A 57,671-nucleotide genomic window follows, 5' to 3' on the forward strand; every position below is an offset into this window, starting at 1 on the left:
ATCAGCTCAATACCAAGACCCATCGATTCGATATCTATTCACTCATTTAGTTTGCTTTACTTAGTTAAATGTTATTGTCCAGCAAAGAGCTTATTTTTGATCAAGAGACTGGGCTTATTTATTGATTTTCAAAAGATTGTGCTATTTAAAATAGCTAAATTTTTCATCGGCAAGGGGCTTCTTCTCGCTATATAAAGTTTATAAAACATAAGCTTAGCTGCAAATTCGACAATAAGGCCCGGTTCCATGATCTAGATCACTTATTGGTCGAATTTAAGTGAGCTTGATCGAATTTCTTGGGATTAAAGGGGAAAATGCTTGCATCAAGAAAACGCTATCATTACTCTATTTCTATCGTTCCAAGGACTGGCGCGATAAAGAAATAAGATCTGACCTTTGTTGACCGACAGAAAAACTGGAGAAGCCATTGCTTCTCCTTTTTTTCGCCTAAATTTTAGGGCTTGAGTGCTTGTTCCATTTTCACATAGGCCACCCCATGTTTATCGAAACTCTCACTGCAAACGCTAAAACCTAAGCTCTGGTAAAAGCCGATTGCGCTGCAGCGCGCATCAAACCAAAATCTCTCCAGCCCTTTGTATTGGTGTTGCTCGATTAAGTGCTGTAGTAACTGACGACCAAAGCCACGACCTTGATAGCGCTCTAGGCAGGCAAACTTGCGTAGTCTTAACTGACCTTGCTCGGTAAATAGTGACGCGACAATCACTAATTCATCGCCCAAGGAGCCGCCAAAATGCTGACCCTGTTGGTCTTCAGCCACCCGACAAAATTCAATGGGGTGTTGGGGCCATAATACTTGTTGGCGGATCGCCAGCGTTTGCTCAGCGGTAATTGGGTGAATACTGATCATGGTTGTAATGCCTGAAGCGCCGCCACGTTAATGGCTTGCTGGTAGTCGACACCTTCTACAGCAAAGCCATTTAATTGCAAAAAGGCTTGCTTATATCCGGCGAAATCGGTGATTTGCTTAAAATTATCGCTGGTGATTAAGGGATAGCGTTGGTCTATTTGCTGTTGCACTGCGCTGCTTAGCTCGTAGTCGTCGATGCGCAGCTGTTGTTGCTCATCCAGTTTAACGACTCCATTTTGCGGGTATAAATGTTGGCTAAACAAGCGGTAGCTTTGCTCTAAGCATTCTTCATGTAGGCCTTGTTCTTTCATCACTTTATAAAGCAGTGCGATGTAGGGCGACATTACCGGAATATAAACGCTGGCCTTGGTCACCAAAGCCTTGCAGACGCAGGCGTAGGCGTGGCCTTGTAGCTCTTGGCTCAATTGTTTATCGAGGCTAAGAGCGGTGGCATGCAGATGTTGCTTGGCGCGGCCTATGGTGCCATCACGATAAATGGCAGCGGTACGCTCGGGGCCAACATAGGAATAAGCAATGGTGGTACAGCCCTTGGCGAGTACCTTGGCTTGTCGCAATGCGTCGATCCAGTTTTGCCATTCATCTCCGCCCATCACCTTGCAAGTGGCTTCTAGTTCTTCACTACTGGCCACCTCCACGGTTTGTGGCTCGAGTTGTTCGGTCTGTAAATTAATACTGTAACCGGATAGTGCTTGGTCGGTGGTTTTTAATACCGATTGCCATTGCCCTGACTCGGTATGGCGTTTGCCAGTGGCTAAGCTATAGATGACTAAGTCGACCTGACCACCAAATTGGCTTTTAATGTATTCAATTACCTCGGCGCGCATCGCTGGTGAAAAAGCATCGCCGATAAAGTTTTTGGCAATTAAGCCCTGCTGCTCTGCCAATTCACGAAAGTAGATATTGTTGTACCAGCCCGCCGTGCCAAGGCCTTTTTCACTGGGGCCGCGTTCAAAAGATAGGCCAATGGTATCGGCGTGGCCGGCAAAGGCCAGACTGAGCCGTGAGGCTAAACCAAAGCCCGAGGAGGCGCCCAGAATCAGCACTTTTTTAGCGCCTTGTATCGCTGGCTGCTGTTTTAGGTAGTTAACTTGCTGTTGTAGATTGGCTTGGCAACCTAGAGGGTGACAGTTACGTGCTACATTGCCAGTGAGTTGCGGAGAAATAATCATCGGCTGTTCCATTTTATCGGTGAATGAATAGTCTACAGCGTTTGGTGCTTGGAGAGGCTAAGTTATATCAAGCTGAGCAGCGATAGTGCAACTCTAGGCGAGTTCGATGCGGGAAAGCGGTTTAGTTTTTTGTTTTCGCTGTGCCTTTTGCTGGTACATGGTCATATCGGCCTTGTAGAACAGTTGCTCGGCATCCTGGCAATCATCGGTAGTCGCGCTACCAAAGCTAATGCCACTTTGTGCGGTACCGTTGAGTTGAGTGATTTTGTCGGCAATCGCTAGTTTTTCGTCGATTTGTTGGCGACTCAGTGTTTGGCTAAACGCTGCAAATTCATCACCGCCTATTCGAAATAACTCAACTTCTTGGTTAAGCACAAGGGTGAGGGCATCGGCTACCAATTTAATTAATTTATCACCTTCTTGGTGGCCGGCTTGGTCATTAATGGTTTTTAAATAGTCAATATCGATAAGAGCCAAACAAAGATAGGGGGAGTCTTCAAAGCGAATATTGCCCACATACTCATTAAAAGCATAACGGTTTTGTAGGCCCGTTAAGGCGTCTAAGCGTGCCGCGTCGCGCTCCTGATTAAGTTGTTCGGCCACTTGCGCAGACTTGATGCTGATCTGCTTGAATTTATAGTTGAGTGCTAGCGACATCAATAGGGTATTACTAATGGCGCAGAGCAGCACTGAAAAATCTGCAGCTAATATCAATGAAGTGGATTTGGGTAGTAGTGAAGAGGCCAAGAGGCTGGCCGGTACAAACAATATTAGGGTGGATAAAACAAATAAACGCCCTTGTATGACGTTCTTTTTAACACTATAGATGGCGCAGACAAAGCTGAGCGCAATCCATAACAAGCTGATGCTATAGACGATCACCACGGTCCAGTTTATCCAGATGACTATTATTGGCATGGCGATTAGGCTAAATGCCATCACTAAACGGCTGGCACGCCACAAGGTGACTGAGACTTGCTGTAGGTTGAGAAAACGTGAATAAAATAACAAGCTACACACTGGGATTAATAGTATCGGCAGCATATAGAATTTGGGATTGTTATGGGCCAGTAGATCTGAGCCAACGTGAAAAATTGAGGCTAAAGACACCACAATAGCAAATACGTAAGCGCTGAAGTAGGCAAAGACCCTATCTTGCTGTACAAAGCCGATTGCCGCATTGTAAATAGCGAGTATCAGTACCGCCCCTAAGCAGAGCATGATGATGCTGGCTCGCCAGTGGTAGAGCTGACTCATTTGGGGTTTAGGGCCAAAGTGTAATTGTGGCTGTTCGGTATAAAACTGGCTGGATATTCGGGTGATTAACCAATAACCACCTAAGCTAGGAGTATCGATGTGGCGTGCATAGCTAAATAAATACTCGTAAGGGTGTAGGTAGCCACTGCTTAGATGGCGAATTTGATTGCCTTCGGAATAGAGGTAGTAATCGATGTTTTCAATTACTGGGCCATCAACACTGGCTATCCATTGTTGCGGGTGAGATATATCTATTTTTTTTACCAGCCAATAACTACCGCCTTTGAGGGCAACCTTATCTACTTGTTGAAGTTTGCCCAGCCAATTTTCGATATCGTTATAGCGATGAGGCAGTACTTGTTGATCTTCGGCTAAATAAATTTGCTGCTGGCCGCTGTAATCATCGGCATGTGCGTTATGCATGAAGCCGATGAGTAATAGTATGATTCGAAAAAAATAACTAAAGTGAGCCATGAGCGCGTTACTGAGCATCCTTGTTCAAATAAAGCTAGCATTAGCATAGAGCAAACTGTAGGCAATGATAAGCGTTGACCTTTACTTCGCTCATACTAACCTGTTAATGAATTTTTTGTCATTAAAAATAAAAAACCCGCATTTATGGGGGCTATTAAGTCAAACTGTGGCTATTTATTGCAATGAATAGCCACAGTTTCATTAGTCCCTCTTGCAAATCAATAGCTTACATACACAAAGAAAATCAGAAAGTGTACGATGACTTATTATAAATCAATAAGTTATGTTGTTTCTTTCTATTGCCTGAACTAGGATACAATGACTAAGTAAATCTGAGATAACTCGTTTTTGGAAAAAGATTAGTTAAGGCCGAAGGGCTGCTATGTGCCATTTGCTGCCGTTGAGCACATGAATTCATACCTATTTTGGTATTTGGAAATGTGTAGTGGCACAGACCATTCCCGTATTTTCAATGCCAGTCCTACTAAAGCAAGATAACAATACTATCGTGTGAATAGTTGAAACTATAATAATTCTATATATAGTTTTGAAATAGCTTGACATGTGCTCAGAACAAATCCATGCTTAATCTATTCTTGATTTTAAGATAGTTTAGGAGTCTATATGAGAAATGTTGCATTAACCTTTACAGCTAGAGGGAAGGAAAGAATATTGCGCGAAGGGGGGTCTGGGGATTGGACTGTTAACCCTTTGCGAGTATCTGATCACGTTGATTACGTCATATGTTGTCAGAATACTAACCCCAAACGTAAGGGAAACGATTGGGGACAAGCCACACACAAACATGGACAAGCATTTTTGGTTGGCAAGTTATTAGAAGTTATCTCCGTTACTGAGGATGCCGATAAGAAAAAACGTTACCAATTTGTTTTTTCTGAATATGCCGAGATAGAAATAGACGATATCTGGGGAGGAGATCGGTTTCCTGTGCGTTATTTACAGGAAAAAGACCTACCATTTGATGTCACTACACTTGACTACAAGCCCATGCCAAAATTTAAATCTAAAGAGCGAGTTTTTTCGCTTGAAGAAGCTAAAAAAGCTCTGTCTAACTTTTACGATATCGACAAGACTGACGTAAAAATCATGCTTTGAGGCTGAAATTCGTGAGAGTAACGCTACCGTTGGTCGCCGGACTCGCTCCGCTCTCTACGTACAGGTAGCGTTACCCCGAACAAGCCAATGGCAGCTTCTAGCTCAAAGCTGCCTTCGACGTATTAACCATAAATGTTTCAGAGGCAATATCGCTTTAGAAGGCAATATCTGAAAACCTTGGCGATTAAAACGTAACATGCTGATTTATATGGAATCATTGTACACCCTTCTCTCGCCAAACCTTCTGTATCTGACTCATTTATATGGGCTTTAAATATGAAAATAATTGCTCTATTACTAGAGCAGCCACAGTTTCACTTAATAGCCCGGCATTTATGCGGGTTTTTATTCGCTTGTGGGTATTAACTACCTACACCACATTCCATGCAGGCATCAATCATTTCAGGGCCAAGGTGTAACTTAGCATTAAGGTCGCGCAACGCGGTGCGAATACCTTCTTCAATCACTGGGTGGTAGAAGGGCATATCCAGCATTTGCGATACGGTCATCTTGGCTTGATGCGCCCAAGCTAACAAGTGAGCAAGATGTTCGGCGTTAGGACCGATGATTTCTGCCCCCAAGAAGCGGCCGGTTCCTTGCTCGCCATAAAGGTGAGCCAAGCCCTTATTAACTAACATCACGCGACTACGGCCTTGATTTTCAAAGCTGACTTCACCTACCTCAAAGCAGCCACAACTGCCTAAGCGCTTTTCTATTTCGCGGTAGCTTTCACCTACCATGGCGATTTGTGGTTCGCTGAATACCGCAGCAATTGGGGTGCGACGTAATCCGGCTCGAACCTCGTTTTTACGGCCCGCATTATCGCCAGCGATTTTACCCTGATCCGCTGCTTCGTGAAGCAAGGGGATTTGGTTACTGGCATCGCCAGCAATGAAAATATGACTAAGCGAAGTTTGCAAGGTGTAGTGATCGGCCACCGGTACACCGCGCTCGTCTAGCTCAATATCTAGCTTGTCTAAGCCGAGTTTGTCGGTATTGGGTCGACGCCCCGTCGCCGCTACCAAGTACTCCACTTCGGTCTCAACTGTCTTGCCTTGTTTATCTTGGTAGCGAAGTTTTACCCCTTTGTCGCTGCGCTCGATGGTTTCAACCTTGGCATCGGAATCGAGGTAGAACTCTTCAGCAAAGACCGTGTTGGCATAATCGTTTAAGCTGGGATCGCTTAAGGGACCCACAATACCACCAATACCGAACATCAGTACTTTAACGCCTAAGCGGTGCAAGGCTTGGCCTAGCTCTAGGCCAATCACACCAGGGCCAAAAACCGCAACCGATTCTGGTAAATTGTCCCATTCAAAAATATCGTCGTTAACCACTAAGCGCTCGCCAAGCTCATTCCAAGCGCCAGGGTAGGCTGGGCGAGAACCGCTAGCAATAACGATACGTTTGGCGGCAATTACCGATTCGCTAGCATCGGCATGTTTTACTTTTAAATGTTGCGGATCGATGAATTCGGCATAACCTTCGAGCTTATGTTTTGCTTCTATGCCTTCTACAGACTCTAATACAAAGCCAACAAAACGGTCGCGTTCCGCTTTAACTCGTTGCATCACTGCGTGACCATCGATTTGAGGTTTTCCTAAGTTCACCCCAAATTGAGCGGATTTTTCATATTGATGAGCATTTTCTGCTGCGGCAATCAGCAGCTTGCTGGGCATGCAGCCAACTCGCGCACAAGTAGTGCCGTAAGGGCCCCCTTCAATCATCAATACTGAATCGGTGTGTTCTTTGGCTGCGCGGTAAGCCGCTAAACCTGCGGTTCCACCGCCGATAATGGCTACATCTACAGATTGTGTTACTTGGAAATTGGACATGATAATACCTTTGAAACAGCAATGATTGTTAAGGTCAGGCGAGCCTTGGCTCGCCTGAACACTTGAGCCTTAGATTTAAGCGAAGTAAGTTTCTAGCTCGTCGCTACCACCGATGTGTTTACCTTCAATAAATACTTGAGGCACGGTGCTACGGCCGCTAATCGCTTTTAGGCTTACGCTGGTGGCGTCAGTACCTAAAATGATTTCTTCATAAGCTAGGCCTTTGTCGATAAGCAATTGCTTAGCTTTGGCACAGAATGGGCAACCGGGCTTAGTAATAATGCTAATAGCAGATGGTTTCTTGGCATCAGCATTAATGTAGTTCAGCATGGTGTCGGCATCTGATACTTCAAATGGGTCGCCTGGTACGTTTGGCTCGATGAACATTTTTTCGATAACGCCATCTTTTACTAGCATAGAGTAGCGCCAGCTGCGTTTGCCAAAGCCTAGCTCGTCTTTATCTACCAACATACCCATGCCTTCGCTGAATTCACCGTTACCATCGGGGATAACTGTGATGTTTTCAGCTTCTTGGTCAGCAAGCCATGCGTTCATTACAAAGGTGTCGTTGACGCTGATACACACAATGTCGTCTACGCCATTCTCTTTAAGTACACCCGCTAGCTCGTTGTAGCGTGGTAAGTGAGTCGATGAGCAGGTTGGCGTAAAGGCACCTGGTAGGGCGAATACTACAACGGTTTTGTTTTTAAACAGTTGTTCAGTGGTCACATCTACCCATGCGTCGCCTTGGCGAGTATGAAAGGTAACACTGGGTACGGCTTGGCCTTCGCGATTCTCTAACATAATGTATCTCCGTAAGATGTTGTGTCTAATTAAAAGTGTTCGTTGTTTCGATAGAACTAGTATCCATATTTCAATCTGATAAGTAAAAGCGATTAAATCTATCTTAGTGATAGCTTTTGGCTATCAAGCAACTGAATCAGCAAATTCATCTTAATACTTCACTTAATTACAGATAATAAGAGGCCAGTAGCATCAAGGTTTGACTTGTTTTAGATCAATTTAACAGTGGGCTTGAGGCTAAGCGAGCAGGCTCGCTTAGTCGTCGAGCTCGCCACTTTGTATGCGCTCGGCTCGAGCGCGTAGGTATTCGATGGTAAACAGCAGTAACGCGGAGATTAGGATCAATAAGGTGGCGACGGCTAAAATGGTAGGGTTAATCTGCTCTCTTAATCCAGAGAACATTTGTCGAGGAATGGTTCGTTGCTCGGGGCCAGCTAAAAACAATACCACCACCACCTCGTCGAAGGAGGTGATAAAGGCAAACAGGGCACCAGAGATCACGCCAGGTCTAATCAAGGGCATGATCACTTTAAAAAAGGTAAAGGTGGGTCGAGCACCTAGCCCTAGCGAGGCGTTGACTAATGAATAGTCGAAACCCGACAGGGCGGCATTCACGGTGATCAGCACGAAGGGCGTACCGAGCGCGGCGTGGGCCAAAATCACCCCTAAATAGGAGCCCGCTAAATTAAGCTGACTGTAAAAAAAGTACATGCCCGCGGCGGTGATGATCAACGGCACAATCATCGGCGATAATAAAATGGCCATCCACAGTTTCTGCCAGGGCATGGCTGGGTTGCTTAAACCTATTGCTGCCAAGGTGCCAAGCACGGTAGCGATTAAGGTGGCACAAATGCCAATCAAGAAACTGTTTTTAATGGCTAATAGCCATTTATCGTCATGCCAAATCTCGGCATACCATTTCAAGGAGTAGGCTTCTGGATCTAAGGCTAGCATGCCGTCGGTGAAGGTGAAGAAGGGCTCAACGTTGAACGACAGTGGAATAATTACCAATATAGGCAGCATTAAAAACGCCAATACTAGCAGCGAGCTAAAGCGCAGGCCGTAGTGAGCGAGAATGTGCCAGAAACTATAGTATTTAGGGTAGTTTTTCATGATTAACCCAACTTAATGTTGTTTACGCCAACATAGCGATCGTAGAGCCAGTACAAGCCAATAATGAGCGCCAGCAGCAATGAGCCGAGCGCGGCGGCCAGCTCCCAGTTGTTTGACGACTGCATGTGGAAGGCAATGATGTTGGAGATCATTTGCCCTTCGGTACCGCCTACAATGGCGGGGGTAATGTAGTAACCAATGGAGATAATAAATACCAACAGGGCCCCTGCACTCACCCCAGGAATGGTCATTGGCAGGTAGATTTTGATAAAGGCCGGCAGCGGTTTTGAACCTAAAGACAGCGCAGCTCTATAGTAACTGGGGTCGATATTTTTCATCACACTGTAAAGCGGCAAAATCATGAACGGCAATAAAATGTGGGTCATGGCAATGATGGTGGCAAATTGGGTGTAAAGCAGCTCTAGGGGCTGATCGATAATGCCGATCTTCATCAGCGTCGAATTCACCACTCCATTGGTTTGCAAAATGGCGATCCAAGAGGTGGTTCTCACTAGTAGTGAGGTCCAGAAGGGCAGCAGCACCAGCACCATTAGGCGGTTGGCAATTTTGCTGGATGCGTTGGCCAAGTAGTAGGCTAAGGGGTAAGCCAGTAGCGCCGTTAACAGGGTAATGATTAAGGCAATTTTTAGGCTTTTCCAATACAGCTTCAAATAGATTTGAGTATCACGCTGTTCTATCTCGCCATCGCTATTGCGCTGTAAATCGAAGGTGGTGAGATAATAGCTGTCAGTAAAAGCGGGGCCTGCACGCTTAATGGCTCGCCAAACCGTAATGTCCTGCCATTTTTTTGAATAGCCCAGCAGCAGTTGGTCGCCCTGTTGTTGCAGCTCCGCTTCACTTTTACGCTTGAGTTTACGCGCGCTGGATTTAATTAAACTGGAGCTACCCGGTTTTAAGCGATTGATTTCTTCGGCCAGCTTGCCTGACAAACGTTGTTCGGCTAATTGCCGTAGCTCGATGGTAAATTGCTTAAGAGTCTCGCCATCGGGCAGTTGTTCGGCAGTTTCATCCCAGCGTTTTAGCTCCACTAGGGTTTGCGGGATTAATTGGCTCACCGTAGGGTGGTAGACACTACGGTAGAGCATGGTGGCAATTGGCGAAATAAAGGTGATGAAGACAAATATCAACAGCGGCATAGTAAACAGCAGCAATAGGCGCTTTTTGCGTTTTAATAAGCGCCGGCTGTGAATGATCTCTTCTACGCTAAGACTGTTGTTATCCATCTTCACCTCTAGCTCGCGGCTGGCTTACTTAAGTAGCCATTCGTTAAACTTCTCGCCTAAAGACTCGCCATAGTCGGCCCAAAACTCACCAGAGGCTTTAACCCCTTCATCTAAGTGAGAAGAAGGCAACTTAGGAATCACTGCTTCATCCACATAGGCGTAAGAAGAGTTACGGGTTGGGCCGTAAGCCACTTCAGGCATGCCACTTAAGGGTTTTGAACCCGTAGCAAAGCGAATAAACTCCATTGCCAGTTCTTTTTTCTTGGTACCTTTCACAATCGCCCAAACGTCTAAATCGTAGAGGTGAGCATCCCACACCATTTCAAAGGGTTTACCTTCACTTTGAATGGCATCAAAAATACGGCCATTGGCTGATTGCACCATTACCGCACCGCCATCGTTGAGTAGTTGTGGCGCTTGCGACCAGCTATCAAACCAAACGATGTCATCTTTAATTGAGGCCAATTTAGCAAAGGCGCGAGCTTGGCCTTCTTCGGTTTCTAGTACATCGTAGACTTCGGACTTAGGCACACCATCGGCAATCAATGCCCACTCCAGGTTAACCTGAGGGCGTTTACGCAAGGCGCGTTTACCGGGGTAAGTTTTGGTATCGAATAGGTCGGCAATGCTGCTAGGCTGGCCGCCTTGAATGGTGTCGTTATTGTAGGCAAACAGTACTGTCCAAACGATGTTACCCACACCACACTCATTGGCGAGCGCGGCTTCACTAAAGTCTTCTGCGGCAGGTGTGCCATCGTCACCCGGTGGTAGCGTATCTTGAGGAATCACTTCTAACAGGCCTTCTGAACAGGCACGCTCTAAGTCAATTACCTCTACATCAATCACATCCCAGAGGATGTTGCCACTTTCCACTTGCGCCTTAATTTCGGCAATACCACCCGAGTAGTTTTCAAATAAGATTTTGTGACCGGTTTTTTCCATAAAAGGGTCCAGCATGTGTTTTTGCTGGGCTGCTCCATAAGCGCCGCCAAAAGACACAGCGGTGAGCTGGTCGGCACTGGCGACATTGCACAGTGACGCTAAGGCAATAACTGGGAGTAGTCGTTTCATAGGTTCCATCCTTTACCATTAAGATCGTTGGGGGGAGTAAACACTAAGCCATCTTTAAATGACCAAGTTAGCTTACTGGTTGCGCCAGTTTCGATATTGGGCGCGTCGTGATCATTCAGCACTTTTACCATCAGTTCGGTTTTGTCGCGTAACTTGAAGAAGTAACGAATAAAATCACCTACGTAGAGGCGAGTGATAAATTCGGCTTCAATACTGTTTTCGAAATGATGTTTGTCGCTTTCAATGAATAAGTTCTCAGGACGAACCGCCAACACACAGTGTTGTCCGGCTTCAGGACAGTCCATCGCTTGGCCAATCACGATGCTACCATCACTTAATTCAACCTTGGCTTGGTCTGCCTCGCGCGCTAGTACTTTGCCCGCGAGATGATTATTTTCGCCAATAAAATCAGCCACAAAAGCATTGGCTGGGCGTTCATAGAGTACGTCAGGGGCAGCACATTGCTGCACAACGCCATCGTTAAACACCGCGATGCGATCAGACATGGTGAGCGCTTCGGTTTGGTCATGGGTGACATAAATGGCAGTAAAGCCGATGGATTCATGCAAACGTTTAATCTCGAATTGCATCTGCTCTCGCAGGTTTTTATCCAAGGCGCCTAGGGGTTCGTCCATCAGTACAATGGAGGGTTCAAAAATCAGTGAGCGAGCTAGTGCTACCCGTTGTTTCTGACCACCGGAAAGGTGGCCGGGATAGCGCTTGCCAAAACTCTCTAATTCGACCAAGGCCAGTGACTCGGCTACTTTGCGTTTTATGACTTCGCTGGGGAGTTTGCGCACTATCAGTGGGTAGGCGAGGTTTTCGGCGACGGTCATATGGGGGAATAAGGCGTAGTGCTGAAACACCATGCCGATGTTTCGATTGTAGGGAGCGACGTTGGTAATGGTTTGGCCATTCACCAAAATTTGCCCACTGGTGACGTCTTCGAAACCAGCCAGCATCATCAAACAGGTGGTCTTTCCCGAACCCGAAGGCCCCAATAGAGTAACAAACTCCCCTTTCTTAATATCGAGGTTGAAGTTTTTTACCACTAAGCTGCGTTGATCGTAGCTTTTTTTTACATCGACAAAACGAACATATTGATGGTCATCGACCGACTCGCTCATATACAGATCCTTTTGCTAAGAGCTAGCAGCGCAATTTGCGCTGGACGTCAAAATCCCTATTAACATTATCCTAACAAACTATGCTGCAGAGAAAAGTGCGAATATTAAACAACTTAACGGCGGTGCCAACATATTATACTTAGTTGGCTTGGTTTTTAAGTTGAAACGTTTGTCTCTTTAAAGTTTGCGATAAATTTATCTCGGAACTTGCGCCAGATGCTCGGTGATAAAGTCTACCGCCACCCTAACTTTAGGGATTTGATATTTAAGCCTTTGGTATAAAAGATAAATCCCGTTAGTTTCCACCGGGGCTACACGAACTTCTTGGTCGAGGTCGAGCCGCACTAGGCTGCCTTCATCAAGCATTTGCTGAACCCCCCACTCGGGTAATAGCGCAATGCCCTCACCGTTTTTGGCCGCATTTAACAGATGGCTACCATGGTTGCTAATGAGACGAATTTTGGGGTGTAACTCTTGCCAACCCTGTGGTCGCTTGACCAGCCAAGGCAGTACTTTGTCTGGGCCACGATAACGTAAGCTGAGGTGCTGATTAAGATCTAGCACCGAGTTAGGTGTACCGTATTTGGCGAGGTAAGCTGGAGAGGCGCACAAAACAAAATGGTTGCTGGTGAGCTTTTTCGCCACGATGCGCTCGTCGGGAGCTTGGCCTCCGCGAATGGCGATATCGATGGGGTCGCGGCGTAAGTTGGTCAGTTGGTCACTAAAATGCAGATCCAACACTATATCGGGGTAGCGCTGAGAAAACTCGTTTAAAATTGGCGTTAGGCAACGTTCGCCATAACTGGGCATGGCGCTAATTGACAGTAGCCCGCTAGGGTGAGCTTGTTGCTGTTTAAGTAGCGCTTCTGCATCATCCAAACTGCTAAGCGCGGGTAAAATTTGTTGGTAATACAGGGCACCGAGTTCGGTCAATTTTACCTGCCGAGTGCTACGCTCAAGTAATTGCTGTTGCAACAGCGCTTCTAAGTCGGCAATCCGCCGTGATACCGATGAGGCCGGAACGTCAAAAGCAGCAGCGGTTTTGGTAAAACTGGCCGATTCTGCCAAGTGGGCAAAATAGTGAAGTGCGCGTAGTTTATCCATGAGGCTATTTTTGTCATAAAGACAAAAAAGTTTAGCCAATTTGGTCATTTATTGCCAGTTGTGGTTTTATTTATAATGTTTTTGATAACAATTACACCCCCTATTTAGAGGAAACATCATGTCTAGCTATCAAGCCGTTCATCTTGTAAAACGTCCTGTTAATGTGATCGAAGCCAGTTGTTTCGAGTTAAGAGAGCACTCACCAACTGAGCTACAAGAAGGGCAATTTCGAGTGAAACAAACTCACATGTCTTTAGACCCAGCAATGCGTGGTTGGATGAGTGCCGATACTAACAGCTACATTCCACCTGTAGAGCTAGGAGCGGTGATGCGCGCTAGCGGCATTGGTGAAGTCGTGGAGTCGCGCCACCCAGATTTTCCGCAAGGTGCTCGAGTGATGGGCATGTTTGGCTGGACGGAGCAGGCTATTAGTAATGGTGCCGGGGTAAATTTAGTGCCTGAAGGTTTACCTGCAGAAGCGGTGCTAGCCGTATTAGCCTTGCCGGGAATGACAGCGGCGCAAGGCTTATTTGGCATTGCTAAGCCTAAGGCCGGCGAAACATTATTAGTGAGTGGCGCGGCTGGTTCTGTTGGCTCTTTAGTGGGGCAAATGGCCAAGGCTGAGGGGCTGCGAGTAATTGGCGTAGCTGGTAGTGATGAAAAGTGCCGTTGGTTGGTGGAGCAACTGGGTTTTGATGGCGCGGTAAACTACAAATCTGAGCAGCTAGCCGAACAAGTCGCCGAGCTGACACCAAACGGCATCGATATTTATTTTGAGAATACCGGCGGGCCGATCCAGCAAGTTGCCTTCGATAATATGAACACCTTTGGCCGCGTTGTGGTGTGCGGCATGATTGCTGATTACAACAGCGAGCAGCCTTCGGCTGGACCAAACTGGATGCAAATCATTAAGAAGCGTTTGTCGATTCAAGGTTTCACCATGCCTGACCATTTCGATAAGGCTCCGCAACTAATGCAACAAGTCGCCGCTTACCTACAAGCTGGCAAACTGCAATATCGAGTGCACGTACTCGACGGTTTAGCTGCGGCTATCGATGGCATTAACTTGCTGTTTAGCGGTGAAAACCAAGGGAAATTGTTAGTAAAACTATAAGCAGATTGGCCAAGTTCACTAGAGGTTTAGTGAGCTTGGCGCTAAGCGCCTAAGCGCAGACTTTAGTATCGTCATCAATGGCGATGTAGTTGGGCTGCTTGGCAATGCGTTGGCACCAGTCTTGAATCGCTGGAAAGCGGCTTAACTCAAAGCCTCCCTCATCGGCTACATGGGTATAAGCGTAAAGCGCAATGTCGGCAATGCTTAGCTGCTCTGCAACCAAATATTGATGCTGCTTTAAGTGTTGTTCCATTAATTCTAATGCCGCATAGCCTTGCTGTTGTTTGTCGGCGAGTTGAGCTTGGCGCAGTTCATTCATGCCAGCATGGCTCAACCAAAAACGCGGCGATGCAATATTAGGCTCGTGACTATATTGCTCGAAATTCATCCATTTCAATACCTCCGCCTGCAACCAAGTATCGCTTGGCCAAAAGCGCGTGCCCTGAGCCAGATAATATAAAACCGCATTAGACTCAGCCAAAGTACGGCCATCATCGAACTCTAATACCGGGATCTTACCGTTGGGATTAAGCGCTAAAAAGCGGGGAGTTCGGGTTTCCCCAGCGACAATGTCATAGCATTTCACTTGGTAGTCGATACCAAGCAGGTTTAATAACAGGCGGATCTTATAGCCATTGCCTGAGGGAAGGTAGTCATGCAAAATCATAGTGGCTCCTGCCGATGTATTTGTTTGGCTAGTGTGGCAATTTACTGGCAACTTGAATAACGATAAATTTTAATACTAAGTATTAATCTTGATGATGGGTAACTATGGATATTGACGCCTTACGCAGTTTGCTGGCCTTTGTTGAAAGTGGCAGTTTTACCCGTGCCGCTAGTCAAACTTTTCGCACTCAATCAGCGATCAGTGCGCAAATGAAAAAACTGCAGCAACAAGCGGCCAGCCCTTTATTTATTAAAGAAGGGCGAAGCCTGCAGTTAACTCCAGCAGGTCAAGCTTTAGCCAGTTATGCGCGGCGCATTGTGAGTCTGCATGATCAAGCCTTAATAGAAATGAAAAATAGCCACGCTACAGTTGAGTTGCGCTTGGGGTGTCCAGACGATTACAGTATTTCGGTATTGCCTTTGTTTGCCGAATTATTACAGCAGGCAGTGCCTAATTTAAGTTTACGTTTACGCGCCGCGCCCAGTTATTTGTTACGCCAAAGTTTGGATTGCGGAGAGTTGGATATAGCGATTTTAACCCGCAGTCCCGACAGTGATGAAGGTTATTTGCTGCGTCATGATCAAGGCGTATGGGTAAGTCATCCGCAGCGCGACCTTTCTTTGCAGCAGCCGATCCCGCTGGCCTTGTATGAAGCCGACTGCAAGTTTCATAGCAGTGCCATTGCCGGTTTAGATAAGGCTGAACGGCCTTATCGTTTGCTAGCCACCAGTGCCAATCATAGTGGACTCTATGGTATGGTAAAACAAGGTTTAGCGGTGGCGGCGATGGCGCGTTCAAGTAAAGGTGAATTACAAGAATTGTGCGCTACAACTATGCCGCCGTTACCAGCAATTGATATTGTTGTGGCGCTGGCCACTCAGCCCCATGTGGCCTGTAGCAGCACCATGATTAAAGATATTTGTGAACAGTTTCGCCAAAAGGATGTTGAGCTAGAGCCAACATTGGGCGAAGCTGTGTTTAACTGATCGTTATTTTGACATAAGGATGCATGATGAGTAGCGCTACTAGTCAAACCCAAGGTTTATTGCATTTTAGGTTATCGCATAGCCAGCTATTCGCGATTGGAACCTTAAAAGTACGCGAAATTGTGCCTTATACGCGGCTTACTGCCTTACCACATTCCCATCCCTACGTATTAGGCTCTGCGTCGCTACGAGGTCAAACGGTATCGGTTATCGACATGGCCGCTGCTGTGGGTTACCGCCCTATCAGTAAAGAAGAGCGCGAGTCTTGCTCCATCATTATTACCGACGTGAGTCGGCAAACTTTGGGCTTTCTGGTGCGAGGTATTGAGCGCATCACCGAATGCCGTTGGCGCGACATCGATCCACCGCCTAGCTCCTTAGGTAAAAATGCTTATGTCACCGGAGTGACCAGAGTAGATGATAAATTGGTGCAGTTATTGGATATCGAAAAGCTGATCGCCACGGTGTTCCCAGACGATGAAAACAAGGTGCGCGTTTCTGTGAGTCTGCCAGACCAAGCCATCTTGAGTCAGTTGAAAATTATGCTGGTGGACGATTCTGCTACCGCAAGAAAGCAGTTAGCGGGTGCTTTAGATAGCATAGAAATTGATTATCAAATTGCCAGTGATGGGGCCACGGCGTTTAAAATGATGCAACAAGCGGCTGCGGCCGGTGAGCCGATCGATGTTTTAGTGAGCGACATAGAAATGCCTGGGCTGGATGGCTATGAACTGACCTTTGAAGTACGTAGTGACCCTGGTGTGGCTGATGCTTACATTATTTTGCATACCTCTTTATCTAGTGAGATTAGCGTGGATCGTGCTCATCAAGTGGGAGCCGATGAAGCCTTAACTAAATTTGATGCTGGTGAGTTAATTGATGCCATGTTGCGTGGCGCAGAACGTGTTTCTCAAGCAGAAACAAGGAGCTCTTTAGCAAAAAAGAACGGAATCCCTGAGGGGATTCTGTAAGTAATTACTAAATTTAGAGTCGTTAATGACGCTGTTTGACTATGCTTACAGTGAGTACGCTCGCGTCAGGTAAAGAATGTGAAATACTGTTGTTGCTTGCTGTTATGCTTCCTTCACTTGCCCTTGTTTGCTGCAAGTACCACTATCATGATAGCGACCCAAGAATGGTCGAATTACGCCAATAAAGACGGTAGTGGCTATTATTTTTCCTTACTAGAGCGGGCTTTCCCAGGTTATCAGTACAGTGTCACTTTTATGCCTTATGCGCGCAGCCTTGCGATGTTAGAGCAGCAGCAGGTCGATTTAGTGTTTGGTGCCTCGGAGGACGATTTTGATGACGCGCGCTGTGGTGTCTCCTTGGTGGAAGTAGACCGTTCAGACATGCTGACTTCCCAGCGCTTAGCCAGCGGTTTTCGCTCCTCGCTAGATTTAAACGGTAAGTATGTAGTATCGCGGATTGGTTATGATTGGCGTGATCAGCTTCCCGCTGGCACGCGTTATAAGGAGTACGCTAGCCTAGCGCAGATGATTAAATTACTTAGCGTTGGCCGAGTGGATGCGGTGCTAGAGTATCGAGATGAAATCGAACAGGCTTTGCTTAAACTTGGCGGTGATTATCAGCAGTTAGTTATTGTTGATAACGTGGTGGAATATGGCTCTACCTTTTGCTTTGCCGCAAATAAGCGGGGCGAGTATTTGCAGAAGCAATTTGATCGTGTGATGTTGCAGATGATAGAAAGTGGAGAGCTAAGGGCACTGATGCTTCAGACCCTAGGCAGTGATGAAGACTATCCATATTAAGTTTTAGCTGGGCTTTGACTGTGGCTCGCTTTGCTTTAGACTGCTCAGCCCAACTTATACCGCAAAGGCTAGATCAGGATGCAGGGTCACTTATCAAAAATGCGCGCCGAACTGGGCGAGCAAATCCAATACTACCTCCCCATAGGCGAACAAGAACTCCATCTTAACCCTTTGATAGGAAAATCTTTTTCTTTTGAGTTTACCGGTAAGATTAATTGCCGTAACTGCGGTAAAGCCAGTAAGAAAAGTTACTCCCAAGGTTATTGTTTTGTGTGCATGCGGAAGCTGGCTAGTTGCGATATGTGCATCATGAAGCCGGAAACATGCCATTACGACCAAGGAACTTGTCGCGAGCCTGAATGGGGTGATGAACATTGCATGATCCCGCACTTCGTCTATTTGGCCAATACCTCTGGCTTAAAAGTGGGCATTACTCGGCATACGCAAATTCCTACCCGTTGGATTGATCAAGGCGCCACTCAAGCTTTGCCAATATTAAAAGTGGCTACTCGCCAGCTTTCCGGTTTAGTGGAAGTGGAGTTGGCTAAGCTGATTGCCGATAAAACCAATTGGCGGGCGATGTTAAAAGGTGATGCGCTGGAATTGGATTTAGTGGCCGAGCGGGAACGTTTGTTACCAGAAATTGAGGCGGCTTTAGCGCAGCTAAAAGAGCGTTTTGGTGAGCATGCTATTGAACGCTTGCCAGAGCAAGAGGTGCTGGATTTACATTATCCGGTGAACTCATATCCCAGCAAAATCAGTAGCTTCAACCTAGATAAAAATCCTTTAGTGGAAGGCCAACTACAGGGAATCAAGGGTCAGTATTTAATCTTTAACAATGGTGTGATAAACATTCGTAAGTTCGGCTCTTATGAAGTGAAAGTATTAGAGTCATAGTAATGGCTGCAAAAGCAGGGTAACAGCTTAAGATGAACAGATCGACTTGGCACAAGGCGCTTACTTGGGTACTGATTGTATCAGTACTTTGGCTGGCTGCTATTTGGGCTGAGCACCAGCTTGAGCGCCTAGATCCCGGTCATGATGATCAGCACTGTCAGCTCTGCTTACAACTGCATAAATTAACTAGTGCTGTCGCCAGCAGCGTAGGGCTAATGGTGCCTTTAGTGCTGTTTGCCTTACTGGTGCTCTCTGCCAGTGCTTATCAATATCAAGTTCCAGCGCGAGCCCAAGCGCGCGCCCCGCCTGCATATAACTAATCGAGATACCGTTTTGAGCCAAGCCCCAAGCTTTATCTAAGCTTGCCGCTTAAGGCTGTTTATATTTAGTTATACATGGAACTTACAATGAAATTACGCGCAATTTTCTTAGGCTCTGTTGGCCTATTCTCGGGTGCGGTTAGCGCCCAATCTGCTCACCAACATGGTGTGGCAGAGTTATTTTTTGCTGCCAATGGCAGTGAGTTACAAATAGAGCTGCATACTCCAGCCGACAACTTACTTGGCTTTGAGCATGCTCCGGTTAATCAGCAGCAGCGGCAGACTTTGCAAGCGGCTCAACAGACAGTGCAGCAAATCGAGCAACTGTTTGTGTTTAATCAAGCAGAGTGTGAGTTAAGTAACTTAAGTCAAGACTGGGGTGAATTAGCCGATGGCGACCACCATCATGAAGCCGGGCACGAGCACGATGCAGAACATGAGCATGATGCCGGGCATGACCACGATGCAGAACATGACCACGATGCCGGGCACCAGCACGACGGCGAGCATGATCATGATGAAGGGCATCAGCATGCAGCCCATCAGGATATAAACTTGAATTACTTGTTTAGTTGTCAAGATGCCGAGCAATTAACTAGCATCGAGCTACTTTGGTTCAAGGCTTTCCCTAATCTACATAAGATTCGAGTTCAGGGCGTCAGCGAACGTGGCCAAGTGGCTGTCGATCTTGGTCCCAATAATAATCAGGTGAAACTCTAAGATGTCTCAAGCTACTTCTCTACTGGCTTTAGATGAAGTGGTGTTTGCGTGGCCGGGTGAATCTCACCCGGCCATTCATATCCCCCACCTTAGCATCAAGGCAGCCAGCCATACCTTCATTCACGGCCCCAGTGGCTGTGGTAAATCTACTCTGCTGAGTCTGATTGCCGGGGTAATCAGTGCTCAGCAAGGGCGTATTAGCTTTATGGGGCAGGATTGTGCTGCACTATCGGCGGCCCAGCGTGACCAATTGCGGGCAGACCATATTGGCTATGTATTTCAGCAGTTTAATTTATTGCCTTATTTATCGGTGTTAGAAAATGTGGCCTTGGCCTGTCAGTTTTCTAAGTTGCGCAAACAGCGCGCTTTAAGTCGCTCAGCCAGCGTGCTGGAAGAGGCGCGGCGTTTGTTGGCTCATTTACAGCTACCCGATAAACAACTGCAACAGCCTGTGGGAAGACTCAGCATCGGCCAACAACAGCGTGTCGCTGCGGCGCGGGCAATGATCGGTTCACCAGAGTTAATTATTGCCGACGAACCCACTTCGGCGCTGGATAAAACCAACCGAGAACATTTTATGAACCTGCTAATGGCCGAGCTAAAGCACTGTGACAGCAGTTTATTACTGGTGAGTCACGATCAAGATTTGGCGCAGCGTTTTCAGCAGGTGGTGGATCTTCCGGCGTTAAATTTGGGAGGTGCTCATGAGCCTGCTTAATCTAGCTTGGCATAGCCTTTGGGCACGGCGCGGTACGGCCTTATTAAGCCTGCTAACCATTGCCTTAAGCGTGGCTTTATTACTGGGAGTGGAGAATCTACGTACTCAGGCTAAGTCGAGTTTTGCTTCCACTATCTCTGGCACTGATTTGATCGTAGGCGCGCGTAGTGGCCCCACTCAGTTGTTATTGTATTCGGTGTTTCGCATCGGCAATGCAACCAATAATATTTCTTGGGATAGTTACCAGCAAATCACTCAGCAGCCAACGGTAAAATGGGCCATTCCTATCTCTTTAGGTGACTCGCACCGCGGTTATCGAGTAATGGGCACCACTAACAGTTTCTTTGAGCATTACCAATATGCCAATAAGCAGCCGCTGCGCTTTGCTCAAGGTCGGGCTTTAGAAAATACCTATGACGTGGTTTTGGGGGCTGAAGTTGCCCGTAAACTGCAGTATCACTTAGGTGACAAGATAGTGGTGGCTCATGGTTTAGCGGCGGTGAGCTTTGTTAATCATGAGCATTACCCTTTTGTGGTGAGTGGCATTTTGCAGCCCACCGGCACGCCGGTAGATCGCAGTGTGATCACCTCTCTAGCCGGCATTGAAGCGATCCATTTACCACCTCAGCAGCAAGCTTATAGCGAGCAGCAGCTAACTCCGAGCAGCATTACGGCGATGATGCTGGGTACTCAGTCTAAGTTGCAAATTTTTAGCCTTCAGCGACAAATCAATGAATATAAAGGCGAAGCCTTGCTGGCGATTTTGCCTGGGGTAGCCCTGCAAGAGTTATGGGGTATTTTAAGTATTGCCGAAAGCGCCTTGTTAGCGGTATCAATTTGTGTGGTGATCACTGGTTTGATGAGTATGTTAAGTACTTTGATGGTGAGCTTAAAAGAGCGCCGTAGGGAGATGGCCATATTACGTTCGGTGGGCGCGAAACCGCGACACATTTTTGGTTTACTGTTGCTAGAAGCACTGCTGCTAAGCGTGTTGGGGGCCTTGTTGGGCCTACTGAGTATGTATCTCATTTTAGCCGCAGCGAAGCCCCTATTATTGAGTCAATTTGGCTTTTACTTGGTACTTACTTGGCCCAGCCTACAACAGCTGTACCTGTTATTAGCTGTGGTGATAGTGGGCTTTATTGCTGGAGTGCTGCCGGCATGGCGAGCTTATCGCTATTCTTTAAGTGACGGCATGAGCATTAGAATTTAGGAATAATACAGATGAAGTTAACGCATTACCTATTGCTGTTGTTGCTAGTGAGCCTGCGCTCATTTGCCGACGGTATCGACATTTGGGAGCAGTTGCTACCCGAAAATGAACGACAAATGGCCATGCCTGAGATCAATCATGATGCGCCCTTAGGAGAGGCTAGCCAGCAAAACCTTAACGTGAGTGTGAATCCAGAATTAGACGGTCAGTCTTTGCGGATCCCCGGTTTTGTGGTGCCTTTAGACAGCGAAGGGGAAGTGGTGAAGGAGTTTTTGTTGGTGCCCTATTTTGGCGCTTGTTTGCATTATCCGCCACCGCCGCCCAATCAAATTGTTTATGTGCGTTACAGTCAGGGTTTACAACTGGAAGACTTGTGGCAGCCGGTGTGGGTAGAAGGCACCATTCATACTCAAATCCAAACAGTAGAAGGTGTGGCAACGGCGGGCTATTCAATTAATGAAGCGAAGTCCATCGTTCTATACACCGACTAATCGAGCACAATACTTAGGGCGATGTATGGCACTAAGTAAAACGCGATAATCGCTGTTTTATAGAGTGCTAGCCCTAAGTAGTGAAAGCGGTCGAACTTTTCTTCGCTTAACTTAAACCACCTGGCGTGCAGTTTATAAGTCCAGTCATGGGCAAGGGTTAAAAATGCGAACCAGTATAATAATACCGCGATGTTGATAAGGGCTCCCCAGCCCAAAGCACTGCGGATCAGTTCTAATTCCATGGCTCCACCTTCATTACTCTGTGTGGCGCTAGTCTGTCAATCGACTATTGCACTTTAAAGTATTGCTCGAAAATTAATTGTTGCTGGTGAAAAATGGCGACTCGCCATTGACCACGGCTGCGCTTATCAAACTGTTTGCTAGCATAAGTACGCCAACGTGGACCGCCTATCGCCAGTTCAACAGAGGCTTGTAGCTGTTGTTGTTTATACCAGTGTACCTCTACCGTTTGCCTTTGCATTTGCCTTAACTCAATAAATAAATACAGCTTGTTAAGCTGGCTTAAGTCTAGGCCTTCAAGCTCATCCTGTGGTTCTCGCTGTTTAATGTTGGATGTTAGCTGCGCCCGCACCAGTTGTTGGTTGAACCACGAATGTTGGCTGGGTTCCTTGGTAATACTGGCAAGGTCGCTGGTGGCGGGTGCTGACTCTGCTGGCTTGCTTAAGCTAGCCGCTGGCTGGTCATGAGTTGTTTGCGTATTGCTGGCGGTACTGGCTGGTTCGGTTGGCTTAGGCGCAGCTGGAGTCTCTTCCTTGTTGTTCTCTTCGCGCAGACTCATGCTACTCAGTGGGCTGGATTTTACTGGTGGTAGAGTGTCAGCACGGGTCTCGCTGTTAATTGGTTGCGCTGCATTATTGGTGTTGGGCGAGGCGCTGGGCGGCACTTTGTGCTGATTGTTTTGAGGGCCGCTAGTACTGCTTATCAAATCTGCCGCATCGTTAGACATCGGCGCCGCTGCGTTCTCAGACGGCTCGGGCATGCCGTCATTTTGTTCAATAGATTGTGCGGTTAAGGGCTGAACGAAATATATGATGGCAACGAGTAAGCTTAGGCAGAGCAGTATTGCGCCGCTAATTTTTCGCAGGTCAAAAGGGGTTTAGGGGCGCTGACAATGGGCTGGGCAGAGGCCGTCGGCGGTTTAGCTTTAAGTTTAATCGATATTTTAATTTGTTCAGCCATGAGAGAGAAAGCACCATAGGTCCGTTTGATACTGGCAAGCCATTTTAGCCTGTAAGGGCAAAGCCTGCCACGGCTTTGCTTTGGCTTAGTTCTAAATATTCAGATTTAGTCTAAGTGTTCATTATAAGTTCCATTGTTAATCTGACTAATATGCCAAACAAAATCTTATATTTTTAACTGATTGATTTTTATGGATATGGTTTGTTGTTGCAATGTTCTTTTGTTGATTGGTGTTAAATATATTTTACATTCTTCGTTTGCTATGCCACCTTAGCTTTATATGTTTAATGGATGAAAAGGAAGTTTGTCGATGTCTCAGGGTGCAAAGCAACCATTAATTGGGGTGATTACTTGCCACAAGCCGCAAGGGCTTTATCAGGTACAAACGGTTAATGAGTTTTACCTGAATGTGATAGCAGACTTTGGGGCGGCCCCAATTATCTTGCCTCACCAGCTGCAAGGCGAAAGCCTACACGCGGTACTCTCGCAACTCGATGGCGTATTATTAACCGGTAGCCATTCTAACGTAGAGCCCCGCCTATATGGGGCCACCCATGATGAGCCGCGCTTAGACCCAGGCCGCGACCAACTGGCTTTTGCCATTGTGGCTTATGCCAAGCAGCATGGTCTGCCGGTGTTAGGTATTTGCCGTGGTTTTCAGGAAATGAACGTTGCTCTGGGTGGCAGTTTGCATCACAAGGTTTATCAACTGGGTGGCTGCGTTGAACACCGCGAGCCAGAGAGCGACGACTTTGCGCTTAAATATGCCGAGCAGCATAGCCTAAAACTAGAACCCTTTAGCTGGCTAGGGCAATGGCTAGACAGCGACAGCATTATGGTTAATTCACTGCATAACCAAGGCGTCAATCGGCTTGCCGAAGGTTTAGTGGTAGAAGCGAAAGCGGAAGATGGCTTAGTGGAAGCCTACCGCCTGCAAGATCATCCCTTCTTTTATGCCGTGCAATGGCATCCTGAATGGCAGGCTAGCGCCAAGCCGGTTTCTCAGGCGATATTTAGTCATTTTGTGGCCGCTGCTGCGGCGCATGCTAGCTAATCAAGGAGGTGACCGTGCAACAACATACCGAATCTTATTATGCGGCTAGCCGCAACAATAGTCGTGAGTTTCCTCAGTTACAAAAGCAGCTACGCTGTGACGTCTGTATTATTGGCGCCGGTTTTAGCGGCTTGTCGTCGGCGCTGCATTTAGCAGAGAAAGGCTTCCATGTGGTGGTATTAGAAGCCGCTAAGGTGGGCTTTGGCGCGACGGGGCGTAATGGCGGGCAGATAGTGAATAGCTATAGCCGTGACGTGGACGTAATTGAGCAGCGTTATGATCAAAAGACCGCTCAAGCCTTAAATGAAATGATTTTTGAGGGCGGCGAAATCATTCGCTCGCGGATTGCCCAATACAACATTGAATGTGATTATCAGCAGGGGGGATATTTGCCGCCCTTAACGCTAAGCAAATGCGTGGCTTAGCCGAGCAAAAAGCCAATTGGGAGCGCTTTGGCAATCACCAATTACACCTGTTAGATAAGGACGAACTGAGCAAGCGGGTGGGCACCCAAGCCTATCAAGGTGGTTTGTTAGACATGAAGGGCGGCCACATTCATCCGCTCAACTTGGCCTTGGGTGAAGCGGAAGCCATTTTAAGTTTGGGCGGCGAAATTTACGAGCAGTCTGCGGTAGTGAGTTATCAAGCGGGTGAACCGGCTACAGTGCTGACCGAGCAGGGCAAGGTGACGGCCAACTATGTGCTGTTTGCGGGCAATGCTTATCTTGGTGAACTAGAACCGAAGCTTAGCGATAAGGCGATCCGTTGTGGTACCCAAGTGGTGGCCACCGAACCTTTGAGTGAAGACCTATGCCAACAGTTGTTGGCGGAAAATGACTGCGTTGAAGACTGTAACTACTTACTCGACTACTACCGTTTAACAGCCGATAGGCGCTTGTTGTTTGGCGGTGGCGTGGTTTATGGCGCTAAACCCTTGGCTTCTATAGAAAAGCAAATTCGACCCAAGTTTGAGGCCTTGTTCCCCCAACTTAAAGGCGTGGCGGTGGATTACGCGTGGACCGGTAATTTCCTATTAACTTACTCACGAATGCCGCAATTTGGCCGCCTAGATAGCAATATTTATTATTTGCAGGGCTACAGTGGTCACGGGGTAACTTGTACCCATCTAGCCGGTAAATTACTGGCTGAGGTGCTAAGCGACCAAGCACAGCGTTTCGATGTGTTTGCCTCGCTAAATCACTACCGTTTTCCCGGCGGGCGTCATTTGCAAGTGCCATTTACCGCTTTGGGTGCGGTGTATTACAACCTGCGTGACAAGCTGGGTATTTAAGCGCCTAACCCTAGGCCTTGGGGGGCGCGACTGAGTCGCGCTTCACTAGGGTGGGAAGGTATTTATGCAAACTTGCCACCGGCTCTTGGTTAGCCAACTTTAGCGCCATCTCGGCGGCTTCCATCGCCATCATTTCAATCGGATAGCGCATGGTGGTGAGTTTGGGGCGTAAATAGCGCGACAATAATACATCATCGAAACCTACCACCGAAACATCCTCGGGAACCCGGTAACCGTTGTCGCAGAGTACCGTAATGACCCCTGAAGCCATGGCATCGTTATAGACGATGAGTGCGGTAAAATTAAGACCTCGAGCCAATAGATTCTGCGCGGCTTGCTCTCCACCAATTTCATTGGGTTCGGCACTGGCGATGGCTTGCTCATCAAAAGGTAAGCCCTGTTGCTGTAGGGCGCTTTGGATGCCGTTTAAGCGTAAGCGCGGATCTTCAATATCGTAGTTGCTGGTGATGCAAGCAATGTTGCGGTGGCCCAGAGATAATAAGTGGCGGGCGGCGGCTTCTCCGCCGGCTTGGTTGTCTAACCATACGCAACGATGGGCGATGGCTGGAATATAACGGTTGATTAATACCAAACCGGGTACGGCTTCGGCGTAATCTAGCAGAGTTTGGTCACTTAAGGCCTTAGAGTGCACAACGATGGCTTCGCAGCGCTGCTCTAATAGGGTTTCAATGGCCCGTTGTTCGGTTTCGGCACTCACCAGCCCGTTACTGATCAACAGTTGAATATTGTTGCTCCGCGCTATCTTTTCGACCCCACCGGCCAAGGTGGCAAAAAACGGATCGGTGAGTTCACTAAATACCAGTCCAAGGGTGCGGTTGCTTTGAGTTACTAAGGCGCGGGCATTGGCATTGGGGCGATAGCCTAAATCCAGCATAACCTGCTTAACCAGTTTACGGTTTTTGGCACTCACTTTAGGACCATTGTTGACCACTCGCGAAACCGTGGCAACGGATACGCCGGCGGCGGCAGCGACGTCTTTTATAGTGGCCATGTATGCTCCATATTGCTTAAGTGATAGGACTGAAAAAATAGGCTAGCTAGACCCATGCTTGAGGCTAACAAAGACCCTAATTTAGCAAATCTAGGTCAAGGTGGAAACGTTTTCCTTTTTTACCTAGTGTTAAACTGTGGGCTTGGGCTGTTGCTGGTGGGAGTGGGTAAAAGTGGGCGCGGCACTTGCTCGTGTAGAGCTAGGCGCTTAAAGTAGCCCTAGATGTATAAAGATAACCAGTAAGGAGCGCTAAGTGAGCGTATCAAGAGCTTTTCCTGCCACCCGTATGCGTCGTATTCGTCGTTTTGATTTTTCTCGTCGTTTAGCTAGTGAAAACCAGCTTTCGGTAGATGATTTGATTTATCCAATGTTTGTGATTGAGGGCGAGAATAAAACCGAAAAGGTGGCCTCTATGCCGGGGGTTCAGCGCTTTAGTATCGACCTACTAGTTAAAGAAGCGGAGCACTTAGTGGCCTTGGGCGTGCCAATGGTGGCCTTATTTCCAGTGACGCCGAGTGAACATAAATCATTGCTGGCCGAGCAAGCCTATGCTGAAGACGCCTTGGCGCAACGAGCGGTGCGTGCCTTGAAGCAGGCCTTTCCTCAGTTAGGAGTGATGACCGACGTCGCTTTAGATCCTTTCACCACGCATGGTCAAGATGGCATCATTGATGCCCAAGGTTACGTACAAAATGATGTGACCACCGAAGTATTGGTGAAGCAGGCACTATCACATGCTGCCGCTGGCGCCGATGTGGTAGCACCTTCCGATATGATGGATGGACGCATTGCGGCGATCCGCGAAGCGCTAGAAGAGGCTGGGTACCATAACACCATGATTATGGCTTACTCGGCAAAATATGCTTCTCATTACTACGGCCCATTTCGCGATGCGGTTGGCAGCTCGGCTAATTTGAAAGGCGGTGATAAGAAGACTTATCAGATGGATCCGGCCAATGGCCAGGAAGCCTTGCATGAAGTGGCGCTAGATATTGAAGAGGGCGCCGATATGGTGATGGTAAAACCCGGCATGCCGTATTTAGACGTTGTTCGCCAGGTTAAAGATACCTTTGCCGTACCTACTTTCGCTTATCAGGTGAGTGGTGAATATGCCATGCATAAAGCGGCCATTGAAAATGGTTGGTTGGCTGAACGCCCTGTGGTGATGGAGTCTTTGTTAGCCTTTAAACGCGCCGGTGCCGACGGCATTCTGACTTATTTCGCCAAAGATGTGGCTCAATGGTTAGCCGAATAATTCCTCTTGCTCCGTAGCTCGCTGACGGTATAAACCGTCAGTGAGTTGCTGGTTTTATTGCCTAGGAAAAGATCAATAAGCCACTGCCAATGACAACTAGGCCGGCGCTAAACCACGCCGAGCGAGTGGGGGCTTGTTTGGTGACCAGCCACAGCAGCGGTAGCACGAGTACTGGAGAGGTGGAAGATAACAAGGCCACTACCGATACGTCGCCGTAACGCAGCGCAAATAGCATCAAGGTCATGCCCACGGCCATAGCCAAAAAACCATTGCTGGCGATCATCACAAATAAGCGACGGTTGAGCGGGCGTTGCGCTCGCGCTAGCTTATGGCCACTGAGCCAAAACAGCCAATGGGCGATGAATGCGCTGAGCATACGGATAGCCGAGCCTGCTACCGGATCAATTTGGCTATATTCTGGCTGACTCATCAGTGGTTTTAGCATCACCGTGCCGATGCTTTGACACAGCGCCGCGGCGAGACCCAAGGCCAAGCCCACGTACACTGGACCGGTAATACTCTCCCAACTGTGTTGTTCGGCGCGTCGACCAAAGCTTACCGCCAGTAATACCCCGCCAAATAAGCAAGCTGCGCCTAACAAGGACCAGCCCAGTAATTGTTCATTGAATAGCCATACCCCAAACAAGGCTGAGAAGGCCGCATGACAGGCAAACAGTAAGCTGGCTCGGCGTGGCCCAAAGCGATTCATACAAGCGAATAATGCAGTATCGCCAACAAATACCCCGACAAAACCGGATAGAGCGAACCAGCTGGCTTGCTGCAAACTAATGTATTGCCACTGGTTGTTGTATAAGCTGGCGCTAATCAGCATAAAACTCACCAAGCCCATGCGCCAACGGCTATAGGCAAAGGCGCCTAAGTGGCGACTGGGAGTGACCGAAATTAAGCTGGTGCCAGCCCAAAGGCAGGCGGCCAACAAGGCAAGCCATTCGTAGCTCAATGTATGCTCCTAAGTAGCAGTACTAATCAATAGTGAGGGCGGCGGAGAGTTACGGTGAGGTAGGTGGATTAGGTTTAGACCAATGACTTACTAGCATGTTACGCCCGCAGCGTTTGGCAGCATACATGGCATCATCGGCGTCGATCAATAACCGCGATAAATCTTTTCTTTGGGTCTCAAAGGCCAAGCCCATGCTAACGCTGATGTTTAATGAGTGCTGCGCCAAACTCAGCGGGTGTGCGGCAACCTGCTCGACCAGTTGTTGGGCAAAGTGCTGAGCGATATCGCGCTGACAATTTGGCCATAAAATGCAAAACTCGTCCCCGCCAAAGCGAGCAAACAGGGTATTGGGGGGCAGCTGTTTACTGATGCAGGCCACTAAATGTTTAAGCGCCTCGTCGCCCACTAAGTGGCCATACCGATCGTTGATGGCTTTAAAGTTATCGACATCAAATAACATTACCGCGATGCTGTTGAGTTCTTGTTGTTGAATATCTAACTGGCGTTCTAATTCGCGACGATTGAGGATATTGGTGAGAGGGTCAATGCTGGCTTGTTTGGCTAATTCTTGATGGGCTCGTAAGGTATCGTTAGAGAACAGCTTGGCGATAATACTGAGTAAAATGGCACAGTTGATGAACACCATGGCCATGGTTGAGTACTTTTGCTGAATACTGCTGGGAAACATCGGTTCATTGGGCCAATAAAAAATGCCCAAAAACATCAAGGTGATAAAGACCAAGATGCTGCGTCTTAATATCGGTTTATCTTGCCATAAAAGAAATGCCACTGGATAAACCACAATCAGGTGAAAGAACATCAGCGATTCGATACCAAACCAGCGCGTTGAAGCAATGCTGATATCGATAACAAACATCACTAAGATCCAAGCTTTGGCTAAGTCGTTGTGCCCTAAATAGTTGAGCAGCGTGGTGGCACAGAAGGCCAGCATAATTAAGCCATTGATTAGCCAAAATTCTGGGGCGGTGATCTGGTGTTCTAGACCTTGTATTACCACGTTCAACAATAACAAAGGCAGACCAAGAACGATGAAAAGGTTGGTCATACGAACGCTATGACGATTGCCTTTGTCTGTCCCAATGTTGAGAATTTTATGAAGCAAGCTTGTTCCTTCAATATCAGCTTGGGCTTACCTGCCCAAGATTAAAACGATTGTTCTGGTTAAAATTTAAGCGGCATAAAGACTTATACCGCTATCGGTGGGATTAATCTAGGTGTTTTATTAACCATTCGATGGCGTCTGCGTAGACCGGGCTCATCAAGGGTTGTAACTGACTAAGGCTAGCTAACAGTTGTTGACGCTCGGCAATGCTAATGTTGATGTGGCCTACTTTGCGGCCGGGGCGCACTTCTTTGCCATACCAAAATACCTCAATGCCTGGAACACTTAACCATTGGGTGTTGTAATCGACACCGATTAAATTAAGCATTACGCTTTGGGTTTTCACCAGCGGCTGTACCAAGGGCAGATTAGCAACGGCACGAATGTGCGCTTCAAACTGACTTAAACTTGAGCCCGCCTGAGTCCAATGGCCACTGTTATGTACTCGTGGGGCAATTTCGTTAATTAATAACTTATCGCCCACTTGGAAGCACTCCATGGTCATTACGCCAACATAGTCTAGCGCGTCCATCAGTTTGGCTAACATGGCTTCGGCTTGGCTCTGTAGGTGAGCTTTGCTAGCTACCGGTGATACAGTGGCTAATAGGATGCCTTGATGATGCTGGTTAATCGCTAGTGGATAAAAAGCCATTTCGCCATTGGCATGACGCATACCGATTAGCGAAACTTCCTCTTCAAAGGCAATCGCCTGTTCGGCAATACAATGGTCTAGCCAGGTTTGTGGAATGGCTCGTTGCTCGGCGCTGCCATCAAGTTTTAGCCAATGTTGGCCTTTGCCATCGTAGCCCCCGAGCGTTGCTTCAACAATACTCGCTCGCCGAGTTCGGCAAATAACTGCTCTGCGCTATGTTGGGCTTTAACATCGACCCATGGGGCGGTAGCGAGCTGTAAGGAATCAAGTAGCTTCTTCTGGCTGGCTCGGTCGGCTAGTTGTACTAGCGCGGGGCCATTAAGAAAGCGGGGGTGCTGAGTGAGTTGCTCGGTAGCAGCAGTACTTGGCCAATGTTCGCGCTCTACGGTAATAATATCGTCGTTGGCGATGTCAAAGGTTTCCGTTTCATCGGTCTCAACTGGACGCACTTCGATATTTAATGGTTGGGCAGCATGTTTTAACATTGCGCCAAGTTGGCCGGCACCTAAAATCCATATCTTATTCATGCTTCGTTCCTAATTACTCAGCCACTCGTGGGTCAGGATGGGCTAATACCGACTCAGTTTGAGCTAAGCGGAAGGCTTCGATGCGCTCGGCTAATTGAACATCGTTGGTGGCAAGAATTTGCGCAGCAAATAGGCCCGCGTTGTAGGCTCCTGCTGTGCCTATTGCTAAGGTGCCAACCGCCACGCCTTTGGGCATTTGAGCGATAGAAAGCAAGCTGTCCATGCCGTTTAGCGCTTTGCTTTGTACTGGCACACCTAATACTGGCAAACGGGTTTTAGATGCGATCATTCCAGGTAGGTGAGCTGCGCCGCCTGCGCCGCCAATAATGACTTTAATGCCACGCTCTGCTGCACCTGCGGAAAAGCTCATTAATTTGTCGGGAGTGCGGTGGGCGCTAACAACCTCAACCTCAAATTCTACGCCAAGTTGTTGTAGTACTTCGGCGGCGTTTTCCATGGTGGGCCAATCACTTTTTGAACCCATCACGATGGCAACTTGTGGTTGTGGCATTTGTATTCTCCTCGACTTAAATAGCACAGTGGTAACACGTTTTTAAAAGTCGTCACCCAAATGTGGCGACTCGCGCGCGCAGTTTGCCAGCCTCCCGTGCTTAGGTCAATATAAGAGCAGCCCGACTTGGCCGGTGTAGTACCGCCCACAGATGCGAAATGTTAATGTTATTACTAATAAAATATTGCCTTAAGCAGCATTTTTAGAAGCCATGTTTTATTTATTTCGCTAAGCTTGCTCGCCCTAGAATAAGGTCTGTTAGGATGCCTGAATGAGAATACTGCGAAGTCTACCTTTTAATTAGCAGTGCGTTGATTCCGCTGCTCTCCTAATGATTGCCATGCAGGCGGAACTGCTGGTCACCCACTCACTATGGGGCTTAACAGAGGGCTTCGATGATCTCTAGCGGGTAACCGGCTTGGCGTTGCACTTCAGCTTCTAATTCCAGTTCTGCTGCGCGCAGCGGATGTTGTTCATTCCAAGTGGGCGGAAAACATAGACGCCAATCTAAGCCTGTTTGCAATAAGGTAATCTTAGGCACGCTGTCTTCGGTGCGGCGCATGCATACGATAATCGCAATGCGCAATAAGCGCGCTAAAATTTGTGCTTCACTGGTGGGTAAGGCGTGTTGCTGCTCTAATAATGGTGCTTGCCACTCGCCGCGTTGGTTAAGTAATAAGTTGGAAACCAGATGCTTTTGTGCGCTAGTAAAGCCGGGTAAATCGGAATGGTCAATGATGTAAGCAGCGTGCTGAGGCGCACGTTTAAATTCGATATTTAAGCCCACTTCATGGAACATGGCGGCCCACTTTAATAGGCTTAAAGCTCGGTTACTCAAACTCGGAGTCAGCTGCTTGGCCATAGCCAAAGCGCAACTAGCCACCCGTTGGGCATGTGGGCGGTCTATTCTATGGCGTTTTACAAAGCTATCAGCAGTGCGAGTGCGAACACTACTGGTTTCTTCTTGGCTCAGCAGGCTGTAGACCAAGCCTTCGCGTAGCGCGCCACCGGCAAGGGTTAGCGATTTAATCTGTAGGCTTTCAAATAAGGCGATTAAGATCGCTAGGCCAGAGGCAAATACGGGTTTGCGTTCTTCCTCTAAACCAACAATATTCAGATGTTCGAGATGGCCACAAGCAATTACCTGTTGTTGAATGGTTTTCAGTTTCTGGTAGGTGATGCGTTCATCCATGCCTTGGGCGGTAATCACTTCAGATAAGGCTTGAATGGTGCCGGAGGCACCCACACTGCTTTGCCAACCAAGCCTGCGATAATCACTGATAACCGGGTTAATGACTTGCTGAGCGGCGGCAATGGCCGCATCAAAGTTAGCTTGGCTAAGCTGCTCTTGGAAAAAGCGCTTCAACCAAGTCACACAGCCAAGGTCTAAACTATTCAGCAGCAGGGCTTCGCTTTGCTCACCAATGACTAGTTCGGTGCTGGCTCCACCAATATCAATAACCAGACGCTTACCACTACCACTACTGGTATGGGCTACGCCGCGATAAATGATTTTGGCTTCGGTTTCGCCACTAATGATGCGTATTTTGTGGCCTAGGATCTTTTCAGCTTGAGCGAGAAACTCTCTGGCATTACTGGCTCGGCGCAGTGTCGCGGTGGCCACAATTTTGATTTGTTCGTCGGGAATGTCGCGCAGTTGCTCAGCAAACAGGCTTAGGCATTGCCAGCCTCGAACCATGGCGGCATTATCTAGCGTATCGTCAGCCCCCAAACCCGCCGCCAAGCGTACTTTGCGTTTTACCTTGGCGATGGTTTGTATGCTGCCACTTAGCTCCCGCACGATTAACATGTGGAAGCTGTTGGAGCCTAAATCAATGGCGGCATAGAAGGGGCATTCTTTAGACACTGTGTTCCTTACAATGACGTTTTACTTAGTGACGCGGGCGCCGATTTGACTGGCCACTATTAGAGCGGCTGTTACCCCGTTTGCCACTACGACCGCTATTAGTTTTAGCACGATGGATGCGTTGCGCTTTAGGCAAGTCACGTAGTAAGGCTTCGCTATCGTATTGGCTCACCGGAACCGTGTGCTTAATATACTCTTCAATAGCTGGCAGATTAAACACATACTCTTCACAGGCTAAGCTGATAGCATGACCACTGGCCCCTGCGCGACCGGTTCGACCAATGCGATGCACGTAGTCTTCTGCGTCATCGGGCAGGTCATAGTTAAATACATGGGTGACTTCTGGAATATGCAAGCCGCGCGCAGCAACGTCGGTGGCCACTAGAATGTCCAAGTCTCCCTGAGTGAACTGTTCTAGGATTTTTACCCGTTTGCGTTGCGGTATGTCACCGGTTAACAGGCCTACGCGATGTTGGTCGGCGACCAAATGTCCCCAAATATCTTCACAGCGGTGTTTGGTATTGGCGAAAATAATGGCACGTTCTGGCCACTCTTCTTCTATTAGAGTTTGCAATAAAGCCATTTTGTCTTCGTTTGAAGGGTAAAACAGCTCTTCTTTAATGCGCGCCGCGGTCATTTGCTCTGGTTCAACAATTACATGCTCTGGCTCGTTCATGTGCTCAAAGGCCAATTCTTTCACTTTGAACGAAAGAGTAGCGGAAAACAGCATGTTTAAACGGGCTTTGGGCTCGGGCATGCGCCGCATTAAGTAGCGAATGTCTTTAATAAAGCCCAGATCGAACATGCGGTCGGCTTCATCTAGCACCATGGCTTGAATCGCGTTTAGACTAAATGCACCCTGCTTGAAGTAGTCGATCATTCGGCCGGTAGTACCGATCAGAATATCGACGCCTTCGTCTAAGCTGGCTCGTTGGCTGGCATAACCTTCGCCGCCATACACCAGACCTAGTTTTAAGCCGGTTGCTTTGGCTAATAAACGGGCATCGTTATGGATTTGAATCGCCAGCTCGCGAGTGGGCGCAAGGATAATGGCGCGAGGTTGGTTTTGTTGGCGCGTTTCGGGCTCTGCTGATACCAACAGGTGATTAAACGTGGCCACTAAAAAGGCTAAAGTTTTCCCCGTACCGGTCTGCGCCTGGCCTGCAATATCTTTACCTTTAGTTAAGATGGGCAAGCTTTGCGCTTGGATCGGGGTGCAATTGTGATAGCCGTGCTGCTCTAAGGCTTCTAATACCTTATCCTGCAGTCCTAAGTCGGCGAATCGAAGTTCTGTTAAATGTGTTTTGCTCATGGCGTAAGCATATCACAGCTATTCGGCACTACCAGCACCCATTTATCGCTAAATGTATAGATTATTCACTTATGTTAATTTGGAGTAGCTTAGATTGCCTTGGAATGAGCTTAGGCTTGCATTCAGGGGGAGGATGATTTCAAATAGACTGGTATATCGAGACCGATAATGAAGAATGTTTGGAGTAATAAATGAGCGAAAAATTAGTTCAGCTAAGTGATGACAGCTTTGAAGCTGATGTAGTAAATGCTAGCACCCCTGTGCTTGTTGATTTCTGGGCAGAGTGGTGTGGCCCATGTAAGATGATCGCGCCGATCCTTGACGAAGTGGCTGACGAGTATCAAGGTAAAGTGGTTGTGGGTAAGTTAAACATCGATCAAAACCCTGCTACTCCACCTAAATTTGGTATTCGTGGTATCCCTACTTTATTGTTGTTTAAAGACGGCAAAGTGGCTGCTACCAAGGTTGGAGCTTTATCAAAAGCGCAACTTACTGCGTTTTTAGACGAGAACCTATAGTAACAGTGTGAGCAGGTCGACATTCGTTGCCTGCTTTTGCTGGATCTTTCTCCACATTAGTGCTAATTTTAAACCCGAATTTTTCCTACGCCCGTTATTAGAGGCTACCCCTTGGCCGACTAAACAGTCGAGTAAGCATTCTCCAATAAACCTAACTCATGCTGCCGTCAGCCTTTTCGATAAAACTGAATACTCACCATTATGAATTTAACTGAGCTAAAAAATACCCCTGTCCATGAACTGATTACGCTAGGCGAATCAATGGGCTTAGAAAACCTGGCCCGATTACGTAAGCAAGACATTATCTTCTCGATCCTAAAGGCTCACGCGAAAAGCGGCGAAGCGATTTTTGGTCATGGTGTACTGGAGATTTTGCAAGACGGCTTCGGCTTTTTACGCAGCGCCGACAGCTCCTACTTAGCTGGTCCTGATGATATTTATGTTTCTCCTAGTCAAATCCGTCGCTTTAATCTGCGTACTGGTGACACGGTAGAGGGTAAGATTCGTCCACCTAAAGAAGGCGAACGTTACTTTGCCTTGCTGAAAATTGGCCAAGTCAATCACGACAAACCTGAAAACTCCCGCAATAAAATATTATTTGAAAACTTAACCCCGCTACATGCTAACGACCGTTTAAGAATGGAGCGTGGTAATGGTTCTACTGAAGATATTACTGCCCGAGTACTGGATTTAGCCTCACCGATTGGTAAAGGACAACGTGGTTTGATCGTTGCTCCACCGAAAGCCGGTAAAACCATGTTGCTGCAAAACATTGCGCAGAACGTGGCATTTAATCACCCAGAATGTGAATTGATCGTATTACTGATCGATGAACGTCCGGAAGAAGTGACAGAAATGCAACGTTTGGTGCGTGGTGAAGTGATTGCTTCTACCTTTGATGAACCAGCCAGCCGTCACGTACAAGTGGCTGAAATGGTAATCGAGAAAGCCAAACGCTTAGTTGAACACAAGAAAGACGTAATTATTCTTCTGGACTCAATTACTCGTCTTGCTCGTGCATACAATACGGTGATTCCTTCTTCTGGCAAAGTACTGACTGGTGGTGTTGACGCTAATGCCTTGCATCGTCCAAAACGTTTCTTCGGTGCTGCGCGTAACGTCGAAGAAGGTGGCAGCTTAACTATTATTGCTACCGCTTTGGTTGATACCGGTTCTAAGATGGATGAAGTGATTTACGAAGAGTTTAAAGGCACCGGTAACATGGAATTGCACTTAAGCCGTAAAATCGCTGAAAAACGGGTTTATCCTGCTATCGATATCAACCGTTCTGGTACTCGTCGTGAAGAGCTATTAACGGCTGCTGATGAGCTACAGAAAATGTGGATTTTGCGTAAAATTGTTCATCCAATGGATGAAACTGGCGCGATGGAGTTCTTAATTGATAAATTGGCTATGACCAAAACCAATGATGAATTCTTCGACGCGATGAAAGCGCAGAAGAAGTAAGCAAAGGCTGGCCGTGCAAGCGGCCAGTTTCATTTGGGATGATGAAACGCTTACTACTGATTTTTGGCTTAATTTTTCAACTCTCTGCTCAAGCCGAGCATCCGGGACCTAATCCCCAATCCGCTCCCCTTAACCAGCAAGTTCCGCTGATGATTTTGCAACGTAGCGTTGATAGCTTGATGCAAGATAAAACCGAATGGCTACAAGGTTTATTACCTTATTTGCGCGCTGAAGATCGGGAAGCCCTGCTGTTTCGAAGTCTTAGTTATTTGCAGCAAAATAACTATATCCCTAAGCAAAATTTGCAAGCTTGGCTAGCTGAGTTAGCACTGGAGCGACCGCAGATCTTAGAAGCAGCGGTAATTGATGGCTATGAGGTCATTCGCCCGACTTACGACTACCCCGCATTAGCTCGTAGTTTGATCTTGAATCAGGTCTCTGCCGAGCGCTCGCAACTCTATCTTAGTCAATTGTTACGAGATGAATTTCAGTGGTCGCTTATTTTTCGCCGCAATAATCCCTTATTACTCGGTCAACAATTGGATGTCATTCGAGCGTTTAGCCATTTGAGTGGCCAGCAGTTGGCCTATATTCAGCGGCAAATGCCGCAGCAACTGTACTTTCCCGATAACCATTTGCGGGTAGTTTTGGCTATGGGCATTGGCAGTGATTCGGCCTTGAATGCCGTGCTGCGCTTGCCCATGGATCAATACAGTGTGTCATTGTTGGAGTGGGTAAGAGAGCGTCTACCCCCAGAGCGGGCATTTAGTTTGTTGAAAAGCGCCGCCGAAAACCCCGAATTGCTGTATTTTGCCTATAGTGCGATTGCCCGTTTAGGACGCAGTTATCCGCCTGCGGCGCAATTTATACTGGCACAATTTAGAGATTCCGAACATCGAGAATTGGCTGCAATGGTGATGATAGAAATGCAGTCACGCTAATCACGGCGTATCGACATAGCTAGGTTATAACTATGAAATATAAAGATTTACGGGACTTTATCACGCTGCTAGAACAGCGTGGTGAGTTAAAGCGCATCAGCCTTGAAGTGTCTACCGAACTGGAAATGACAGAAATTTGCGACCGCACCTTAAAGGCAGGTGGGCCAGCTTTATTGTTTGAGAATGTTAAGGGCCACAGCATGCCAGTATTAGGCAACCTGTTTGGTACCCCCGAGCGGGTAGCCTTGGGCATGGGTCAAGAGTCGGTAAGTGCACTGCGAGAAGTGGGGACTTGGCTGTCTTATTTAAAAGAGCCAGAGCCGCCTAAAGGCTTAAAAGAATTATGGGAAAAACTGCCTATTTTCAAACAAGTTCTGAATATGCCAACCAAGAAGTTGCGTTCGGCTCCGTGTCAGGAAATTGTTTGGCAAGGGGATGAGGTGGACTTAGATAAGTTGCCGATTCAGCATTGTTGGCCGGGTGATGTGGCGCCCTTAGTCACTTGGGGCCTTACCATTACTCGTGGTCCCTATAAAAAACGGCAAAACTTAGGTATTTATCGCCAACAAAAGTTAGCCAAGAATAAACTGATCATGCGTTGGCTCTCGCATCGCGGCGGGGCGATAGATTTTAGAGAGTTTCAAGAGCTCAACCCTGGCAAGCCCTATCCTGTGTCGGTGGCTTTAGGGGCCGATCCTGCCACAATACTCGGTGCTGTAACACCGGTGCCCGACACCTTGTCGGAATATGCCTTTGCCGGTTTACTACGTGGCGGACGTACTGAAACCGTCAAGTGTGTGAGTAATGACTTGGAAGTACCAGCCAGTGCCGAGATTGTATTAGAAGGCTACTTACAGCCGGGTGAAATGGCCGCAGAAGGCCCTTATGGTGACCATACCGGTTATTACAATGAAGTGGATGAGTTTCCAGTATTTACAATCACTCATATCACCATGCGTAAAGATCCCATTTACCACAGTACTTATACCGGGCGTCCACCAGATGAACCGGCGGTACTAGGCGTGGCATTAAATGAAGTATTTGTGCCAATTTTGCAAAAACAGTTCCCAGAAATTGTCGACTTTTACTTGCCTCCTGAAGGTTGCTCTTATCGCATGGCGGTAGTGACCATTAAGAAACAATATCCTGGGCATGCCAAACGGGTGATGTTGGGCGTTTGGTCGTTTTTAAGACAGTTTATGTATACTAAATTTGTTATCGTTTGTGATGATGATATTAACGCCCGCTGTTGGCAGGATGTAATATGGGCTATTACCACCCGTATGGATCCAAGTCGGGATACCACTTTAATTGAACAGACGCCGATTGATTACTTAGATTTTGCTTCACCTGTATCGGGTTTAGGTTCAAAAATGGGCATGGATGCGACCAATAAATGGCCAGGCGAAACCCATCGAGAATGGGGTGAAGTGATAGCAATGAGCCCCGAGGTAACACAGCGGGTTGATAGCATCTGGTCTCAGCTGGGTATTGATTAATGACTCGAACTTTTCAAGTCAGCTTAGAACAACAGGTTTTTTCGGTCGAAGCAGAGCAACCTATTCTTAATGCTGCTCTGGAGCAGGGAATAGCTTGGCCACATCGCTGTAGACAAGGCGTTTGCTGCCGTTGTTTGGCTCGCCGTATCAGCGGTGAGCTGGTTTATCATGGCATGGCTCCTATGTTGAGCAATGCCGAGCAGCAACAAGGTTGGTTTTTGGCTTGTTTAGCCAGTGCAGAATCAGATTTAACGATAAGTTTAGAAGGGTGAAAGTATGAAACGCATTACGTGCAAGGTTGCATCGGTCTCGCCGATTTTAGATGACATATTCAATGTTGAGTTACAGCCTGAACAAAGCCAAGATTTTGTGGCGGGTCAGTACCTGCAAATTGTTATGGCAGAAGATGATAAGCGGCCCTTCTCGTTAGCCAGCTCGCCAGAGCAGAGCGAGTTATTTGAGCTGCATATAGGGGCGCCAGAAAATAATGCTTATGCTCGGCAGGTAATTGAAAAGTTACAGAATAGCGGCGAAATTGAAGTTGAAATGCCGTTTGGCCATGCAGGTTTAGATGAAACCAGTCAACGGCCGATACTGATTATGGTGGGGGGCACCGGTTTTTCTTATGCTAAGTCAATTATCGAGCACATCATCGACAGCGAACAAGACCGTGAAGTCTACTTGTATTGGGGCGGGCGCAATCTAGGTGGCTTGTACTTGCACGAGCTTGCCTATCAGTGGGCCGAGTTAGATCGAGTGAAATTTGTTCCAGTATTAGAGAACGCCGTATCGCAGTGGACAGGAAAACGCGGTTTAGTACACCAAGCTGTATTAGAAGACTTTGCCGATATGAGTCATTTAGAAGTGTATATCGCGGGGCGCTTTGAAATGGCCGACGTGGCACGTACCGCCTTTACTCAGCAGGGTTTGCCCTTAGACCAGCTGCATGGCGACGCCTACGAGTTCATTTAAGTGCTTACTGGATTGAAAAAGGCGAGCTTAGCTCGCCTTTTTTATTGCCTGTAATCTTATATCGCCAAGGCTTGGCGGTAATAATGTACTGCTTGCTCTGGTTCGTTTAGTTGGCGATGGACTTCAGCCAGGCCTTGATAACAGGCTTGGCTGGGCGCTAACTGCATGCTTTGCTGGTAGAAGTCTTTGGCTTCTGACCATTGTTCCTGTTGTGCATATAAGCGAGCAATTAAACAGAGTAGCTCGGCATTTTCTGGGTGCTTGTGGCGTAATTTTAATAGTTGCTGCAACAAGGGATGGGGATCGCTGAGTTGCAACTGGTTAGCGACGCTGAGCAGTTCACTGTCGGTATGGCGATTGATTAAGTCGCCTAATAGTTGGTAGGCGGCGTTATTGTCGCCAGCCGTAATTAAGGCTTTGCAAGCTGCAGCAGCAATGCTCATCTGCTTTTTTTGTTTACGTGGCATGGCATTCCAGTGCGCCGCTACGGCTTCAGAACCTTGGCTATTGGCTAGCTCAAGAAACAACTGTTGATAGCCGTGCGACAACTCAGATTGCAATTGTTGCTGGTTGATTAAACCTAACTTATGGGCTGAAGGCAAAATGTCGATGTAGCGCTGCCACAGGCCAAGTGCTGGCAATATACTTAATAGCATGCGTTTTACGCTGGGCTGCTTAAGACTGTCGTGAGGTAGTTGCTCTAGACTGTTGAGTGCTGCAGCATAGTTTTGCTGCTTAATTTGTAGCCGTGCTTGCGTCATCAGTACCGCAGCATCGTTATCGGCTAAGCGAGTGGCTTGTTCTAAGTACTTATCTCGTTTTTTATCTTGGCCTTGTTCCTGTGCGGCTTCAGCTGCGGCTAAGTAGTTGAGGGCCGGGGCATCGCTTAAACCCGCGGCTTTACTCACTAGCTTTTCTGCGTTTTGGTAATCGCCGCGCATCATGGCCAGCATGCCTTGCTGGGTATGACTAATCGCCTTTTGCTTGCGTCGTTGACCCCACCATGCGCCGCTGCGATAGAAGCTTAACCATAGCCAGCGCGCTAGCCATAAGCTAAATAACAGCGCACAGAACAGCAGAAAGCTAAGGAACAAGGCGCTGGTGACTGACATCTCGATGGTGTAATTATCAAAGGCGATCAGCACGTAACCCTTATTTCCGGCCAATTGTGGGCCTAAAGCGAGGCCAATGGCAATGGCCAGTAACAGAATGATGACTTTAACCATTACTGTCTCCTTCTAAAGAAGGAAGCAGCCGTTGCTGACGCTGTTTAATGGCTTTTTCTGCGGCGTTAAGGCTGCTGAGCTGATCGGGGACGCGGTCCACTATGCCTAGCTGTTGTAGCTCTTGGAGGTCTTCTACAAGGGCCTGCGCCTGAGCGTTTTGCATGAAATAACTGCTAATCCAGGTTTCGGCACGTTGTAATTTGGCCTTAAATAATTCGCCCTGAGAGCGGAATAGTGCTAGTTCGGCCTGTTGAATTTGTAACTTTAAGTTTTCTTTTAAATACCAAGCGTGCTGCGGCTCTACCAAGGCTTCTACTTGGCCATCACGGCGGCGTACGGTAATAAAGTTTTCACTAAATTTACGCCAGCTTTTTAATAGATTACTTTGCCAATCTGCACTGTCTCCGCTTAAGTCATTGTTTTGTAGTTCACTGGCTTCAGGTAAATCGATGGCCGCCAGTTTCAGTTGCTCGGTTTGTTGTAAAATCCCTTCTAAGCGAAAGGCGATGCCTTCTCTGTCGGTTAAGGGAAGGGCCTTGAGCATGGTAACATCGCTGTTAATGGCCCGTCGTAGTGGCAACAGGTGGGGATCTTGAGCGTGGCTAATGCTGCTATCAGCCTCTAACAACAGCGCTATGGCGGTGGCTACATCATTTTCTAGCCATAATTTGTGCGCCGCCAGTTGCAGTAGGTAGTTGGCCTCATTGAGTCGCCAGTGGTTAGCATCTTTAATATTGAGCAATGCCAGCTGTTGTTCAATGGCTTGGCGATGTTGCTCGGTGGCATCGAGCTTAGCATTGAGCGCGTCGTTTACTTGGTGCAACTCCGCTAGATTTTGTTGCAACTGCTCGATGTTGGCTTGGCTATTGTTTTGTAGCGCCATAAGGTTCTGTTCTTTGGCGTCTAAGCTGGTATTTAATAGCTGCAGCTGAGTGTTGGTATGTTCTCTATATTGATGCCCATGCCAGTATAGCCCAGCGGTGGTTGCTAGGCTCAGTACAATCGCGACCACCGCGATGCGAGAGGCTGTTTTAGCTTGTGAAGCGCTTGGCTCGCCTTGTTTGTTCGGCCGTTTAGCGCTAGGTTTTGTTTTGGCCTTTTCAGTTTCAGGCCTTGAATCATTGGGGAGAGTAGCCTTATTTTGACTATCTTCTGATTTATTCTGGGTCATGTTGATTCCTTGCAAGTGGCGGCGTGTGCGCTAAAGCCTCAACACATGCCTGATCCGATGCACCATTACACAATATTATATGTTCAAATCCCAAACTCACAGCGTAATTCTGCAAGCGTTGGCTTGGTACTAGTAGGGTTGTTTTACGTAACCAAGCAGCTTGCTGAGCGCTACTCATAAGGGTAGTCAGGTGTTTCAATATTTCACCACTGGTGGCCACAATAGTGTTGATCTGTGACTGCCATTGTTCAAGTTGTGGCTGAGTATAGTTAATTAAATGACGCTGATAACAGCTAAGGTAGTTAACTTTAATCCCTTGGGCTTGTAATTGTTCTGCCAACCATTCTCGCCCTTGTTGCCCACGTAGGATGTAGGCTGTTTTTATTCCGCTGAGTTGCTGTTGAATTAATTGCAGCATGCCTTCGCTGTCTTGGCGCTGTGGCACCATGGGGGTGATGCCGTATTGTCGCCAGCATTCGGCCGTTGCCTGGCCCACGGCTAGATAGTGGGTCGTTTGTGGCCAGCTAAGCTGATGTTGTTGTAGATAACTTTGACAGGATTCGATGGCATATTGACTCACCGCCACTAGCAAACTGTGTTTATCTAATGAGGCTAATAGTGCTGGCAACTGAGAGAGTTGTTCGCTAGTTGTTATGTCGAGCATTGGGGCGCCAATGGCAGTATAGCCATTGGCTTGAAGCCGAGTGACACAGCGTTGATTATTCGGCTGTGGGCGGGTAACCAATACTTGATGCAAACACTTGTCCTTATTGTTGTTGGTAGACAGCTTGTAAAATAGGGGCTGCTCCGGCGTCTAATAGTTGTTCTGCTAGATTTAAACCTAACTGTTCGGCTTGATTGCGAGGGCCAATGATTTGTTTTTCGATGATTTGTGAGCCATCCGGCGAGCCAACCAAGCCGCGAATTTGTAGCTGCTCGTCCTGCAGTTCGGCAAAACAGCCAATTGGGACTTGGCAGCCGCCTTCTAAGCGTCGGTTCATGGCGCGTTCGGCCATTACCCGGCAGGCGGTATCGCTATGGTGCAGTGGCTTGAGCAAGGCCAGTAGTTCTTGGTCGTCGTTACGACATTCTATGCCTACCGCACCTTGGCCGCCGGCGGGTAAAATCTGCTCGGCGGCAATGAAGTCACGGATCCGCTCGGCCATGTCTAAGCGCAATAAACCTGCACTAGCTAATATAATGGCGTCAAATTCACCGGCATCGAGTTTGGCTAAGCGAGTATTCACATTGCCACGTAAATCTTTGACGATCAGGTCTGGACGTTGCGCTTTAAGTTGGCATTGGCGACGGAGGCTAGAGGTACCAACGATAGCGCCCTCGGGCAGTGCGTCGATGCTGGCGTGGTGATTGCTGACGAAGGCATCTCGGGGATCTTCGCGCTCACAGATACAGTGTAGGCCAAGGCCTTCGGGGAATTCCATTGGCACATCTTTCATTGAGTGTACCGCGATATCGGCAAGGCCATCTAACATCGCATGCTCTAACTCTTTGATAAACAGTCCTTTACCACCAATTTTAGCAAGAGGTGTATCGAGTATTTTATCGCCTCGAGTTTTCATCGGAAGTAACTCGACAATAATACCGGGGTGGTGGCGTTCTAATTCTGCTTTTACAAAATAAGCCTGCCACATTGCTAGAGGACTGTGGCGAGTCGCGATTGTCACTTTTTTCACAAACACTTACCTTTTTATTTCGTCACTCGATAGTATCATCTGTTAGTGGCAGGCCCAAGTTTGCTGTCGGGTGAAAAAGCAACAAAAGTTTGTTTTAGCTTAGGTATTGGGCTTGAAATCTTGTATAAAATATCCGCACAGTTAGTGTGCATATCTGTTTACCACTATTATACTAACTGTTAAGATGATCACACTTTAGTGATATCTAAATTACATTCAATATACGTGCGTTAACACTAGGTAATTCAAGTTGCGAGATACTATTGCCTCTCTAATGGAGAAGGCGACCCTTTTTAATCAGCAGAGAAAACAGCTGGCATTACAAACCATGCCTGCTGCGGCGCAACAGGTTTTTGAACTGTTGCCCTTAATGCTGCATTACTCGCACCCCTGCATTCCTGGCTTTGTGGAAGGTGATGTGCCTAGTGGGGTATGCCAGTTTAGCATTAGCGCGCGCCATGCCATTTATTTGCAGCAGCATTTTTTATGCAGCCCTGAAGAGCCTGCTGCACATGACATTCTGGGTTTGTATTCCATGGGCAGTACTGCCACGGTTGGGCAAACCGAGTCTAGCGATTTAGATATCTGGGTTTGTCATGCCAGTGATTTAGCGGCGAACAGGTTGGCACTGCTTAGTGAGAAATGTGCGCTGATCTCTTCTTGGGCGGCTCACCAAGGCGTTGAATTAAACTTTTTCATGGTGCAGGAAAACCAATTTAAAACCGGTTCGATTAGCGAGTTATCAAAAGATAACTGCGGTAGTGCTCAGCACCTTTTGTTACTAGATGAGTTTTATCGCACCGCCTTACCCTTGGCGGGTAAGCACTTAGTGTGGTTTGCGGTTCCCAGTGATTTAGAGCAAAGTTACGATAGCTTTGTACAGCAGCAGTTTGAGACTGGTGCATTTAATCACGAGCAATGGTTAGATCTTGGCGGTTTAGATACCATTCCTGCGGAAGAGTACTTTGGCTCGGGTTTATGGCAGCTGTATAAAGGTATTGATTCGCCCTACAAAGCCGTGCTGAAAACCATGTTAATGGAAGCCTACTCCGCAGATTACCCTCGGCCCAGTTTATTAGCGGTAGAGGCCAAGCGCTTGATTCAACAGAATCAAGAGTTTAGCTTCGAGCAGGATGCCTATTATTTAATGCTAAGCAAGGTCACTAAGTACCTTGAATCGATTGAAGATTACGCGCGTTTAGATTTGGTACGTCGTTGTTTTTATTTGAAAAACTGCGAGTGTAACCCGCTGCCCAGCGACTTAGTTGAGGTCCGCTCCTTAACTTGGCAACAGCGTTTCATGGCTAAACTGGTAAAACAGTGGAAGTGGAGCCAGCATAAAATTGAGCACCTTAATTTACGCCAAGAGTGGAAGGTGCAAGATGTTCGTTTGGCGCATAGCGAATTGCTAGATGCCTTGATGTTAAGTTATCGCAACCTGATCCGCTTTGCTCGACGCAATGACATCAGTGAATCAATTAACCCCGAAGACATTGGCATTTTATCGCGCAAATTGTATGCCGCCTTTGAAAGCTTGCCGGGCAAAGTCACACTGATTAACCCGCAAATTTCTCCCGACTTATCCGAGCCTTATCTTAGCTTTATTCATGTGCCTAAGGGGCGTAGCTGCGCCGAAGGTTGGTATTTGTATAAACAGCCTTTAAAGGGTTTGGCGATTGTTGGCCAGTCGCCCCTGGAACACGCCAGTTATATTTCTAAGTTGATGGCTTGGAGTTACTTCAATCAGCTGAAAACCGCGCAAACGCAATTAAGCTTACACAAGCATCAAGGTGACCTTACCTTAGATACGCTTAATCAATTTGCCGAAGATTTACGACGCGCTTTTCCGGTGAATGTGGATGCCGCGAGTAACCTGGCGCTTACTCGTCCTTGTGAGATCCGCCATCTGGGCGTGTTTATCAATTTAGAAAAAGATCCCACCGCAAACTGGGGCGGCAAGGTTATCGAGTTTGATGCCCTTTCCACCGATGTATTTAGCTTTGGCCGTGATTCCGATTGCTTGGTTGGCTCGGTTGATTTAATTTATCGTAATACTTGGAACGAAATCCGCACCTTGCATTTTTCGGGGGATAGCGCAGTGGTGGACGCGCTCACCACGGTGTTAGGTAAAATGCACCGAGATGCCAATATTCCCGAGCATATCGATGTATTTTGTTATGCCGAAAATTTGCGTGAGCAAATTGGCGCTAACTTTAAGCAGCTGTTGGTGGAAAGTATTAAAAACCGTTTGCAGCCTAGCGATAAGCGCATCGTAAAAACCATTGTATTGGGTAATGATAAATACGGTTTGTTCATTGAAGACCGCGGTGTCTCGGTGAAAAAACTGGAAAATGGCGTGGAGTTTTATCGTCAACTCTCCAACAACAAGTTGCAACGCTTGCCCTTGCAGTTAAATGCCGGCCGCAGCACTAAGGTGCCCAATGTGGTAGAGGCTCACGCCAGTGAAGGTTTGGTGCAATACTTCTTTGAAGATTTGGCCAAGGGCTTCAATATTTATATTGTGGATGAGCACAATCGTATTGAAATGTACCAAGACTTTGAAGGTAGTAAAGAAGAGCTGGTACAAGGCATTAACCGCTTCTATACCTCTTCACGCGAGCAATACGGCACTCGTCATGAGGTGGTGAATTTTAACTTGCCACAGTTTTACGACATTGTTGCCGTAAATGGCCAATGGCAAGTTGCTTCTTATCGCAGTAACCAGACTTAGTTAAAGCTCAGTTGCTCGCCACTTTGCTTGGCGATGGATTCCACCAAAAACGACCAAAACTCTACTCCACTTCGATTACAGATCCATTGTTGGGCTGGTTCCTGCCATTCAAAATGGTAGCCGCCAAATTTTGTCGCTAGCCATAACTGGTGCAGTGGTTCCTGCTTGTTAATCACCATTTTGCTGCGATTTTCAAACTCGAGAGTCAGCACGCCACCGTTGACATCACACTCGATATCGAAGTCATCGCTGTCCATGGTTTGCTCGATACGTTCAAAGGCTTCATCTACCAACTGGTGATATTGGCTATCATTCATCACAATCATCCTGTCCTATTGCTTTTCTTGCTTCGAATGCGGATTATAGAGGGCATTCAAAAAAGAATCATGGCTTAATCATGAACAAACAAGCAATCGCCGTTATTTTGCTAAGCATAGGCTTAAGTGCTTGTGGTCAAAAAGGACCACTCACTCATCCGCAACCCGCGCCAGAGAACGCGCCACAGCAAGTAACGCCAAGCGAGTAAGCTGGGCAACATAAAAGGACAGATCATTGGATTTTTTTAGTTATCAAAACGAGCACTTATATGCAGAACAATGCTCGGTAGCTGATTTAGCAAACACCTACGGTACGCCTCTATATGTGTATTCGCGTGCCACCATAGAACGTCATTGGCAGGCCTTTGATAAGGCGGCGGGTGAGCGTCCCCATTTGATCTGTTATGCAGTAAAAGCTAATTCCAACTTAGCGGTATTGAACTTGATGGCACGTATGGGCTCGGGTTTTGATATTGTTTCTGGCGGTGAATTGGCTCGAGTAATTCAAGCTGGTGGCGACCCTAGTAAAGTGGTGTTCTCTGGGGTGGGTAAAACCGAACAAGAAATAGCCAATGCCCTAGAGCATGGAATTTACTGTTTTAACGTAGAGTCGGAGCCAGAGCTAGACCGCATTAGTAAAGTCGCTCAACATTTGGGTAAGTCAGCGCCGATTTCATTGCGAATTAATCCCGACATTGATGCTGGTACTCATCCTTATATCTCAACCGGTTTAAAAGAAAACAAATTTGGCATCGCCATCGAGCGCGCAGCGGAGGCTTACGCTTATGCTGCAAGCCTGCCGGGCCTAAACGTGGTGGGGCTTGATTGCCATATTGGCTCACAGCTCACCGAAATCTCTCCCTTTGTTGAGGCTATCGATAAATTACTCGCCTTAATCGACCTATTAGCCGAGCAAGGCATTGTAATTGAGCACCTTGATGTGGGTGGCGGTCTTGGCGTGAACTACGACCAAGAAACCCCACCTGAGCCAGCCGATTATGCCCGTGCTTTGGCCGAGCGTTTAGGCAACCGTCAGATAAAACTGTTATTTGAACCAGGGCGAGCCATCATGGCTAACGCCGGCATTTTGGTATCTAAGGTGGAATTCTTAAAGATCTCTGAATCGAAGAATTTTGCGATTGTGGATGCCGCGATGAACGATCTGATCCGTCCCTCGCTATATAGTGCTTGGCAACGAATTGTTCCGGTGATTAAGCGCCCCGAGCTAAGCTCTCGTAGCTATGATGTGGTAGGACCGATTTGTGAAACTGGCGACTTTCTCGGTAAAGACCGCGAGTTGGCCATTCAAGCCGATGACTACATCGCAGTGCGTTCCTCAGGTGCCTATGGTTTCACCATGAGTTCCAATTATAACTCGCGCTGTCGTGCCGCAGAGGTGATGGTGGATGGTGAACAGGCTCACCTAGTGCGTAAGCGTGAAGAGCTAGTGTCCTTATGGGCCGGCGAAGCCTTACTGCCTGAAGGATAAGCCAATGCTGGTTAACTTTACAAAAATGCATGGCTTGGGAAATGATTTTGTGGTGATCGACAATGTCACCCAAAATGTGTTTTTCAATCAAGAAGTGATCAGCCGCTTGGCTGACCGCAACTTCGGCATTGGTTTCGATCAGTTTTTGGTGGTAGAGCCACCTTATGATCCTGAATTAGACTTTCACTATCGGATATTTAATGCCGATGGCAGTGAAGTAGAACAATGTGGTAATGGTGCCCGTTGTTTTGCCCGTTTTGTGGTAAACAAGGGCCTGACCAACAAACGCAGCATTGGGGTCAGCACCAAGTCCGGCAAAATTGTACTGCACGTAGAGAATGACGGCCAAGTAACGGTGAATATGGGCGTGCCGATTTTTGAGCCAAGCAAGATCCCCTTCCGTGCTAAAAAGGCCGAAAAAACTTACATCTTACGCGATGGTGAGCAAACAGTGTTTGCAGGAGTGGTGTCGATGGGGAATCCCCATTGCGTGATTGAGGTGGATGATATTAGCCAAGCTCCGCTAGAAACCGTGGGTAAACGTTTAGAGAATCATGAGCGCTTTCCACAAAAAGTGAATGTAGGCTTTAGCCAAATTATCGACCCTAAGCATATTAAATTGCGGGTCTTTGAGCGTGGCGTGGGTGAAACGCTGGCCTGTGGCACCGGTGCTTGTGCCGCGATGGTGGTGGGACGCCAACAGGGCAAATTAGATGAGACGGTAAACGTTGATTTGCCCGGTGGACGCTTACGTATTCAATGGGAAGGGGAAGGCAAACCGGTGAAAATGACCGGACCGGCAACCATAGTGTTTGATGGACAGGTACATATATGAGTGATTTTGATCTCTCCCAGCCTTTGCTGATTGATGAAACTCTGGTGTTAGAATTCCTGTTGGATAATCCAGATTTCTTCATGCGTCATCCGCAGTTGATTAAACAGCTGCGCTTACCCCACAAAGAGAAGGGAGCGGTATCTTTAGTGGAGCTGCAAGTACAGCGGCTGCGCGATAAGGTACTGAGCTTGGAACAGGAAATTACCGACCTAATGACGGTGGCTAGCCTGAACGAGCGGATCTATCACGTCTATGTTGACCTCTTGCCAGACTTAATGGCCTGCGACTCTTTTGCCGAATTACAACACCGCTTAAGCCGTGCCTTGGTAGATGATTTGGGCGTGGCTTGTGTCTCTTTACGTTTAAACCAGCAGCACTTTGATTTAAGCGAGTTATCGCCCGAGTTTGCTTTAGAGCAAGAGCAAATCGAGCGAATTCGAGTGACCCGCTTAAGCCATCAGCCGCATTATTTTGGTCGCATGACCAAGGGTGAGCTGGAGCTGTTATTTAATGATATCGACGGCTTGGCATCGGTGGCGTTAATGCCCTTAGGCCATAATGCTGAGCTGGGATTTTTTGTGGCGGCCAGCCACGATGCCGACCATTATGTGGCGGGCATGGATAGCTTATTGCTTACCCAGCTTTGCCAAGTCATCGGCAGTTTGATGCAACGTTTAGTGCCAGTACAAGAGCAACGCTGCGGTTGAGTATGCAGCAGCAGATAGAGTTATTCCTACATCACCTCGAAGTAGAGCGCCGCTATGGTCCGGCGACCATTAGTGCCTATCAGCGCAGTTTATTAGAACAAAGCAAGCTGTTCGCCCAATTGGGTTGCGACAGCTGGCAACAGGTAGACAGTGACCGAGTAAGAACGCTGTTACTGAAACTGAAAAGCCGCGGTTTATCGGCCCGTTCCATGGCCAACAAGTTATCGGCTCTGCGCAGTTTTTTTCATTACCTAGTGCAGCAGCAAATCGTCAGCTTTAACCCGGTGGTGGGCGTATCTGCACCCAAGCAAGCTAAACCTTTACCAAAAAACCTCGATGTTGACGCGCTGAATCAGTTGTTGTCTATGCCCAATGATGACTTACTGAGTTGTCGCGACTTAGCGATGATGGAGCTATTGTATGCCAGTGGTATGCGTTTGGCTGAATTGGTGGCACTGAATGTCAACGATGTGGATTTCGCCCAGCGGCAAGTGATTGTCACCGGTAAAGGTAATAAGCAGCGTTGGCTGCCCTTTGGTAGCAAGGCCGAGCAAGCCTTGAAACAATGGCTGAAACAGCGCCGTTTGTTGGTGATGGACGAAGACGAGCCAGCATTATTTGTCAGTAGTCGCCAGCAGCGAATTAGCCATCGCTCGGTGCAAAAACGCTTGCAACACTGGGCTAAGCAGATGCACCTTTCTAGCACTCTTCACCCGCATAAGCTACGCCACTCCTTCGCCACTCACCTATTAGAAAGCAGCGGCGACTTACGGGTGGTGCAAGAGCTATTAGGACACGCGAATTTGGCCACCACCCAAGTTTATACCCATCTTGATTTTGCTCATTTAGCCAGCTCTTACGATGCGGCCCACCCTAGAGCAAAACGCAAACCTTAAGCGAGTCGAGAATGATTTTTTATCGAAGTTGGTCGCCGGTTCAGGCTTTGTCTTTTGATTTAGACGATACCCTTTACGATAACCATCGTTACATACAAGGTGCTGAACAATGGTTAATGGATTACTTGAAATCCGAAGTGCATGCCACCTCCCATCTCGGCCCTAAGCAATGGCAGGCTTATAAGCGTAAAGTATTGAAGTTGCACCCAGAGTTGCGTGGCGATGTGAGTGCTTGCCGTAAGGCTTGGTTGCGCCTAGCCTTTGTTGAACATGGCATCGCGCCTGAGCAAGCAAGCCAATTAGCTGCCTCTATCTTTGAACAGTTTATTGCAGTACGCAGTGACTTCACGGTTCCAGAGGCTAGCTTGTGTTTACTTAAACAACTGGCTACGCGTTACCGCTTACTGGCGATTACTAATGGCAATGTGGACATTCAGCGAATTGGTTTGGCGGGTATTTTTGAACTCGAGCTTAAAGCCGGTGGCGAGTTTAAAGCCAAACCTGAGCCTAGTATGTATCTGCACGCCAGCCAAATTATGGGGCTTGCCCCTCAGCAAATCGCCCATGTGGGCGACCACTGTATTACCGATGTTGCTGGCGCAATTAAAGCAGGCTATCGCTCGATTTGGCTGAATCAAGATGGTCAACAAGCGCGCCAGCTACAAAGCCTACCGGATATTGAAATTAGCCAACTGGCACAACTGCAACACCTGTTATAATATACAGGTGTTTTTCCTCCACAAGAGTACCCCATGGATATTTCTGAGCTGTTAGACGGTCTTAATGATAAGCAACGCGAAGCAGTAGCTGCGCCCCCCAGTAATATGTTGTTATTAGCCGGTGCAGGCAGCGGTAAAACACGGGTATTGGTGCACCGCATTGCGTGGTTGATGCAGGTAGAAAACGTCTCTCCGACTTCAATTTTGTCGGTAACCTTTACCAACAAGGCCGCAGCTGAGATGCGCTCGCGTGTTGAAAAGTTAGTCGGCAGTCGCTTTCAGGGCATGTGGATGGGCACCTTTCACTCCTTGGCTCACCGCTTACTGCGCGCTCACTATCGCGATGCAGGCTTGCCGGAAGACTTTCAAATCATCGATTCTGACGATCAATACCGCTTATTGCGGCGCTTGATTAAAGCCATGAATCTGGATGAGAAGCAATGGCCGGCTAAGCAAGTGCAGTGGTATATCAATGCTCGCAAAGACGAAGGCCAACGCGCCGAACACGTTGACTATAGCCATAACCCGATTGAGCGTAAGCAGTTAGAGATTTACCAGGCCTATCAACAAGCCTGTGACCGCTCCGGTTTGGTTGATTTCGCCGAGTTATTGCTAAGAGCACACGAACTATGGTTGAAGAAACCGCAGGTTCTGCAGCACTATCAGCAGCGTTTTCGCCATATTTTGGTGGACGAATTTCAAGATACCAACACCATTCAATATGCCTGGTTACGGATGCTGGTCACCGAGCATAACAACATTACCATTGTGGGTGACGATGACCAGTCTATCTATGGCTGGCGTGGCGCTAAAATTGAAAATATTCAAAGTTTTGAGTTAGATGTGCCCAAGGTTAATACCATCCGTTTAGAACAAAACTACCGTAGTAGCGCCAACATTCTTAAAGCCTCTAACCAGTTGATTGAAAATAATCAGGGGCGCATGGGTAAGAGTCTGTGGACCGATGACAAAGAAGGTGAGTTGATCTCGGTGTATACCGCCTTCAACGATATTGATGAGGCACGTTTCGTGGTGGCGCGGATCCAACAACGGGTGGAGCAGCAGGGGGCGAGCCTTTCGGACTGCGCCATCTTATATCGAAATAACGCTCAATCGCGGGTATTGGAAGAAGCCCTTATGCAGGAGCGCCTAGCCTATCGTATCTATGGCGGTTTGCGCTTCTTCGAACGTCAAGAAATTAAAGATGCCTTGGCTTATTTGCGCTTAATTAGTAATCCTCATGATGACGCTTCCTTTGAGCGGGTGGTGAATACTCCCACTCGTGGCATAGGCCAACGAACCATAGACTTATTGCGTCAGGCCGCTCGTGAGCAGCAGCTGAGTTTATGGCAAGCGGTGGAGCATTGCCTACAGCACAATGCCTTGTCGGGGCGAGCCGCCAACGCGGTAAAGAATTTTGTTCAGCTTATTGAACAGCTTAAATTACAAACCCAAGATATGGCGCTGGGCGAGCAGAGTGATTATGTGATTAAGGGCTCTGGCTTATTGGCCATGTACCAAGCGGAGAAAGGTGAAAAAGCGCAGGCGCGAGTAGAAAACCTCGACGAACTAGTCACCGCGACCCAGCAGTTTACTCAAATGGAGCAAGACCAAGAGCTCTCTCCATTGGTAGCATTTTTATCGCATGCGGCGCTAGAGGCCGGAGATAATCAGGCCGAAGCCGATGAAGCGGCGGTGCAGTTGATGACTTTACACAGCGCCAAAGGTTTGGAGTTCCCAGTGGTATTTTTGGTGGGAGTGGAAGAGGGCATGTTCCCTAGTCAGCAATCTGCCGAAGAGTCGGGCCGCTTAGAAGAAGAACGTCGCCTGTGTTATGTGGGCATGACTCGGGCCATGGAAAAACTCTATCTTTGTCACGCCGAAAGTCGCCGTTTATGGGGTAAAGAAGTGTTTCATCCGCCTTCACGCTTCTTACGGGAGCTACCCAGTGATTGCTTGGAAGAGGTGCGCTTAAATACCACGGTGAGCCGGCCGCTGCAGCAGGGGCGTTTTTCTTCACAAGTGCAGCAAGCCGCCTTTGATGACAGTGGTTTTAGCTTAGGCCAGCGGGTTTCTCATCCCAAGTTTGGTGCGGGCATCGTACTCAACTATGAGGGCTCTGGCCAGCAAAGCCGAGTACAGGTGCAGTTTGAAGAAGCCGGAGCCAAGTGGTTAGTTCTCGCTTATGCCCGCTTAGCGGCGATTTAACGCGCCGCTTTGACTTGTGCGGCGGCGCGTAGCTGCCGCTGATTACGCCAAGCATCCCAGGTAAATACCATTAAACCCAACCAAATAAAGGCGAAGGTAAGCAGTTTTACTGGGCTTAAGCTTTCACCAAATAAGCTGGTGGCCAAAACAAACATCAATGATGGGCCGATGTACTGAAAGAAACCAATGGTGGATAAGCGTAAACGTATCGCTGCGGCCGCAAAACACAGTAAAGGTAGCGTGGTAACAATACCTGCACTGAGTAGTAAGAGGTTTAAGCTGGTGCTGTTGCTGCTTAAGTTGCTGCTGCTAGAGCTAGCAAAAAACAATAAATAAGCGGCGGCCAAGGGGAATAGAAACAAGGTTTCGACAAATAATCCGGGCAGAGAGGCTAGATTTACCTTCTTGCGTAACAGCCCATAGAGGCCAAAGCTGGTGGCTAAGGTAAGCGCAATCCATGGCAGCGAACCGTAACTAATCACTTGTATCATCACCCCTACCAAGGCGAGACCAATTGCCAACCACTGTGCACGGCGAAAGCGCTCACCAAGAAATAGCATACCTAAGACCACATTAAATAGTGGATTGATGTAATAACCCAAGCTGGCATCGAGTAATCGGTCGTTGTTCACCGACCAAATAAATACCAGCCAGTTAACGCCGATGAGTAGCGAGGTTAGGCTTAAGGTCGCTAATTGTTTGGGGTGTTTGAATACCGCCGCTACCGCCGGCCATTGTTTGCCGAGCCATAATAAACCGGCAACAAAAACGCAGGACCAGACGATGCGGTGAGCCAAAATTTCATAAGCCGGAACCGTGCTTAAACTTTTAAAATAGATTGGGGCAATTCCCCACATAATATAGGCAGCAAGGGCAAATAAAACACCATGCTTTGCAGATTGGTCAGGCATAAAAGAGGCGTTGGATAAAAAAGATGGAATAGTGTAGCAGGGAGGTTGTTAATCAACCATAGCTTATTTTAGTGCTATCGCAGTGGGAGCGGGCTTAGGCTTCTAAAGGGCTATCGCTATAAAGTCTACGCCAAGCTTTATGTAAGTGGTATTCGGCTTGGCATAGTTGACCAATTTTGCCTAATAGATCTTTGGTCTCGGGTTGCTGGTTAAGTTCTAACAAGTGCAGTAAGTGACCTAATACCCCCTGAATAAAGCGTTCGTTTAAGGGCGCATGATAGCTTTGCCAAGCGCGAACACAGTTGTAACCAGGAATGATGTCATTGGCGTAGCTAGCAAGAATACGCATCGGCCAAGCTTGTTGGATCTCTTCATCGTTGCTTAAGCATTCATGTAAAGACTGATGAATATGCAGATAGCGCAATACACAACGATCCCGCTCGTTTAAACAGTCGTCGTGGATTTCTTCAAAATGTTGCAGTTGTTGGCCGGGTTTAACAAAGATACCCAGTTGCTTACACTCAACGATGCGATAATCAGGAAAATGGGCAAAATCACCATAGCCGTGCAATTCGTGTTCAAGCCATTGTTCTAACTCCTCTATATGAAACTTTTGGCTATATTGCTGAGCTTCCAGCAATATTCGCTGCATTGTTTCGCTAAGCAGAGGTGCGTTGTGACTTGTGCTCATAATATTCGTTGACCTTTGACGCTGAGAGTGACCAATAATTAGTATAGTTATAGTTCAGTAAAAACTATGCTTTTTGTGTCTTGTGTAAGGCTAAATTTCTGCTTAGGCTTGGCAACTTTAGTGCACTAACCCACTAGGTAGGTTCCGGTACCAAAGGCGATATGGGTACCTGCCTGATTATGCAGCTCCATGCGTGTTACTGTGACTTTATTTCCTGAGCGGATCACTTCAGCTGAGGCAAAGAATAATTCCCCTACGCCGGGGCGAAGATAGTCGATTCGTAGGTCGATAGTGCCGGTTTTACTTAAGCGCTGGGACAGCTCTTTGCTAGATAAATGCTCCATACGTTGTACCGCAGCCGCAGCGGCAGTCATCCCTCCGGCTACATCGAGAATGGTCGCAGTCACACCACCATGCAGTATACCGTGAACTGGATTGCCTATCAGCTCCTCACGCATTGCTAGCTTAAGGCTTACCCCAGTTGCGCTGTAATCAACTAACTCAATCCCAAGTAGCTGATTAAAGGGCATCTTTTGAATGAAGGTATCGGCGATGGCTTGCCGCCATTTTTGCTGTCGTGGACTGGTCATGGTTTCCCTTGTGAAAGTTAAACGCTTGTTTGAATACTCTATCCCGAGAAAAGAATAAAGGCAAACCAAGACAAGACCGCAAGGCTTGATTACAATGTTCGGCCGTTTGGTTTTCTCCTCAGTTTTGGATTATTAGCGCGAATGCAACGAGCCCAGCAAGTATTACAAGATGTCTTTGGTTTTGCCGAGTTCAGAACTGGGCAGGCGGAAGTCATTCAGCGACTGCTCGACAATCAAGACTGTTTGGCGATTATGCCCACCGGCGGTGGTAAGTCGTTGTGTTATCAGATCCCAGCCATCGTTAAAACGGGTTTAACTGTAGTGGTATCACCGCTGATTTCCTTGATGAAAGACCAAGTGGATAGCCTGCAGCGCAACGGAGTGAATGCCGCTTATCTTAATTCTACGCTAGAGCGTGAGCAGCAGTTTCAAATCTACCGTCGCCTGCAGCAGGGCGAAATTAAGCTGTTATATATTTCCCCGGAGCGCTTGATTAACGGTGATTTATTGGCCCGTTTGGCCGAACTCAATGTGGCTATGTTTGCCATAGACGAAGCCCATTGTATTTCCCAGTGGGGGCATGATTTTCGCCCTGAGTACAACGCTCTGGGTTGCCTCAAGCAACATTTTCCGCATTTGCCCTTGGTGGCACTCACCGCTACCGCCGACGATACCACTCGCCAAGATATCTTGCAGCGCTTGAATTTAACCGAAGCCTTCACCCTAGTCTCGAGCTTCGACAGGCCGAATATTCGCTATACCCTGCAGGAAAAATACCGGCCTTGGCAGCAGCTCAGTGATTTTGTTAAACGCCGCCGAGAAGACAGTGGCATCGTTTATTGCTCTAGCCGCAAGCGAGTTGAAGAATTGGCGCATAAGTTAAGTGCCGAAGGGATCCGCAGCGCCGCCTATCATGCAGGTTTGCCCATTGCCGAACGGCAATCAGTACAAGAGCAATTTCAGCGTGATGAGGTAGAAGTGGTGGTGGCTACGGTGGCCTTCGGTATGGGCATCGACAAACCCAATGTGCGGTATGTGTTTCACTACGACATTCCGCGTAACATCGAAGCTTATTATCAAGAAACTGGACGGGCCGGGCGCGATGGCACCGAGGCCGAAGCGGTATTACTTTACGACCCCGCTGATGCCAATTGGTTGCGGCGGATGATTGAAGAAAATGAAGACGAGCAGCAACGTCGCGTAGAAAGTCATAAATTTAATGC

General features: G+C 47.7%; 56 protein-coding genes and 2 pseudogenes (2 of these 58 running past the window's edge). 30 read left to right on the top strand and 28 right to left on the bottom strand.

All coding sequences use genetic code 11. The features are described from left to right. Positions 1–50, top strand: the 3' end of a protein-coding gene (locus AR383_RS13525; protein ID WP_373869467.1) for a class I SAM-dependent methyltransferase. The gene continues 709 nt to the left of window position 1, outside the view; the window shows 50 of its 759 coding nt (coding positions 710–759); the start codon falls outside the window, past its left edge; it ends in the stop codon at positions 48–50. Positions 51–454: 404 nt separating this feature from the next. Here AR383_RS13525 and AR383_RS13530 read toward each other — a convergent pair whose 3' ends face one another. The 3 genes from AR383_RS13530 to AR383_RS13540 all read right to left on the bottom strand — a co-directional run bounded on the left by AR383_RS13530 (position 455) and on the right by AR383_RS13540 (position 3,789). Beyond that, a complete protein-coding gene (locus AR383_RS13530; protein WP_055733612.1) occupies positions 455–868 on the bottom strand; it encodes a GNAT family N-acetyltransferase in 414 nt (137 codons plus the stop codon). After that, positions 865–2,058 carry an enoyl-ACP reductase FabV gene (gene fabV, locus AR383_RS13535; RefSeq protein WP_055733613.1) on the bottom strand — a complete coding sequence of 398 codons (1,194 nt, stop codon included), beginning with the start codon at positions 2,056–2,058 and terminating at the stop codon, positions 865–867. Before fabV ends, AR383_RS13530 begins: the two co-directional genes overlap by 4 nt. 93 nt (positions 2,059–2,151) lie before the next feature. Beyond that, positions 2,152–3,789 carry a GGDEF domain-containing protein gene (locus tag AR383_RS13540; protein WP_055733614.1) on the bottom strand — a complete coding sequence of 546 codons (1,638 nt, stop codon included), beginning with the start codon at positions 3,787–3,789 and terminating at the stop codon, positions 2,152–2,154. 624 nt (positions 3,790–4,413) lie between these two features. On the opposite strand from AR383_RS13540, the gene AR383_RS13545 reads away from it, so the two are divergent. Then, positions 4,414–4,905 (top strand): hypothetical protein, encoded by a 492-nt coding sequence (locus tag AR383_RS13545; protein ID WP_055733615.1) that lies wholly within the window; start codon positions 4,414–4,416, stop codon positions 4,903–4,905. Between the two features lie 362 nt (positions 4,906–5,267). Here the strand turns inward: AR383_RS13545 and AR383_RS13550 are convergent, their stop codons facing one another. The 7 genes from AR383_RS13550 to AR383_RS13580 form a co-directional block, all read right to left on the bottom strand. Next, positions 5,268–6,740: a dihydrolipoyl dehydrogenase gene (locus AR383_RS13550; protein ID WP_055733616.1), complete on the bottom strand. Its 1,473-nt coding sequence runs from the start codon at positions 6,738–6,740 to the stop codon at positions 5,268–5,270. Between the two features lie 75 nt (positions 6,741–6,815). Then, on the bottom strand, positions 6,816–7,544 hold the full coding sequence (locus AR383_RS13555; protein ID WP_055733617.1) for a glutathione peroxidase: 729 nt from the start codon (positions 7,542–7,544) through the stop codon (positions 6,816–6,818). A 255-nt stretch (positions 7,545–7,799) separates the two neighbouring features. Further along, positions 7,800–8,657, bottom strand: a complete 858-nt coding sequence (locus AR383_RS13560) for an ABC transporter permease (RefSeq protein ID WP_055733618.1) — start codon at positions 8,655–8,657, stop codon at positions 7,800–7,802. Between the two features lie 2 nt (positions 8,658–8,659). Continuing rightward, positions 8,660–9,901 carry an ABC transporter permease gene (locus AR383_RS13565; protein ID WP_055733619.1) on the bottom strand — a complete coding sequence of 414 codons (1,242 nt, stop codon included), beginning with the start codon at positions 9,899–9,901 and terminating at the stop codon, positions 8,660–8,662. A gap of 24 nt (positions 9,902–9,925) precedes the next feature. Next, positions 9,926–10,972 (bottom strand): ABC transporter substrate-binding protein, encoded by a 1,047-nt coding sequence (locus tag AR383_RS13570; protein WP_055733620.1) that lies wholly within the window; start codon positions 10,970–10,972, stop codon positions 9,926–9,928. Then, complete coding sequence (locus tag AR383_RS13575) at positions 10,969–12,099, bottom strand: ABC transporter ATP-binding protein (RefSeq protein ID WP_055733621.1); 1,131 nt, start codon at positions 12,097–12,099, stop codon at positions 10,969–10,971. The genes AR383_RS13570 and AR383_RS13575 overlap by 4 nt, the downstream gene beginning before the upstream one ends. Positions 12,100–12,294: 195 nt before the next feature. Beyond that, the gene (locus AR383_RS13580) at positions 12,295–13,203 is read right to left on the bottom strand and encodes a LysR family transcriptional regulator (RefSeq protein WP_055735050.1); all 909 of its coding nucleotides are present in this window, start codon (positions 13,201–13,203) and stop codon (positions 12,295–12,297) included. 118 nt (positions 13,204–13,321) lie between these two features. Here AR383_RS13580 and AR383_RS13585 point away from each other — a divergent pair, with 118 nt between their 5' ends. Continuing rightward, entirely contained in the window at positions 13,322–14,317 is a 996-nt protein-coding gene (locus tag AR383_RS13585; protein ID WP_055733622.1) for an NADP-dependent oxidoreductase, read from the top strand. Between the two features lie 49 nt (positions 14,318–14,366). Here AR383_RS13585 and AR383_RS13590 read toward each other — a convergent pair whose 3' ends face one another. Then, a complete protein-coding gene (locus tag AR383_RS13590; protein WP_055733623.1) occupies positions 14,367–14,984 on the bottom strand; it encodes a glutathione S-transferase family protein in 618 nt (205 codons plus the stop codon). 104 nt (positions 14,985–15,088) lie between these two features. Here AR383_RS13590 and AR383_RS13595 point away from each other — a divergent pair, with 104 nt between their 5' ends. The 9 genes from AR383_RS13595 (at position 15,089) to AR383_RS13635 (ending at position 22,101) form a co-directional block, all read left to right on the top strand. Beyond that, on the top strand, positions 15,089–15,970 hold the full coding sequence (locus AR383_RS13595; protein ID WP_055733624.1) for a LysR family transcriptional regulator: 882 nt from the start codon (positions 15,089–15,091) through the stop codon (positions 15,968–15,970). A 26-nt stretch (positions 15,971–15,996) separates the two neighbouring features. Continuing rightward, positions 15,997–16,941, top strand: coding sequence for a chemotaxis protein (locus tag AR383_RS13600; RefSeq protein WP_055733625.1), 945 nt, complete (start codon positions 15,997–15,999; stop codon positions 16,939–16,941). Positions 16,942–17,088: 147 nt separating this feature from the next. Next, positions 17,089–17,742 (top strand): substrate-binding periplasmic protein, encoded by a 654-nt coding sequence (locus AR383_RS13605; RefSeq protein ID WP_157051742.1) that lies wholly within the window; start codon positions 17,089–17,091, stop codon positions 17,740–17,742. Positions 17,743–17,820: 78 nt separating this feature from the next. After that, positions 17,821–18,639, top strand: a complete 819-nt coding sequence (locus AR383_RS13610) for a DUF2797 domain-containing protein (protein WP_055733627.1) — start codon at positions 17,821–17,823, stop codon at positions 18,637–18,639. A gap of 32 nt (positions 18,640–18,671) precedes the next feature. Continuing rightward, positions 18,672–18,959 (top strand): hypothetical protein, encoded by a 288-nt coding sequence (locus AR383_RS13615; protein WP_055733628.1) that lies wholly within the window; start codon positions 18,672–18,674, stop codon positions 18,957–18,959. Between the two features lie 87 nt (positions 18,960–19,046). Then, positions 19,047–19,679, top strand: a complete 633-nt coding sequence (locus tag AR383_RS13620; RefSeq protein ID WP_055733629.1) for a DUF2796 domain-containing protein — start codon at positions 19,047–19,049, stop codon at positions 19,677–19,679. 1 nt (position 19,680) lies between these two features. Further along, positions 19,681–20,397, top strand: coding sequence for an ABC transporter ATP-binding protein (locus tag AR383_RS13625; protein ID WP_055733630.1), 717 nt, complete (start codon positions 19,681–19,683; stop codon positions 20,395–20,397). After that, a complete protein-coding gene (locus AR383_RS13630; RefSeq protein ID WP_055733631.1) occupies positions 20,384–21,610 on the top strand; it encodes an ABC transporter permease in 1,227 nt (408 codons plus the stop codon). Before AR383_RS13625 ends, AR383_RS13630 begins: the two co-directional genes overlap by 14 nt. A gap of 11 nt (positions 21,611–21,621) precedes the next feature. Next, positions 21,622–22,101 carry a DUF3299 domain-containing protein gene (locus AR383_RS13635; protein ID WP_055733632.1) on the top strand — a complete coding sequence of 160 codons (480 nt, stop codon included), beginning with the start codon at positions 21,622–21,624 and terminating at the stop codon, positions 22,099–22,101. On the opposite strand, the gene AR383_RS13640 is transcribed toward AR383_RS13635, so the two are convergent. Both AR383_RS13640 and AR383_RS13645 read right to left on the bottom strand, forming a co-directional pair. Then, positions 22,098–22,343 (bottom strand): DUF6868 family protein, encoded by a 246-nt coding sequence (locus tag AR383_RS13640; protein WP_055733633.1) that lies wholly within the window; start codon positions 22,341–22,343, stop codon positions 22,098–22,100. The two genes, AR383_RS13635 and AR383_RS13640, sit on opposite strands and share 4 nt — an antisense overlap. 44 nt (positions 22,344–22,387) lie before the next feature. Continuing rightward, complete coding sequence (locus tag AR383_RS13645; RefSeq protein WP_083481606.1) at positions 22,388–23,101, bottom strand: DUF2914 domain-containing protein; 714 nt, start codon at positions 23,099–23,101, stop codon at positions 22,388–22,390. A 510-nt stretch (positions 23,102–23,611) separates the two neighbouring features. Between AR383_RS13645 and AR383_RS13650 the strand changes: the two genes are divergently transcribed. Then, entirely contained in the window at positions 23,612–24,355 is a 744-nt protein-coding gene (locus tag AR383_RS13650; RefSeq protein ID WP_055733635.1) for a gamma-glutamyl-gamma-aminobutyrate hydrolase family protein, read from the top strand. Positions 24,356–24,363: 8 nt separating this feature from the next. After that, positions 24,364–25,646, top strand: a pseudogene (locus AR383_RS13655) (NAD(P)/FAD-dependent oxidoreductase). Positions 25,647–25,656: 10 nt separating this feature from the next. On the opposite strand, the gene AR383_RS13660 reads toward AR383_RS13655, so the two are convergent. Next, positions 25,657–26,658 (bottom strand): LacI family DNA-binding transcriptional regulator, encoded by a 1,002-nt coding sequence (locus AR383_RS13660; protein WP_055733636.1) that lies wholly within the window; start codon positions 26,656–26,658, stop codon positions 25,657–25,659. Positions 26,659–26,911: 253 nt separating this feature from the next. Between AR383_RS13660 and hemB the strand changes: the two genes are divergently transcribed. Next, on the top strand, positions 26,912–27,913 hold the full coding sequence (hemB, locus tag AR383_RS13665; RefSeq protein WP_257720925.1) for a porphobilinogen synthase: 1,002 nt from the start codon (positions 26,912–26,914) through the stop codon (positions 27,911–27,913). Between the two features lie 61 nt (positions 27,914–27,974). On the opposite strand, the gene AR383_RS13670 is transcribed toward hemB, so the two are convergent. From AR383_RS13670 to rhlB, 6 genes and pseudogenes are all read right to left on the bottom strand, one after another. Next, entirely contained in the window at positions 27,975–28,874 is a 900-nt protein-coding gene (locus tag AR383_RS13670) for a DMT family transporter (RefSeq protein WP_055733637.1), read from the bottom strand. Between the two features lie 49 nt (positions 28,875–28,923). After that, on the bottom strand, positions 28,924–29,997 hold the full coding sequence (locus AR383_RS13675; protein WP_157051743.1) for a GGDEF domain-containing protein: 1,074 nt from the start codon (positions 29,995–29,997) through the stop codon (positions 28,924–28,926). A gap of 103 nt (positions 29,998–30,100) precedes the next feature. Continuing rightward, a pseudogene (gene purK, locus AR383_RS13680) lies at positions 30,101–31,176 on the bottom strand (5-(carboxyamino)imidazole ribonucleotide synthase). A gap of 13 nt (positions 31,177–31,189) precedes the next feature. Beyond that, positions 31,190–31,687 (bottom strand): 5-(carboxyamino)imidazole ribonucleotide mutase, encoded by a 498-nt coding sequence (purE, locus tag AR383_RS13685; RefSeq protein WP_055733639.1) that lies wholly within the window; start codon positions 31,685–31,687, stop codon positions 31,190–31,192. 379 nt (positions 31,688–32,066) lie between these two features. Further along, a complete protein-coding gene (gene gppA, locus AR383_RS13690; protein WP_083481607.1) occupies positions 32,067–33,554 on the bottom strand; it encodes a guanosine-5'-triphosphate,3'-diphosphate diphosphatase in 1,488 nt (495 codons plus the stop codon). A gap of 25 nt (positions 33,555–33,579) precedes the next feature. Next, positions 33,580–34,866 carry an ATP-dependent RNA helicase RhlB gene (gene rhlB / locus AR383_RS13695; RefSeq protein WP_055733640.1) on the bottom strand — a complete coding sequence of 429 codons (1,287 nt, stop codon included), beginning with the start codon at positions 34,864–34,866 and terminating at the stop codon, positions 33,580–33,582. A gap of 191 nt (positions 34,867–35,057) precedes the next feature. Here rhlB and trxA point away from each other — a divergent pair, with 191 nt between their 5' ends. From trxA to fre, 6 genes are all read left to right on the top strand, one after another. Then, a complete protein-coding gene (trxA, locus tag AR383_RS13700; protein ID WP_055733641.1) occupies positions 35,058–35,384 on the top strand; it encodes a thioredoxin TrxA in 327 nt (108 codons plus the stop codon). Positions 35,385–35,585: 201 nt separating this feature from the next. Further along, entirely contained in the window at positions 35,586–36,851 is a 1,266-nt protein-coding gene (gene rho / locus AR383_RS13705; protein WP_055733642.1) for a transcription termination factor Rho, read from the top strand. Between the two features lie 38 nt (positions 36,852–36,889). Next, entirely contained in the window at positions 36,890–37,792 is a 903-nt protein-coding gene (locus tag AR383_RS13710) for a hypothetical protein (protein WP_055733643.1), read from the top strand. A 32-nt stretch (positions 37,793–37,824) separates the two neighbouring features. After that, a complete protein-coding gene (gene ubiD / locus AR383_RS13715; RefSeq protein WP_055733644.1) occupies positions 37,825–39,291 on the top strand; it encodes a 4-hydroxy-3-polyprenylbenzoate decarboxylase in 1,467 nt (488 codons plus the stop codon). Continuing rightward, positions 39,291–39,563 carry a 2Fe-2S iron-sulfur cluster-binding protein gene (locus tag AR383_RS13720; protein WP_055733645.1) on the top strand — a complete coding sequence of 91 codons (273 nt, stop codon included), beginning with the start codon at positions 39,291–39,293 and terminating at the stop codon, positions 39,561–39,563. Before ubiD ends, AR383_RS13720 begins: the two co-directional genes overlap by 1 nt. 4 nt (positions 39,564–39,567) lie before the next feature. Beyond that, complete coding sequence (gene fre / locus AR383_RS13725; protein WP_055733646.1) at positions 39,568–40,263, top strand: NAD(P)H-flavin reductase; 696 nt, start codon at positions 39,568–39,570, stop codon at positions 40,261–40,263. 56 nt (positions 40,264–40,319) lie between these two features. Here the strand turns inward: fre and AR383_RS13730 are convergent, their stop codons facing one another. From AR383_RS13730 to hemC, 4 genes are read right to left on the bottom strand one after another with little or no spacing between them, the layout of a single operon-like run. Continuing rightward, a complete protein-coding gene (locus AR383_RS13730; RefSeq protein ID WP_055733647.1) occupies positions 40,320–41,489 on the bottom strand; it encodes a heme biosynthesis HemY N-terminal domain-containing protein in 1,170 nt (389 codons plus the stop codon). Then, entirely contained in the window at positions 41,482–42,660 is a 1,179-nt protein-coding gene (locus tag AR383_RS13735; RefSeq protein ID WP_055733648.1) for a uroporphyrinogen-III C-methyltransferase, read from the bottom strand. Before AR383_RS13735 ends, AR383_RS13730 begins: the two co-directional genes overlap by 8 nt. After that, complete coding sequence (locus AR383_RS13740; protein ID WP_055733649.1) at positions 42,647–43,417, bottom strand: uroporphyrinogen-III synthase; 771 nt, start codon at positions 43,415–43,417, stop codon at positions 42,647–42,649. The genes AR383_RS13735 and AR383_RS13740 overlap by 14 nt, the downstream gene beginning before the upstream one ends. A gap of 10 nt (positions 43,418–43,427) precedes the next feature. Continuing rightward, positions 43,428–44,360, bottom strand: coding sequence for a hydroxymethylbilane synthase (gene hemC, locus AR383_RS13745; RefSeq protein ID WP_083481609.1), 933 nt, complete (start codon positions 44,358–44,360; stop codon positions 43,428–43,430). Positions 44,361–44,604: 244 nt separating this feature from the next. Here hemC and AR383_RS13750 point away from each other — a divergent pair, with 244 nt between their 5' ends. After that, a complete protein-coding gene (locus tag AR383_RS13750; RefSeq protein WP_083481610.1) occupies positions 44,605–47,085 on the top strand; it encodes a class I adenylate cyclase in 2,481 nt (826 codons plus the stop codon). On the opposite strand, the gene cyaY is transcribed toward AR383_RS13750, so the two are convergent. After that, positions 47,082–47,402 carry an iron donor protein CyaY gene (cyaY, locus tag AR383_RS13755; RefSeq protein WP_055735054.1) on the bottom strand — a complete coding sequence of 107 codons (321 nt, stop codon included), beginning with the start codon at positions 47,400–47,402 and terminating at the stop codon, positions 47,082–47,084. The genes AR383_RS13750 and cyaY overlap by 4 nt on opposite strands. 80 nt (positions 47,403–47,482) lie before the next feature. On the opposite strand from cyaY, the gene lptM reads away from it, so the two are divergent. From lptM to uvrD, 7 genes are read left to right on the top strand one after another with little or no spacing between them, the layout of a single operon-like run. Beyond that, complete coding sequence (gene lptM / locus AR383_RS21325) at positions 47,483–47,611, top strand: LPS translocon maturation chaperone LptM (protein WP_083481611.1); 129 nt, start codon at positions 47,483–47,485, stop codon at positions 47,609–47,611. Between the two features lie 26 nt (positions 47,612–47,637). Further along, the gene (lysA, locus tag AR383_RS13760; RefSeq protein ID WP_055733651.1) at positions 47,638–48,891 is read left to right on the top strand and encodes a diaminopimelate decarboxylase; all 1,254 of its coding nucleotides are present in this window, start codon (positions 47,638–47,640) and stop codon (positions 48,889–48,891) included. A gap of 4 nt (positions 48,892–48,895) precedes the next feature. Continuing rightward, entirely contained in the window at positions 48,896–49,726 is an 831-nt protein-coding gene (gene dapF, locus AR383_RS13765; RefSeq protein ID WP_055733652.1) for a diaminopimelate epimerase, read from the top strand. Beyond that, a complete protein-coding gene (locus tag AR383_RS13770; RefSeq protein ID WP_055733653.1) occupies positions 49,723–50,433 on the top strand; it encodes a DUF484 family protein in 711 nt (236 codons plus the stop codon). The genes dapF and AR383_RS13770 overlap by 4 nt, the downstream gene beginning before the upstream one ends. Before the next feature lie 2 nt (positions 50,434–50,435). Continuing rightward, on the top strand, positions 50,436–51,329 hold the full coding sequence (xerC, locus tag AR383_RS13775; protein ID WP_055733654.1) for a tyrosine recombinase XerC: 894 nt from the start codon (positions 50,436–50,438) through the stop codon (positions 51,327–51,329). Between the two features lie 11 nt (positions 51,330–51,340). Then, positions 51,341–52,048: an HAD-IA family hydrolase gene (locus tag AR383_RS13780; RefSeq protein WP_055733655.1), complete on the top strand. Its 708-nt coding sequence runs from the start codon at positions 51,341–51,343 to the stop codon at positions 52,046–52,048. A gap of 33 nt (positions 52,049–52,081) precedes the next feature. Beyond that, positions 52,082–54,256, top strand: coding sequence for a DNA helicase II (uvrD, locus tag AR383_RS13785; protein WP_055733656.1), 2,175 nt, complete (start codon positions 52,082–52,084; stop codon positions 54,254–54,256). Here uvrD and rarD read toward each other — a convergent pair. From rarD to AR383_RS13800, 3 genes are all read right to left on the bottom strand, one after another. Beyond that, positions 54,253–55,167: an EamA family transporter RarD gene (rarD, locus tag AR383_RS13790; protein ID WP_055733657.1), complete on the bottom strand. Its 915-nt coding sequence runs from the start codon at positions 55,165–55,167 to the stop codon at positions 54,253–54,255. The genes uvrD and rarD overlap by 4 nt on opposite strands. Before the next feature lie 94 nt (positions 55,168–55,261). After that, positions 55,262–55,858 (bottom strand): AbiTii domain-containing protein, encoded by a 597-nt coding sequence (locus tag AR383_RS13795; RefSeq protein ID WP_157051745.1) that lies wholly within the window; start codon positions 55,856–55,858, stop codon positions 55,262–55,264. 125 nt (positions 55,859–55,983) lie between these two features. After that, entirely contained in the window at positions 55,984–56,448 is a 465-nt protein-coding gene (locus AR383_RS13800; protein WP_055733659.1) for a thioesterase family protein, read from the bottom strand. Between the two features lie 141 nt (positions 56,449–56,589). Between AR383_RS13800 and recQ the strand changes: the two genes are divergently transcribed. After that, positions 56,590–57,671 carry the 5' portion of a DNA helicase RecQ gene (recQ, locus tag AR383_RS13805; protein ID WP_055733660.1) on the top strand. It continues 703 nt past the right edge of the window, so 1,082 of the gene's 1,785 nt are visible here — the first part of the coding sequence; its start codon is at positions 56,590–56,592; its stop codon lies off the right edge, out of view.

Source organism: Agarivorans gilvus, from assembly GCF_001420915.1.
GTDB lineage: Bacteria > Pseudomonadota > Gammaproteobacteria > Enterobacterales > Celerinatantimonadaceae > Agarivorans > Agarivorans gilvus.

What these genes read in the sequence shown, in the direction of transcription:
- AR383_RS13795 (WP_157051745.1), bottom strand. Translation starts at nt 55,858, where the DNA reads ATGAGCACAAGTCACAACGCACCTCTGCTTAGCGAAACAATGCAGCGA.
- AR383_RS13645 (WP_083481606.1), bottom strand. Translation starts at nt 23,101, where the DNA reads ATGCCCGAGCCGTCTGAGAACGCAGCGGCGCCGATGTCTAACGATGCG.
- AR383_RS13720 (WP_055733645.1), top strand. Translation starts at nt 39,291, where the DNA reads ATGACTCGAACTTTTCAAGTCAGCTTAGAACAACAGGTTTTTTCGGTC.
- AR383_RS13630 (WP_055733631.1), top strand. Translation starts at nt 20,384, where the DNA reads ATGAGCCTGCTTAATCTAGCTTGGCATAGCCTTTGGGCACGGCGCGGT.
- AR383_RS13530 (WP_055733612.1), bottom strand. Translation starts at nt 868, where the DNA reads ATGATCAGTATTCACCCAATTACCGCTGAGCAAACGCTGGCGATCCGC.
- ubiD (WP_055733644.1), top strand. Translation starts at nt 37,825, where the DNA reads ATGAAATATAAAGATTTACGGGACTTTATCACGCTGCTAGAACAGCGT.
- AR383_RS13580 (WP_055735050.1), bottom strand. Translation starts at nt 13,203, where the DNA reads ATGGATAAACTACGCGCACTTCACTATTTTGCCCACTTGGCAGAATCG.
- AR383_RS13565 (WP_055733619.1), bottom strand. Translation starts at nt 9,901, where the DNA reads ATGGATAACAACAGTCTTAGCGTAGAAGAGATCATTCACAGCCGGCGC.
- dapF (WP_055733652.1), top strand. Translation starts at nt 48,896, where the DNA reads ATGCTGGTTAACTTTACAAAAATGCATGGCTTGGGAAATGATTTTGTG.
- AR383_RS13560 (WP_055733618.1), bottom strand. Translation starts at nt 8,657, where the DNA reads ATGAAAAACTACCCTAAATACTATAGTTTCTGGCACATTCTCGCTCAC.
- purE (WP_055733639.1), bottom strand. Translation starts at nt 31,687, where the DNA reads ATGCCACAACCACAAGTTGCCATCGTGATGGGTTCAAAAAGTGATTGG.
- AR383_RS13730 (WP_055733647.1), bottom strand. Translation starts at nt 41,489, where the DNA reads ATGGTTAAAGTCATCATTCTGTTACTGGCCATTGCCATTGGCCTCGCT.
- AR383_RS13545 (WP_055733615.1), top strand. Translation starts at nt 4,414, where the DNA reads ATGAGAAATGTTGCATTAACCTTTACAGCTAGAGGGAAGGAAAGAATA.
- AR383_RS13590 (WP_055733623.1), bottom strand. Translation starts at nt 14,984, where the DNA reads ATGATTTTGCATGACTACCTTCCCTCAGGCAATGGCTATAAGATCCGC.
- AR383_RS13800 (WP_055733659.1), bottom strand. Translation starts at nt 56,448, where the DNA reads ATGACCAGTCCACGACAGCAAAAATGGCGGCAAGCCATCGCCGATACC.
- AR383_RS13780 (WP_055733655.1), top strand. Translation starts at nt 51,341, where the DNA reads ATGATTTTTTATCGAAGTTGGTCGCCGGTTCAGGCTTTGTCTTTTGAT.
- uvrD (WP_055733656.1), top strand. Translation starts at nt 52,082, where the DNA reads ATGGATATTTCTGAGCTGTTAGACGGTCTTAATGATAAGCAACGCGAA.
- rarD (WP_055733657.1), bottom strand. Translation starts at nt 55,167, where the DNA reads ATGCCTGACCAATCTGCAAAGCATGGTGTTTTATTTGCCCTTGCTGCC.
- AR383_RS13660 (WP_055733636.1), bottom strand. Translation starts at nt 26,658, where the DNA reads ATGGCCACTATAAAAGACGTCGCTGCCGCCGCCGGCGTATCCGTTGCC.
- AR383_RS13770 (WP_055733653.1), top strand. Translation starts at nt 49,723, where the DNA reads ATGAGTGATTTTGATCTCTCCCAGCCTTTGCTGATTGATGAAACTCTG.
- AR383_RS13585 (WP_055733622.1), top strand. Translation starts at nt 13,322, where the DNA reads ATGTCTAGCTATCAAGCCGTTCATCTTGTAAAACGTCCTGTTAATGTG.
- AR383_RS13600 (WP_055733625.1), top strand. Translation starts at nt 15,997, where the DNA reads ATGAGTAGCGCTACTAGTCAAACCCAAGGTTTATTGCATTTTAGGTTA.
- AR383_RS13570 (WP_055733620.1), bottom strand. Translation starts at nt 10,972, where the DNA reads ATGAAACGACTACTCCCAGTTATTGCCTTAGCGTCACTGTGCAATGTC.
- AR383_RS13555 (WP_055733617.1), bottom strand. Translation starts at nt 7,544, where the DNA reads ATGTTAGAGAATCGCGAAGGCCAAGCCGTACCCAGTGTTACCTTTCAT.
- fabV (WP_055733613.1), bottom strand. Translation starts at nt 2,058, where the DNA reads ATGATTATTTCTCCGCAACTCACTGGCAATGTAGCACGTAACTGTCAC.
- AR383_RS13610 (WP_055733627.1), top strand. Translation starts at nt 17,821, where the DNA reads ATGCAGGGTCACTTATCAAAAATGCGCGCCGAACTGGGCGAGCAAATC.
- fre (WP_055733646.1), top strand. Translation starts at nt 39,568, where the DNA reads ATGAAACGCATTACGTGCAAGGTTGCATCGGTCTCGCCGATTTTAGAT.
- AR383_RS13635 (WP_055733632.1), top strand. Translation starts at nt 21,622, where the DNA reads ATGAAGTTAACGCATTACCTATTGCTGTTGTTGCTAGTGAGCCTGCGC.
- AR383_RS13595 (WP_055733624.1), top strand. Translation starts at nt 15,089, where the DNA reads ATGGATATTGACGCCTTACGCAGTTTGCTGGCCTTTGTTGAAAGTGGC.
- AR383_RS13735 (WP_055733648.1), bottom strand. Translation starts at nt 42,660, where the DNA reads ATGACCCAGAATAAATCAGAAGATAGTCAAAATAAGGCTACTCTCCCC.
- trxA (WP_055733641.1), top strand. Translation starts at nt 35,058, where the DNA reads ATGAGCGAAAAATTAGTTCAGCTAAGTGATGACAGCTTTGAAGCTGAT.
- xerC (WP_055733654.1), top strand. Translation starts at nt 50,436, where the DNA reads ATGCAGCAGCAGATAGAGTTATTCCTACATCACCTCGAAGTAGAGCGC.
- cyaY (WP_055735054.1), bottom strand. Translation starts at nt 47,402, where the DNA reads ATGAATGATAGCCAATATCACCAGTTGGTAGATGAAGCCTTTGAACGT.
- lptM (WP_083481611.1), top strand. Translation starts at nt 47,483, where the DNA reads ATGAACAAACAAGCAATCGCCGTTATTTTGCTAAGCATAGGCTTAAGT.
- AR383_RS13620 (WP_055733629.1), top strand. Translation starts at nt 19,047, where the DNA reads ATGAAATTACGCGCAATTTTCTTAGGCTCTGTTGGCCTATTCTCGGGT.
- rho (WP_055733642.1), top strand. Translation starts at nt 35,586, where the DNA reads ATGAATTTAACTGAGCTAAAAAATACCCCTGTCCATGAACTGATTACG.
- AR383_RS13625 (WP_055733630.1), top strand. Translation starts at nt 19,681, where the DNA reads ATGTCTCAAGCTACTTCTCTACTGGCTTTAGATGAAGTGGTGTTTGCG.
- AR383_RS13540 (WP_055733614.1), bottom strand. Translation starts at nt 3,789, where the DNA reads ATGGCTCACTTTAGTTATTTTTTTCGAATCATACTATTACTCATCGGC.
- AR383_RS13550 (WP_055733616.1), bottom strand. Translation starts at nt 6,740, where the DNA reads ATGTCCAATTTCCAAGTAACACAATCTGTAGATGTAGCCATTATCGGC.
- AR383_RS13605 (WP_157051742.1), top strand. Translation starts at nt 17,089, where the DNA reads ATGATAGCGACCCAAGAATGGTCGAATTACGCCAATAAAGACGGTAGT.
- AR383_RS13640 (WP_055733633.1), bottom strand. Translation starts at nt 22,343, where the DNA reads ATGGAATTAGAACTGATCCGCAGTGCTTTGGGCTGGGGAGCCCTTATC.
- AR383_RS13710 (WP_055733643.1), top strand. Translation starts at nt 36,890, where the DNA reads ATGATGAAACGCTTACTACTGATTTTTGGCTTAATTTTTCAACTCTCT.
- AR383_RS13615 (WP_055733628.1), top strand. Translation starts at nt 18,672, where the DNA reads ATGAACAGATCGACTTGGCACAAGGCGCTTACTTGGGTACTGATTGTA.
- rhlB (WP_055733640.1), bottom strand. Translation starts at nt 34,866, where the DNA reads ATGAGCAAAACACATTTAACAGAACTTCGATTCGCCGACTTAGGACTG.
- AR383_RS13575 (WP_055733621.1), bottom strand. Translation starts at nt 12,099, where the DNA reads ATGAGCGAGTCGGTCGATGACCATCAATATGTTCGTTTTGTCGATGTA.
- AR383_RS13650 (WP_055733635.1), top strand. Translation starts at nt 23,612, where the DNA reads ATGTCTCAGGGTGCAAAGCAACCATTAATTGGGGTGATTACTTGCCAC.